We start from the raw sequence: 55586 nt of genomic DNA, 5'->3' as shown, positions 1-55586 counted from the left end.
ACCTCCGTCGCGAGCGCATTGACCGCCGCAGCCGCCATCGCGCTGCCGCCGCGCCGGCCGAGCAGCGTGACGTACGGCACGCCGCGGCTGTCGGCATCGAGCAGCGCCTTCGATTCGGCCGCGCCGATGAAGCCGACCGGGAAACCGAGGATCAGCGCGGGACGCGGCGCGCCGGCGTCGATCATGTCGAGCAGGTGGAACAGCGCGGTGGGCGCATTGCCGATCACGACGACGCTGCCCGCGAGATGCGGACGCCACAGTTCGAGCGCGGCGGCCGATCGCGTGTTGCCGAGATGTCGCGCGAGATCGGGCACCTCGGGCTCGCCGAGCGTGCAGATCACGCGATTGTCGGCCGGCAGCCGCGCGCGCGTGATGCCTTCGGCAACCATCCTCGCATCGCACAGGATCGGCGCGCCGGCTGCCAGCGCCGTGCGGCCCGCCGTGCCGGCACCGGCCGAGAAGCGCAGGTCGTAGACGACGTCGACCATCCCGCACGCATGGATCACGCGCACCGCGAGTTTCTCGAGGTCGGGCGGAACCTGCGACAGGTCGGCCTCGGCGCGGATCGTCGCGAACGACTGGCGGTAGATTTCCTGCCCGTCGCGAATGTAGTCAAGCATCGGTGGTGTCCTGGCTGTGCCGCGCGCCCGTCAATCGGGCCGCGGCCTGGTCAATCGTCAGATGGCGCGCGAGCGGGGCGCCGAGGCCCGCGGCAGCGTCGCGCCGGTAAAGGTCGTAGTGCGCGGGCGCAACCGCGACGAGCGTGTGCGTCGCGGGATGCGGCAACGCGCAGTGGCGCTCGCAGCCGGTCAGGTGCACGTCGACCGCATGGCCGATGCGCGTGGCGAGCGCGAGTGCGTCCTGCTTCGTGTCGGCGCGCGCCTTCGCGCAGCCCGCGCTGCCGGTGCATGCGACGAGCGACGCGAGCGGGTCGGACGACGCGCAGACGAGGCCGAGCGACGCGAGCGCATCGAGCGTGGCCGAAGCGCGTTCGTTCGGCACGCCGTGGAGAAACACGCCTTGCCACGGCGTCATCGACAGCGTGCCGTCGCCGTCGGCTTCGGCCAGCGCGGCGAGCCGCTCCAGTTGTGCGGCATCGAGCCGGCCGAGCACGAATTGCGCGCCGACGTTGCAGCGCGCCTCGTCGAGAGACGAACGCACGCCGAAACGCAGCGTCGGATCGGCATGCGTGCGGCGCCAGCCGGCGAGCGCCGGATCGGCCGCGAGCGGGAAGGGCAAATAGTGCTGCGCGCGTTCGAGCAACGCGCGTTCGCTGCCTGTTGCGAGCAGCGCGCGCATCCGCGAGACGTTCGCCGGCGCGAGATCGAGGAATGCAAGCAGCAGCGCGCGAACCAGCGCAGCGGCTTGAGCGGGCGCGACATCGACCGCAGCGGGCGGGTCGTCGTGCGCAACCGGAGGGCAGCCGGCCAGCCCGGCAGCGACGCGTACCGCGCCGTCGCCGCGACGCCAGGCGGCCAGCCAGATGTCGTGCGGATGATCGAGCGCCGCAACCGATTCGCCGCCGTCTAGCTGGATCGAGAATTTCGGCGACAGCTCGCCGCGGCGAGGCTCGCGCGCCAGCAGGTCGAAGAGCGGCGCGACGAGCGCGCGGCTGTCGACGAGCGCGGCCGGGTCGTGGCCGGCGAGCGGGCTGAGCATCACATTGCGGACGTCGTCGCTCGCGGCGAGCGCGGCCGCATCGGCGGCGGCATTCGAGGTTGTGTCGACGCGCGGGCCGAGGCCCGCGTCGAGCAACGCGCGCGCCAGCGCGTCGGCCGCGCTGTCGCGAATGCCGCGCAGCTGGAGATTCGCGCGATTGGTCGCGTCGATCGCGCCGGAGCCGCAGGCACGCGCGGCGGCGGCGATCGCACGCGCCTGGTGCGCGTCGAGCCGGCCGCCCGGCAGCTTGATCCGGCACAGCCCGCCGTCGGCGGCCGCGACCACGCGCACGAGCCCCGGGCAGGCCGACGGGCGCACGACGGGCGACGCAGGAATCGAAACGGGGGCGGAACTCAACGGGGTAGCGGGACAGTGTCGCGCCGCGGCCAACGCATCGGTACACCCCGCCCGACGCCGACTGGCACGCACGCACTTTCTGGCCGGCAGGTCTCCTGGCTGACAGGTCGGCGCCGGCTCCCGGCCTTCCCGGTGGAACCAGTGGCATGAGGGGGAGATCGGCTCGCTGTCTACAGTTGCGGGGGCAGCCACAGCGGCGCGCGGCGCGCCCTGTGTTCCCTCTTCGGCCCCGAGGGGCACCGGCGAACGAACGGCCGTAGGATACCCGATTTTTGCGACGATCCGGCATCGGCGATGCGTCGCACAACCGCGTCGCAGCACGGCCGCAGCCGGTTTTGCGTTGTCTCGCAAATGGTACGATTGGCGGCTCGGCTGACATCCGGGCCGTATCGCACCGGCGGGAGGCACGCACCGCGCGGAAGCGGATCAGGATCGGAATCAGCAACGGATCAACGCGCGGCGACTTGGCCGCCGCGCATCGCAACACACGGTAGGGAATCGAACGATGGGGAAGGGTGCATGACGGCGTGGCTGACGGTAGTGGGCATCGGCGACGACGGTTACGCGGGGCTCGGACGCAGCGCGCGCCGCGCGCTGCTCGACGCGACGCTCGTCGTCGGCGCGAAGCGGCATCTCGACATGCTGCCCGCGCGGCTGCCGGCCGCACGCGAAACGTGGCCGTCGCCGTTCGATCTCGCGGGCGTGCTCGCGCGTCGCGCGTCGCCCGTCTGCGTGCTCGCCAGCGGCGATCCGATGCTGTTCGGCGTCGGCGCCACGCTCGCGCGCACACTGTCCCCGGACGAATGGCGCGTGATGCCCGCGCCGTCGTCGCTGTCGCTGGCGGCCGCACGCCTCGGCTGGGCGCTGCAGGATGTCGGCGCGGTCTCGCTTGTGGGCCGTCCGCTTGCGACGCTCGCGCGCCACCTGCTGCCCGGCCGCCGCCTGTTCGTGCTGAGCGCCGACGGCCGCACGCCGGCCGCCGTCGCGGCCGAACTCGTCGCACGCGGCTTCGGGCCGACGCGCATCAGCGTGTTCGAACATCTCGGCGGCCCGCTCGAGCGGCGTCTCGACGGGCTCGCACAGGACTGGCGCGTCGACGAAACGGCCGCGCTCAACCTGGTGGCGCTCGACTGCCAGGCCGGCCCCGACGCGCCGCGCCGCGCGCTCACGCCCGGCCTGCCCGACGATGCGTACCGTCATGACGGCCAGCTCACCAAGCGCGATCTGCGCGCAATGACACTCGGTCGCCTCGCGCCCGCGCCCGGCGAGCTGCTGTGGGACGTCGGCGCCGGCAGCGGCTCGATCGGCATCGAATGGATGCGCGCGCATCCGTCCTGCCAGGCAATCGCGATCGAAGCGCATGCGGAGCGGCAGCGCTTCATCGAGCACAATCGCGACGCGCTCGGCGTGCCGGGCCTGCAACTCGTCGCGGGCCGCGCGCCCGATGCGCTCGCGGGGCTTGCCGCGCCCGACGCGATCTTCATCGGCGGCGGGGCGACCGCGCCCGGCGTGCTCGACGCGTGCTGGGCAGCGCTGAAGCCCGGCGGCCGGCTGGTCGCGAACGCGGTCACGCTGCAGGGCGAGATGGCGCTCGCCGCCTGGCGCGAGGCGCACGGCGGCACGCTGACGCGCGTGTCGCTCGCGCACGCCGAGCCGCTCGGCCGCTTCGATACGTGGCGGCAGCCGTTGCCGGTCACGCTATACGACGTGCGCAAGCCCGACGCGGCCGGCCTGGCCGACACGAGCGCATCGTCGGCCACGACGAACGCAACGGACGCGTGATGCGCGACGAGACCCCCGAACAGCCCGCGCCGCTCCGCTTCGGCTACACGACCGGCAGCTGCGCGACCGCGACGTCGCTCGCCGCCGCGCGGCTGCTGCTCGCGGGCCGCGCGGACGACGCGGTCGAGATCGTGCTGCCGAAGGGGCAGCGCGTGATGATGCGGCTCGAGTTTTGTCGCACCACGGACGACGGTGCGGAAGCCGGCACGATCAAGGACGCCGGCGACGATCCGGACGTGACGCACGGCGCGCTGATCTTCGCGCGCGTCGCGCTCGCGTCGGCGCCCGGCGTGCGGTTCCATGCAGGGCCGGGCGTCGGCACGGTCACGCGCGCGGGGCTGACGCTGCCGGTCGGCGAACCGGCGATCAACCCGGTGCCGCGCCAGATGATGACGACGCACCTGGAAGCGCTCGCGATCGAGCATGGCTACGCGGGCGGCTTCGACGTGACGATCGGCGTCGAAGGCGGCGAGGCGCTCGCGCTGAAGACGATGAATCCGCGCCTCGGCATCGTCGGTGGTTTGTCGATCCTCGGCACGACGGGCATCGTGCGGCCGTTCTCGTGCTCGGCCTACATCGCGTCGATCCACCAGGGCATCGACGTCGCGCGGGCGAACGGGATCGCGCACATCGCCGCGTGCACCGGCAACGCGAGCGAGGACGCGATGCGCGCGCACTACCGCCTGCCCGACATGGCGCTGATCGAGATGGGCGATTTCGCGGGCGCGGTGCTCAAGCACCTGCGGCGCGCGCCGGTCGCGCGGCTGTCGATGTGCGGCGGCTTCGGCAAGCTCAGCAAGCTCGCGGCCGGCCATCTCGACCTGCACAGCCGCCATTCGAGCATCGACCTGCCGCTGCTCGCGCAGTGGGCGGCCGAGGCCGGCGCAAGCGATGCGCTGCAGGCCGCGATGCGCGCCGCGAACACGAGCCAGGAAGCACTGAAGATTGCGCATGCCGACGGTGTGCCGCTCGGCGATCTCGTCTGCGCACACGCGTTGCGCGTCGCGCGCGACATCGTGCCGCCGTCGGTCGCCGTCGAAATGTTCGCGATCGACCGGCAAGGCCGCTTCGTCGGGGAGGCGCGATGAGCGCGCGCATCCTGCTGCTCGGCGGCACCGGCGATGCGCTGAAAATCGCGCGGGCGCTCGGGCCTCATCACGTCTACAGTCTGGCCGGCCTCGGCAAGGTACCCGACGACCTGCGCTGCGACGTACGCGTCGGCGGCTTCGGTGGTGCTGCCGGGCTGGCCGCCTATCTGCGCGGCGCCGGCATCGGCCTCGTGATCGACGCGACGCATCCGTATGCCGCGCGGATCAGCGCGAATGCCGCCGCCGCGGCGCGTGAAGCGGGCGTGCCGCTGTGGGCGCTGCACCGCGCGCCGTGGGCGCCGCAACCCGGCGACGACTGGCGCATGGTCGACGACTGGGCCGGCATCGAGGCCGCGCTTGCGCCGTTCAGGCGGCCGCTGTTCACGCTCGGCCGCGAACCGCTCGCGCATCTCGACGCGATTCCGCCACACCAGTTCTGGCTCGTGCGCTGCCTCGACGCGCATCCCGGCAACGCGCACGCGCAGATCGTCGCCGCGCGCGGGCCGTTCACGCTCGACGGCGAGCGCGCGCTGTTCGCGCTGATGGGTATCGACGTCGTCGTCAGCAAGAACAGCGGTGGCGCGGCCACCGAAGCCAAGCTCGACGTCGCGCGTGAACGCAGGCTGCCGGTCGTGATGCTGCGCCGGCCGCCGCTGCCCGACGCCGACCGCGCGTTCGACTCGGCCGCGGCGCTCATCGACGCGCTCGATCCCGCCGCACGCGCATGATGCGGTACGGCGGGTCATCCCATGAATTGACGGAGATTTTTCGATGACGGTGTATTTCATCGGCGCGGGCCCCGGCGACCCGGAGCTGATCACGGTGAAGGGCCAGCGCCTCGTGCGCACCTGCCCGGTGATCCTGTATGCGGGATCGCTGGTGCCGGCGGCCGTGCTCGACGGCCATCGCGCGGAGCAGGTCGTCAATACGGCCGAGCTCGACCTCGACGCGATCGTCGCGCTGCTCGCCGCGGCGCACGCGAAAGGGCAGGACGTCGCACGCGTGCATTCGGGCGACCCGTCGCTGTACGGGGCGATCGGCGAGCAGATTCGCCGATTGAAGGCGCTCGGGATTCCATACGAAATCGTGCCCGGCGTAACGGCCACGGCCGCGTGCGCGGCGACGCTCGGCGTCGAGCTGACATTGCCCGGCGTCGCGCAGACGGTGATCCTCACGCGCTTCGCCGGCAAGACGACGATGCCGGAAGGCGAAGCGCTCGGCTCGCTTGCCGCGCACCGCGCGACGCTCGCGATCCATCTCGGCGTGCGCCATCTCGCCCGCATCGTCGACGACGTGCTGCCGCATTACGGCGCCGATTGCCCGGTCGCGGTGATCTATCGCGCGAGCTGGCCCGATGAAGAACGCGTGACCGGCACGCTCGCCGACATCGTCGGCAAGGTGCAGGGCACGCAGATCGAGCGCACCGCGCTGATCCTGATCGGGCGCGTGCTCGACGCCGAGGGGTTCGCGGATTCGACGCTGTACGCGAGCGCGGGCTGAGCACGCGCAGGCCGTCCACTTTCGGGCAGACTGGGCCACTACGCGCGGTCACGGCGCGCCGCGCAAGCAACCTGACAAGGACAACGTCGAATGCGTACCCTGACTCGATCACGCGGGTTCGGCCTGGCGGGTTTGACGGCCGCTCTGCTGGCGGCCTCCACGGCCAACGCCGCCGCTGAAGCCAATGAAGCCCGCGCCGTGCCCCTGGTCGAGGTGGCGAACACCGCCGCGCCCGATCGCGACTGGCCGCGCAAGGTCTGCGAGTTGGCGTCGGCATCGTGCGGCGCCGCCGGCCAGTCAGGTGATGCGGACAGCGCGCCGTCGCTGTACCGGGCCAGGAACGACGCGGCGGGCCTCTACTATGCGATCCTGCCGGGCCCGCAACTGCTGCAAGTGAGTTTCGCGTCCGGCACGGGCTGGAAGGTCGTGCGGCAGTGGGATTTCTCCGACTACCCGCTCACTGACCGGGTCGAAGGCGATGGCGAGCCGCCGCCGCTGCGGATCTACCCCGCGCTGTATCCGCTGGGCGGCGAGCGCTTCGCGGTCGCGGTGCTGGCCGGTTGGTCCGAAAGTTATTCCGGCGGTGGCGGAAGCTGGGAAAACGCCGACTTCGTCGAACTACGGCCGGACGGCGGGCATGCCCGCACGCCCCGTGCAGCGAAGCTCCCGTTCAGCTGCAGCAAGCATATTCGCGCCTGCTTCACTGAGCACGACTATCGGCACTCGCCGCATTGCAGCGAAGACTTCGACGGTTCGCTGCGGCTGCGCTTCGTGCCCGGTGCGAGCGCCGGCAGTCTCGACTGGATCGCCACCTGGAAGGAGAGTCATTGGCCGGGCCAGGAACCCCGGGGCAAGACCGGTCATACGTCGGTTTCCGTCACGCTGCCGGCAGGGCGGGACCCGGTCGCCGCAGGCAACGCGCTGCGCGACAAGATCCCGTTTTGCGAGCCGGTCAACTGAGCGCCCGCCGGCGCTACGCGCGCGCCGCGTGCAGCATCCGCTTCGGCGCAAACCCGGCCGCCAGCGCGAACAGCGCGACACACAGGCAGGCCATCGCGATCCAGGCGGGCGTCAGGTCCGCGAGATGCTGGCGCACGATGCCTGCCGCGAACGGAAACAGTCCGGCGATCAGGTAGCCGACGCCCTGCACGAAGCCCGTCAGCGACGCGGCATCGGCCGGCGTCGCGGCATGGTCGACGGTGACGATCAGCGACAGCGGAAACAGCGCGCCGATCCCCGCGCCCAACAACAGCGCGGCCGGCAATGCCAGCGCTTCAGGCGCGGCCAGCATCACCAGCAAGCCGACGAGCAGCGACGCGATCGCCGCATGCAGCGCGGGCCGGCGATCGGGCAGGCGGTCGATCGTCGCCGAGATCGTCAGCCCCGCGACGACTTCCGCGAGCGTCACGCCGCCGAGCAGGCTGCCGGCCGCCGTCGGCGACCAGCCGAGCCGCATGTAGTACGGCGGCAGCCAGGCGAGCACGAGCGTGTACGCCCCCGTCGCGATGCCGAAGAACAGCGCGAGGCGCCACGCGCGCGCCGAGCGCGCCGGCTGTGCGTTCGACGCCGACGTCGGCCCGGCGGCGAGCGCGTCGCCGCCGCGACTGGCCAGCGGCCACGCCAGCGCGGCCACCGCGGCCGGCAGCGCCCAGCCCGCGAGCGCGGGGAGCCAGCCCCAGCGCGCCGCAGCGAACGGCGCGACGACGCTCGCGAGCACGGCGCCGCCCATGATCGACGTCGAATAGACGCCCATCGCACCGCCGATCCGCGTCGCGAAATGCGCCTTCACGAAGCCGGGCAGCAGCGCCTGCACCATCGCGATCCCGACACCCGCGCAGCAGGCGCTCGCGAGCAGCAGCCACGCGTGCTGCGCGCCGATGCGCGACACGCAGGCCAGCCCGATCAGCGCGACGCCGAGCCAGACGCCGCCCGCGATGCCGGTCAGGCGCTGCAGGCGCCGCGCACTCAGTGCGCCGAGCCCCATCAACAGGATCGGGATCGTCGTCAGCAGGCTGGCCGCGCCGTCACTGATGCCGGTCGCCCGCTGGATCATGTCGAGCAGCGGGCCGACCGCGGCAAGCGCCGGCCGCAGGTTCAGCCCGACGAGCACGATGGCGGCGAGCCGCCATCCGGGGGAAGAGAAGCGATTCATTGCAAGGCCCTCGAAATCGGTGCGCGGGCCCCGGTGAGGCGCGGCGCGTTCTTCATGTAAAGTATCTCGACATCAAGATAAATGCTGATTTATCTCGACGTCAAGATAACTGGTGAGCCGAGGAGGGTTAATGGATCGAGCCGCGCATGCGCTCGCACAATGGCGCGCCGAGCGTCCGGATCTCGACGCGTCGTCGATGGTGGTGATGGGGCGGCTGCAGGAAGCGGCGCTCGTGATCGCGCGCGACCGTCTCAATCCGCTGTTCGCGCGCTACGGGATGCAGCCGGGCGAATTCGACGTGCTCGCCACGCTGCGGCGTGGCGGGGCGCCGTTCGCGCTGACGCCGACGGCGCTGTACGACGCGCTGATGATGTCGTCGGGCGGGATGACCGCGCGCATCGACCGGTTGCAGAAAGCCGGCTGGGTGGAGCGCCGGCCGAACCCGGCCGACGGGCGCGGCACGCTCGTCGCGCTGACGGAGACAGGCCGCACGCTGATCGACGAAGCGGTCGTCGCGCACATCGACAATCAGCGCGCGCTGCTGGCCGTGCTGTCGGAGGCGGAACAGGCGCAGTTGTCGCGGTTGCTGGAAAAGTTGCTGGCGGGGCTGGCAGACGAGGCGCCGAAAGGGGCGGACGGCGAGTAGCGCCGCCGGACGCGTATTGCAAACGCGCGTGGCGGGCAAAAAGCATGCCTCGTGAATGATCGGGGGCGCCGCTTGCCGACGCACCTGTCCGACCCATTGCTGCCGGTCGAGCCGTTGCACCTTCGATGGCCCATGTCAGGGCATGACGGCGACGCGTTCCGAAGATCCGAAAGCGTGTCCTGCCTCAGCGGATCGGTTGCAGCAACCGAGCGCCCGCGCACCACGTGACTGCCCCGACTCCAGCCCCGCACCCGGCAAGACTCGAGGCCCCAACGGCAAGCAAGGATCAGAGATCTCCGCGCACTTCGCCGGTTCCCAGCGCACTCCGCTGCCGGTTGACTTCCGCCCAGAGCTCGTCGCTGTCGTCCTCGCGCAGCACGACCACCCAGTCCAGTTGATCGTCGGTCACGCCGAAGTATTCCAGGATTTCGCGGCGCACCGCATCGACGAACTGCGCGTACTCCGGAGTTGCCTGGGCCTGCGCGTGCAACGCGTCATATTCTGCATCGTCCGCGCCGCCGCCGTGCTCGTCGATGTAGCGCGAGATCCACTGGTCTCGTTCGTGGTCGTAGTCGGCCTCGGCGCGCATCGCTTGCACCGCCGTGTGTAAATCCAATTGCGCAAACGCGGCGATCGCCGCCGTCGTTGCCGCGTCGAATGTAGTCGTCATTCCATTTCTCATGTCGGTCATCGCATCTCGTCGCACGGGCCGCCCCCGGCTGGCGCCTCGAATCCGCGCCGCGCAACACGCCGCCTGGCGTCGGCGTTCGATCCGGGCAAAGGCACGCTGACCGGAAAGTTCACGCCTTTCAGGGCGCCACGCATCGAGGCCGCCCGCGCGACAAGTCACGTATTTTGCCGCACTGCAAGCCCGGCGATGAAGACAACCGGGCTCGGCCGAGCGCACCACACGTTTCGAGCGTATCGCCGCAAGCGCCACACGGGCACTTGAACGCCCGTGCGGGCGCCGGTCGTGAGCGGCGCCCGCATGGGCGAACTCGAACGGCCGACCTTGGGCGGTGGCCGTGGCGCTTTCCTGGCCGATCAGCCTCGCGCCGGAATATTGAGCCCGCGCGCGACAGCCGGACGCGCCACGAACGCGTCGAGCACCCGCGCGACGTTCCGGAATTCGCTGAAGCCGACCAGGTCGCCCGCTTCGTAGAAGCCGACGAGGTTGCGCACCCACGGGAAGATCGCGATATCGGCGATGGTGTACGTATCGCCCATCACCCACTGGCGGTTCGCGAGATGCGCGTCGAGCACGCCGAGCAGGCGCTTCGATTCGTCGACGTAGCGGTCGCGCGGGCGCTTGTCCTCGTAGTCGCGGCCGGCGAACTTGTGGAAGAAGCCGAGCTGGCCGAACATCGGCCCGATGCCGCCCATCTGGAACATCACCCACTGGATCGTCTCGTAGCGGCCGGCGAGATCCTTCGGGATCAACCGGCCCGTCTTGTCCGCGAGATAGATCAGGATCGCGCCCGATTCGAACAGCGGCAGCGGTTTGCCGTCCGGGCCGTCCGGGTCGATGATCGCCGGGATCTTGTTGTTCGGGTTCAGCGACAGGAACGCGGGCGAGAACTGGTCGTTCGTGTCGAAGCGCACGAGGTGCGGCTCGTACGGCAGGCCCGTTTCCTCGAGCATGATCGACACCTTGACGCCGTTCGGCGTCGGCAGCGAGTAGAGCTGGAGACGGTCGGGATGCTGGGCCGGCCACTTTTGCGTGATCGGGAAGGCGGACAGATCGGGCATGGGGGTTCGCTCGTCGAAGTGGAGGTTCCGCGCTCCGTCCCGGCTGCCGCGCGCCACGGTCGATGGCGCGGCGGCGGGGCGGAACGCGCCGAAAACGCCCACTGTAGCCGATCCCGCGGATCGATGCAGGCGGTGCCGCACGCGAGCGCCGCCGCATCGCCAGGCGCCGCCGGAAACCGTCAGAAGTTGTGCCGCAGCCCGATCATCGCGGCCGTCGTGCCGACGCCCGGCGCGACCGGCTGCCCGTACACGAGCATCTGGTCCATCGTGCCGCGGTTGTTCACGCGGCCGACCTGCGCATAGACCGTCGTCCGCTTCGACAGGCTGTAGTCGGCCGCGAGCACGACCGCCGTCGACTTGTTCGCCGGGACGTTGCGATCCTTCAGGTAATACACGGCCGAGCTCACCTGCAGGAAAGGCGTGAAGCGATAACCGATGCCGGCCGACAGCATGTCGAGGTTCACCTTGTCCGCATGCGACGGATTCCGGCCGTTGCCATACGACGCCGACACCGAGAAATCGTGGATCGTGTATTTCGCACCAAAGTAGATGAAGCGGTTGTTGTCGACGCCGGTCGGCATGACGCCCGGCGCCGGGTTCGTGTCGTGCCCGTTGTAGTAGACGGCCGATGCGTTCAGCCCGTCGTTCGCATACCTGAGCACGACCGATTCGCGCGTACCGCCCTGGAACTGGCCGGCCACGCCGCCCGGCGCATATTCGAGCGCGATCGACGCGCCCGCGAAGGTCGGCGACTGGTACACGAACGCATTGCTGTCGTACAGCGCGCCGATCGCGCCGTTGGTGCTGGTTCCCGGCCAGCCGGCCGCCGTGTTCAGGCCGAGCCACGCGGTCAGCACGCTGCCGAAGAATTGCGCGTTGCGCACGTCGGTGTCGGCCATCGCGTAAATCATCGGCACGATCTGGCGGCCGGCCGTGAACGTGCCGAACGGGCCCGACACGCCGAGCGACGCAACCTGGTTGAAGATCGCGACGGCGCCCGGCGTGTCGCTCAGCTGCAGCTTGCCGGTGCCGCTGTCGAACGAGCCCTGCAGCTTGAAGTTGACCTTGTAGCCGCCGCCGATGTCCTCGCTGCCCTTGATGCCCCAGAAGCTCGAGTAGATGCCGCCGTCCTTCATGCGGAACACCTTGCCGGTATTCGGCGCGCTCGGGCTGAACGATGCCGCCGACGTGCTCTGGTACAGCAGGCCCGAGTCGATCACGCCGTAGAGCGTGACGGAGGATTGCGCGTGCGCGAGCGCCGAACAGCCGGCAAGCGCCGCGAGCGCGGCCAGTTTCGTCTTCATGAAGTCTCCAGGATCGTATTGGACCGGACGGGATCGAGCCCGTCCGGGTGAAGCGGGGAAGCATCGAGGCGGGCGGGAAGGCGTGGCCTGCATCGCCCGTGCGAGCCGTGCGGAAAGAGTACGCAACGGCGGGCGGCCGCTCCCCCCCATGCGCGGGGGGCAGGGTTGCGGAGAATCGGAGGAAGGCGGGCGCGGCCAGACGCCCGGTTGGCGGAAGCGGCGTTACGGCGCGCTTTCGAGCAGGCCGAGCACCAGCGCGCGGCGTACCGCATGCTTGCGCGAGCTGGCGTCGAGCTTGCCGAACAGGTTCTTCAGGTGCCACTTCACGGTTTCCTCGCCGACGGCGAGCGCCACCGCGATCTCCTTGTTCGACAGGTTGCGCGCGAGCAGTTCGAGGATCGCGCGCTCCTTCGGTGTCAGCACGACGCTCGGCACCGCGCGCGGGCTGGCCGCGGCGCGCGGGGCCGGCGGCACGATGCGCGGCTGCGGCAGCGCGTGCCGCGCGGGGCCGGCGCCGGGAGCCGCTTCGTCGCCGGCGCGGCGCGCCCAGTCGGCGATGGCCGGATGCGCGTCGGCGAGCGTGCGCGTCAGCCCGAACAGGTCCGCGAGGTTCATCGCCTCGTCGAGCAGCGCGCGGCCGCCGCCGCCCGACTGTTCGAGCGCGAACGCGCTGAGCGCCATGATCTCGATGCGCGCCTGGCCCATGCTCATTTCGCGGGCCAGCACCGCTGCTTCGTCGAGCGCCGCGCGCGCGTCGTCCCAGCGGCGTGCGGCCAGCGCCGCGCCCGCGTGTGCGATTGCCTGCAGCAGCACGACGGGGCGCCGCCACAGCGGCCCGTGCGACGGAAACTCGGCCGCCGCGATCGCGTCGATCCGCTCGACGAGCGCGTGGCAGGTTGCCTCGCGATAGCGCGCCGCATGAATGCGCACCTGTTCGGCGAGGCTCGCGACCGACAGGCGCGGCAGGCGGCGCGCGACGCCCATCGCGTCGAGCGCTTCGAGCAGGTCGATCGCGCGGTGCTCGACCCCGTGCAGCAGCGCGATGCGCGCGGCGGTGCGATAGCCGAGCAGCACGGTGTCGGGCGTGCCCGCATGTTCAAGCACGTCGAGCCGGTTCGCGAGCAGCGCGGCGGCCTGGTCGACGCGGTCGGCCTCGTACGCGAGCGCCGCGCACATCGCCGCGAGCATGCAGGTCAGCGGATGGCGGCGCCCGAGATCGGCTTCCGCGCGCGCCAGCGCCGGCGACAGCGCGTCGTCGGCCAGCCGGACCTGACCCTCGCACAGGTAGCTCAGGCCCGTGATCAGCTCGCCCCAGCGTGCGACATAGCCGAACCCGGCCGCCGTCTCGCCGCGCGGTGCCGCGTGCTGGAAGCGGCGCGCCTGCGCCGGTTCGCCGACGATGATCGCGCGCGCCGACAGCCGGTTCGCGTGCATTTGCGCGAGCCATGTCGCCGCCGGCGGCGCGAAGTCGGCCCACGGTTCGAACAGCTCGACGAAGCGGTCGATTTCGTCGGCGTAATACGCGGCCGCGCTGAGGATCAGCGCGCATTCGTAGCGCATCGCCGCGGGCGTGCCGGGATCCGCGAGGATGCCCGCGATCTGGCGCTGCGCCTCGACATGGCGCTCGCCAAGCGCCAGCGCCCACGCCACCGCGACGCGCAGCGTCGGGCGCTTGTCGAGTTCCGCGTCAGGCAGCAGCGCGAGCCAGTCGAGCACGTCGTTGATGCGGCCCTGCTTGATCGCATCCTCGAGACAGCGCTGCGCAAGCGCGTACGCCACCTCGAACTGGCCGGCCGCATACGCGTGGCGGGCGGCTTCCTCGGTCATCCCGTGTGAGTCGAGCCAGGCGGCCGCGCGCGCATGCAGCGTGCTGCGCTCGGGTTCCGGGCCCGCGGCCAGGCGGTCGCGCAGCGTGTCGCGCACGAGCGGATGCAGCCGGCACCAGTCCGAATCGTCCGACGCAATGAACAGCGGCGTGTCGCGTGCAAGCCGCGCGAGACGGTCGGGCGCGTCCGCATCGTCGAGCAGCGCGGCGCACAGCGACGGATGCAGGCGATCGGCGACGCTCGTGCGGGTCAGGAAAGCCGTATCGTCCGCCGACAGGTTCGTGAGCAGCAGTTCGACGAGCCGGTCGCGCGTGCCGTCCACGCGGGCGGCGAGCGCATCTACCGCCTGGCGCGGATCGGCCGAGCGCGCCATCGCGGCCATCGCGAGCTGCAGGCCGAGCGGCCAGCCGTCGACGCGTTCGAACAGCCGGGCGCACGCATCGGCGTCGACTCGCTGCGCAAAGCGCGCACCGACCAGCGCAATCGTCTCGTCGAGCGTGAAACGCAGCCAGTCGGGGCCCGCGAGCGTGCATTGCCCGCCGGCGAGCAGGTCGCCGGCCACGTGATCGAGCCCGCGCCGCGCGGCAACGACGACATGCAGGTTTTGCGGCGCGTTGTGCAGCACATACGTCAGCGCATCGAGGCCGGCTGGCGGCAGCCGCTCCGCATCGTCGACGATCAGCAGCGCATCGATCGACAGTTGCGCGACCTCGGCCAGCCACGCGGTCACGCCTTCCAGCGCGCGCGCCGCGCCGACCGGGATCAGGCGCCCGAAGCCGGGCCGCGCGCAGCCGGTCCGCACCGCTTGCACGAGCCCCTGCAGCAACCGCGCCGCATCGTCGCGCTCGTCGGCCGACAGCCACACGACCGCGCGGCCGAGCGCAAGGGTTTCGCGGCGCCATTGCGCGAGCAGCGACGTCTTGCCGTAGCCGGCCGGCGCCTGCACGAGCGCGACCGGCCGGCCGTCGAAAGCGGGCGCGGCGAGGCTCAGCCGCGCGCGGGCCAGCAACTGCGCCGGTACACGCGGCGCGGTCGTCTTCAGGACCAGTTCGGTGGGGGGCGCGTCGGCGCGATCGGGTGGGTGGGCCATCGGGGCAGCAGTCGGAATCCGGCGGTGCCGTGCGGGCCAGCGTCCGGGGTGGGCGTGCGGGAAGGATCGGCCGAACCGCGTTCGCGCGTCAATCCCCCCCGCGACGAGTGGGGCCGCCCCGGCGCCGCATCGATAACATGGGTTCCGATGCATCACGAACGCAACGAGGAGGGGGCCATGAACATCGTATCGACCGGCACGCGGCGCAGCGCGCCGCTCGCCGGATAAGCGGAGCAGCGCGATGTATCGCCATCTGCTCGTGACGGTCGACGGCACGCCCGGCGGCATCGACGCGATCGGCCATGCGCTCGAACTGGCGCGCGCGGTCGGCGCCCGGGTCACGTTCCTGCTACCCGGCGCCGCGCCGGACTCGCGTTTATCCGGAGCGCGGCTGCCGGAGCACGGTGCGAAAGTGGAAGCCGCCGCGCGGGCGCAGGGGGTGTCCCATGCGATCGCGGGGGCCGGCCATCCGGGGGCCGGCGATGCGGCGCCCGGCACGCTTGCAGCCGAACTCGGCTGCGACCTGATCGGCGTCGCGGCGCTGCCGCACGATGCCGACGCGGCGGCCCGCGCGCAACGGCAGCGCCTGCTCGCGACGAGCGGCGTGCCGGTGCTCGTGTGCACGTCGCGGCGATCGCCTGCCGAGGCGCGCGTGATGGCGCGTTGTTTCGACGCGCATCGCGCGGTCGGCGGGTTGCTGCGGGCGCTGACGGCGTCCGGCGCAAAGGCACACGTGGGCGCGCCGTCGCGGCAAGTGGCCGACACGCAGGACGCGCTGACATCGCTCGCCGCACTGCAGCGCGCCCGCGCCGGCACGGCCGCCGAAGCGCGCCTCTGCGCGGCATTGCGCGTGCGCGCGGAGTGCGTCGCGGCCGAACTGGATGAACTCGACCGCCAGCGCCAGCGCGACGCACCGGCGCTTGATGCGCTCATGCGGATCGCGTCGGACGGGCTGCCGTCGGCCGCCTTCGACGCGGCGCTCGCCCGCTATGCGCACGGCGCGTTCGAGCAGATGGGGCGGATGGAAGGCGTGATTTTCCCGGCCGCGCGGCGCTATCTCGGCGACGCGGACTGGGCCGGACTGGATGCATCGCTGGCGGACGGCGCAGCCGCGACGCCGCCACGCGCGAACGAACCGAACGAACCCGACGATGCGCGGCGCGCATCGGACTGACACCCTACGGAGAACGACATGGCACATGCAGTGCGATTCCACGAAACCGGCGGCCCCGAGGTCCTGCGCTGGGAGGCAGTCGAGGTCGGCGACCCGGGCCCCGGCCAGGTACGCCTGCGGCACGACGCGGTCGGACTGAATTTCGCCGACACGTATTTCCGCAGCGGCCTGTATCCGGTGCCGCTGCCTGCCGGCCTCGGCGTCGAGGCGGCGGGCGTGGTCGAAGCGGTTGGCCCCGGCGTGACGAATGTCGCCGCCGGCGACCGCGTGACCTACACGGGCTTCCTGAACACGCTCGGCGCATACAGCACCGAGCGGCTGATCCCCGCCGCGCCGCTCGTGCGGCTGCCCGCGGGCATTTCGTGCGAAACGGCTTCCGCGATGACGATGCGCGGCCTGACGTCCGCCTACCTGCTGCGCCGCATCCACGCGTTTGCGCCGGGCGACGCGATCCTGCTGCACGCGGCCGCCGGCGGCGTCGGGCTGATCGTGTCGCAATGGGCGAAGCTGCTCGGGCTCATGGTGATCGGCACGGTATCGAGCGAACACAAGGCCGAAATCGCCCGCGCGCACGGTTGCGACCATACGATCGACTACAGCCGCGAGGACGTCGCGAAGCGCGTGCGTGAACTGACGGACGGCGCGGGCGTCGACGTCGTGTTCGACAGCGTCGGCAAGGACACCTTCGAAGGCTCGCTCGATTCGCTGAAGCGGCGCGGGCTGATGGTGTGCGTCGGCACCGCGTCGGGCCCGATCCCGCCGTTCGATCCGCAGCGCCTCGCGATGAAGGGCTCGCTGTACCTGACGCGCCCGGCGCTGGCCGACTACATCGCCGATCCGGCCGAGAAGCACGACCTGGCCGGCGAATTGTTCGCGCACGTCGCGGCCGGCCGGATCCGGATCGAGATCAACCAGCGCTACGCGCTGCAGGACGCCGCGCAGGCGCACCGCGATCTCGAATCGCGCAAGACGACCGGTTCGTCGGTGTTCATCGTCTGAGGAGACGCGCATGCGAGTCGAACCCCTGACCTGCGCGATCGGCGCGGAACTGCTGGATGTAAGCCTCGCCGACGCCGTGCACGACGACGGCCTGTTCGCCGAGATCCGCGTGCAACTGCTCCGGCATCGCGTGCTGTTCCTGCGCGACCAGGACATCACGCGCGCCGAGCACGTCGCGTTCGCGCGGCGCTTCGGCGAGCTCGAGGATCATCCGGTTGCCGGCAGCGATCCCGAACACCCGGGGCTCGTGCGGATCTACAAGTCGCCCGACCAGCCGAACGACCGCTACGAGAATGCGTGGCACAGCGATGCGAGCTGGCGCGTGGCGCCGCCGTTCGGCTGCGTGCTGCGCTGCATCGACGGTCCGCCGGTCGGCGGCGACACGATGTGGGCGAACATGGTGCTCGCGTACGAGCGCCTGCCGGCGTACGTGAAGCAGCAGATCGACGACTTGCGCGCGCGGCACAGTATCGAGGCGAGCTTCGGCGCCGCGATGCCGATCGACAAGCGCCTCGCGCTGAAGGCGCAGTACCCCGACGCCGAGCATCCGGTCGTGCGCACGCACCCGGAAACCGGCGAGAAGGTGCTGTACGTGAATGCGTTCACCACGCATTTCACGAACTTCCACACGCCGGCGCGCGTGCGGGTCGGGCAGGACGCGAATCCCGGCGCCGGCCAGTTGCTGCAGTACCTGATCAGCCAGGCCGCTATCCCCGAGTACCAGGTGCGCTGGCGCTGGAAGAAGCACAGCGTCGCGATCTGGGACAACCGCAGCACCCAGCACTACGCGGTGATGGACTACCCGGCTTGCGTGCGCAAGATGGAGCGCGCGGGCATCGTCGGCGACGTGCCGTTCTGAGCGCGTTCGCGCCGTAACCGATCCGCAACCCCGAACGCCGCGCCGGGCCGGCCGCCCGGCGCGGCGGGATACGCACGCCCGTGCGCCCGAAATACAACGATTTCCACTGGAGGACGACATGCAATTTCTCGACGATTCGCTGCACCCGGAAAACCAGGACAAGGTGGTCATCACGGTCGCGCCGTACGGCCCCGAATGGATGCCGGCCGACTTTCCGGAAGACATTCCGGTGACGATGGACGAGCACGTGCAGAAGGCCGTCGACTGCTACAACGCGGGCGCGACGGTGCTGCACCTGCACGTACGCGAGCTCGACGGCCGCGGCAGCAAGCGGCTGTCGAAGTTCAACGAGTTGCTCGGCCGGCTGCGCGAGGCGGTGCCCGACATGATCCTGCAGGTCGGCGGCTCGATCTCGTTCGCGCCGGAAGGCGAGGGCGCCGATGCGAAATGGCTGTCCGACGACACGCGCCACATGCTTGCCGAGCTGACGCCGAAGCCCGACCAGGTGACGGTCGCGATCAACACCGTGCAGATGAACATCACCGAGCTGATGAACCGCAAGGACATCGCCGGCACGTCGCTGAACGAAGCCGCGCTGTGGGACGCGTACCGCGAGATGACCGTGCCGGCCGGCCCCGGCTGGGTCGACGAGCACCTGCGCCGCCTGCAGGCGGCCGGCATCCAGCCGCATTTCCAGCTCACCGGCATGCACGCGCTGGAAACGCTCGAACGGATCGTCCGGCGCGGCGTCTATCGCGGCCCGCTGAACGTCACGTGGGTCGGCATCGGCGGCGGCTTCGACGGGCCGAATCCGTACAACTTCATGGAATTCGTGCGGCGCTGCCCGGACGGCGCGTGCATCACGCTCGAATCGCTGATGAAGAACGTGCTGCCGATCAACACGATCGCGATGGCGCTGGGCCTGCATCCGCGCTGCGGGATCGAGGACACGATCATCGACCAGAAGGGCAACCGGATGACGTCGGTGCAGCAGGTCGAGCAGTGCGCACGGATCGCGCGCGAACTCGGCCGCGACATCGCGACCGGCAAGGAGGCGAAGGCGATCTACCGGATCGGCGTGCAGTACGACGGCATCGACGAGACGCTCGCGCACCTCGGGATGGCGCCGAACCGCCGGCCGGGCCAGGTGAACGTGCCGCTGCGGGCCGCCTGAGGCACCGCACATTCGCGCATCCGGGCAGGCGGCCGTACTGGCCGCCGCCCGCCGATCGTTGTGGCGTGGCGCCCATCCCCGCGCGTGGCGTGGGGACGACTCCGGTCAACGGAGCGGGGCCGCGCAAGCCGCGCCGGAGCACGACCGCTCCGGTGCCGGAGGAGACACGCATGCTGATCCATCATGTCGAGCCGTCGATGCAGGACGTCGCCGCCGCCGGCCGGCGCGCGCCCGCGTATGCATGGCTCGTGTTCGGGCTGACCGTCGGCCTGCTGCTGTCGGACTACATGTCGCGGCAGGTGCTCAACGCCGTGTTCCCGCTGCTCAAGCACGCGTGGGCGCTGTCGGACACGCAGCTCGGTTCGCTGTCCGGCGTCGTTGCGCTGCTGGTCGGGCTGCTGACGTTTCCGCTGTCGGTGCTCGCCGACCGCTTCGGGCGCGTGCGCAGCATCGTGCTGATGGCCGCGTTGTGGAGCGTCGCGACGCTCGGCTGCGCACTGTCGACCAACTATGCGGAAATGCTGGTCGCGCGCGGCCTCGTCGGGCTTGGCGAAGCCGCGTACGGCAGCGTCGGCGTCGCGCTGATCCTCAGCATCTTTCCGGCACGGCTGCGCGCGACGCTGACCGGCGCGTTCATGGCGGGCGGCGCGTTCGGTTCCGTGTTCGGGATGGCGCTCGGCGGGCTGGTCGGCGCGCATCTCGGCTGGCGCTGGTCGTTCGGCGTGATGGCCGCGCTCGGCATCGTGCTGCTCGCCGCGTATCGCTGCGTCGTGACCGAACGGCGGCTCGCCGCATATCGCATCGCACCGTGCCGGCGCGACGCCGGCGCGCCGCGCGACCTGCGCGGCAGCGTGCGCGCGCTGATGTCGGGCCTGTTCGCATCGCGCTCGGTGATCTGCGCGTATCTCGGCAGCGGGCTGCACCTGTTCGTGCCCGGCGCGCTGTTCGCGTGGCTGCCGAGCTACCTGAACCGCTACTACGCGATGGCGCCCGACCGTGCGGCCGTCCTCGCGGCCGGCTTCGTGCTGCTCGCGGGCGTCGGGATGGTCGGCTGCGGGATCGTCACCGACCGCGTCGGCAAGACCGACGGCAAGCGCAAGTGGCTGACCGCGATCGCGTATTGCGTGCTGACGGGCGCGTGCCTCGCGATTGCGTTCCGGCTGCCGCCCGGCCCGTTGCAACTCGCGCTGATCTGCGTGGGCATGCTGGTCGGCGCGGGCGCGTCCGGTGCATCGGGCGCGATGGTCGCGAACCTGACGCCGGCTGCGATCCACGCATCGGCATTCGCCACGCTCACGCTTGCCAACAACCTGCTCGGCATGGCGCCGGGCCCGCTGCTGACGGGGTGGGCCGCCGATCGCGCGGGGCTCGTCGGCGCGCTGCAATGGATTCCCGTCGTGCCGCTCATGGCCGCCGTGCTGTTCGCGATCGGACGCGCGAGCTATGTGGCCGATCTCGCGCGCGTCGAACGCGAACGGCGCGCGTCCTCCCTTTCCTGAACGCTTCGGAGACTGCATGACCCTGACGACCGTACCCACCATCCTGATCGTGCCCGGCTTGCGGGACCACGTCGAAAACCACTGGCAGACGCATCTCGAACGGCGCCTGCCGAACGCGCGCTCGGTCGCACCGCTCGAAGCCGACAAGCTGAGCCGTGCCGCGCGCGTCGCGGCGCTCGATGCGGCGCTGGCCGGGATCGACGGCCCCGTGATCCTCGTCGCGCACAGCGCCGGCGTGATGATTACGGTGCACTGGGCGCGGCAGGCCACGCGCAAGATCCACGGCGCGCTGCTCGCGGCGCCGGCCGATCTCGATACGCCGATGCCCCCCGGTTATCCCACGCCCGATGCGATCGACGCGAACGGCTGGACGCCGGTACCGACCGAGCGGCTGCCGTTCCCGAGCATCGTCGCGGCGAGCCGCAACGATCCGCTCGCGCGCTTCGAACGCATCGAGGCGCTGGCGGCAGGGTGGGGCAGCACACTCGTCGATCTTGGCGAGGTCGGGCATCTGAACCCTGCGTCGGGATATGGCGAGTGGCAGGATGCCGAACGGTTGATCCGTGAAGTGGCCGCACTCGGTGCGGCCTGACCGACCGGATATTCCTGCCTTCGACGCGCCGGCCCAATCGGATACCCGGCGCGCGTCCCGTCGCCGTCTGGCCGCGATGCGGCCCTGAACCCATTCCGCCTCGCGGTCCGTCGAGATACGACGTCTTAACACGCGTCGCAATCAGCGCCGGACGGCCCGCTCGCTGCGGTTGGCACACAAATCGTCAACCAACGGAAGGTTTTTGTCAGGGAAAGTCCCGCCCCGCGCGTCGTGGTTTTTTGTTGACCGACATCGTATAACGCCGTCATGATTTCCTGAAAAGAAAGGTCCCATCCACCGACCGAAGTGAGGAGACATGAACGCCACCCCGATCGCTCGCCGTGTCCGCCGGATCGCACTCGCCCTGGGTTTCACGCTGTCGGCCGCGGCAGCCGTTGCCGCCCCCGTGTCGCTGAACATCGTCGATGTCGCGGGCAACCTGCAACTCACGCAGAAGGCCATCGAAGCCTTCCGCGACAAGAACCCGACCCTCGTGTCGAACGTCACGTTCACGAACGCGCCCGCGCCGCAGTTGCCGGGCAAGATCAAGGCGATGCAGGCGGCGGGGCGCTCCGACATCGACCTCGTCCTGACGGGCACCGACGCGCTGGCCGCCGGCATCGAACAGAACCTGTGGCTGAAGCTGCTGCCCGACGACGCTGCCGCGTTCCCCGGCGTGCTCGACAAATACGCGCCCGGCCCGCGCAAGATGCAGGATCTCGCGCAGGGCTACGGCCTCGAAGTCACCTACATGCCGGCCGGCCCGCTGCTCGAATACAACCCGGCAAAGGTCGGCAATCCGCCGAAGACGCCCGACCAGCTGCTCGCATGGTGCAAGGCGCACCCGAACAAGCTGATCTACGCGCGCCCGGCAAACTCGGGCCCCGGCCGCACGTTCCTGATGGGGCTGCCGTACGTGCTCGGCGACAAGAATCCGCAGGATCCGATCAACGGCTGGGACAAGACCTGGGCGTTCCTCAAGACGTTGAACGACTGCGTGCCGTACTACCCGGGCGGCACGTCGGCCGTGATGAAGGAGCTCGGCGAGGGCACCCGCGACATGACCGTGACCGTCACCGGCTGGGACCTCAACCCGCGCGCACTCGGCATCGTGCCGGCCGAGTTCAGGGTCCAGGCATTCGACAACATGACGTGGGTCAACGACGCGCACTACATGGTGATCCCGAAGGGCGTGCCGAAGGAAAAGCTCGACGTGCTGTTCAAGCTGATGAACTTCCTGCTCGAACCGGCGCAACAGGCGATGACCTACGACGACGGCTACTTCTACCCGGGCCCGGCGGTGAAGGGCGTGACGCTCGAGATGGCGCCCGCGCACAGCCAGGAGGTGATCCGCAAGTTCGGCCGCCCCGAGTACGCGAAGCTGCTCGCCGATCGCCCGCACGTGCAGCCGCTCAACGCGCAGGCGATGGTCGCCGCGTTCCAGAAGTGGGATCGCGAGATCGGTTCGCAGAAGTCGAAGTAACGCATGGACCGGCGGGCGCCACGGCGCCCGCGTCGACGGAGTTCGCGCAATGAAGCACAGTTTCGAACGGCTGCGGCTCGATGACGTGTGCCGCAGCTTCACCAATACGCAAGGCGCGCAGGTCGCCGCGCTGGACGGGCTCGATCTCGAGATCCGGCGCGGCGAATTCATCGCGCTGCTCGGCCCGTCGGGCTGCGGCAAGTCGACCGCGCTCAACTGCATCGCGGGGCTGCAGCCGCTCACGCGCGGCGGCATCTGGCTCGACGACACGCGCATCGACGTGCTGCCGCCCGAGCGCCGCGGCTTCGGGATGGTGTTCCAGAACTACGCGCTGTTTCCGCACATGTCGGTGCTCGACAACGTCGGCTTCGGCCTCAAGATGCGCGGCGTGCCGAAGCAGGAAACGCGGCGGCGCGCGCAGCAGGCGCTCGAACTCGTGCAGCTCGTCGGCCACGAGGGCAAGCTGCCGGGGCAACTGTCGGGCGGGCAGCAGCAGCGCGTCGCGATCGCACGCGCGATCGTCATCGAGCCGCCGCTCGTGCTGATGGACGAGCCGCTGTCGAACCTCGACACGAAGCTGCGTATCGAAATGCGCGCCGAGATCCGCCGCATTCACACGCAGCTCGAACGCGCGACGATCTACGTGACGCACGACCAGGACGAGGCGCTGTCGATGGCCGACCGCATCGTCGTGATGAAGGAGGGCGTCGTGCAGCAGGTCGCGACGCCGAAGGACGTCTACACACGCCCGCACAACCTGCATGTCGCGCGTTTCATGGGCTATCGCAACGTGCTGCCGTTCACGCTCGAAGGGATGGCCGGCGATTACGTGAATGTCGCCGCGGGCGGGGTGCGACTCACGGGCGTGCCGATGGCCGGGTTCGACGCAAAGGATGTGCTTGTCGCGCTGCGCCCCGACGACATCGAGCGCGCGGACGCAGGCGGTGACAACACGTTCGACGCGACCGTCGAAACCGTCGAGTACGGCGGCCGCGATTCGCTGATCCGCGCAATCACGCCGTTCGGCGCGATCTGGGCGCGCGTCGCCGGCGAATTCACGGAAGGCGAGCCGCTGCGGCTGCGCGTTGCGCCGTCACGCGCGCTCGTCTACCCGGGAGCGCCGACATGAGCGGCGCGGTTACACCGGGAGGCCGCATGAGCACGCTCCCGGCCGGCGCGCCGCGCGACGCGAAAGCCTGGCTCGTCACGCCCGCGCTCGCGTTCATCGTCGCGCTGTTCATCTATCCGTTCGCGTATGGCCTCGTGCTGTCGTTCCAGCCGATGAACGGCGGCGGCGCGCTCGCGAACTACGTGCAGTTCTTCACCGACACCGCGATGTGGCCGACCGTGCTCGTCACGCTGAAGCTCGCGGTGCCGGCGACGCTGATCAACGTCGGCGTCGCGGTACCCGTCGCGTTCGCACTGCGCCGCCATTCGCCGTACCAGAAGTTCGTCACGACGCTGCTCGTGATTCCCGTCACGCTCGGCACGGTGCTCGTCGCCGACGGGATGCTCACGTATTTCGGGCCGAACGGCTGGTTCCCGCAGGCGTTGCAGGCGCTGCACCTGTACACCGATGAAGTACGGCTCACGCACAACTATTGGGGCGTGCTGCTGTCGCTGATCGTGTCGGGCTTCCCGTTCGCGTTCCTGCTGATGCTGTCGTACATCAGCGGCATCGACCCGACACTCGCGCGCGCGGCCGCGACGCTCGGCGCAAACCCGTGGCAGCAGTTCCGCCGGATCTACCTGCCGCTGCTCGTGCCGGGGTTGACGATGGCCGCGTGCCTGTCGTTCGTGCAGGCGTTCTCGGTGTTTCCGTCGGCCGTGCTGCTCGGCGCGCCGGCCGGGCCGACGCGCGTGATCTCGATCGCGGCGGCGGAAGCCGCGTTCGAAAGCTATGACTACTCGCTCGCGTCGGCGATCGCGATCGTGATGGGCTTCGTGCAACTGCTGGTGGTCGCATCGATGCTCGGCGCGCGCCGCTTCTTCTATACGGGCGCGGTGACGGGAGGCAAGGGCTGATGGCGACCGACCAACATGCCGCCCGCACGTGGCCGCCGAAGCACGACGCGCCCGATGCGCGCGGCGAGCGCCCCGTCGACGCGAGGAAACCGCAGAAGATGGCAAGCCATCTCGCCGGCCGCGCATGGAAGGCGCTCGTGTGGGGGCTGATGGCGTTCTTCCTGCTGAACGTGATGCTGCTGATCGCGACCGTCGCGGTGAATTCGGTCGCGACGCGCTGGTTCGGCACGCCGCTGCCGCAGGGCTTCACGCTGCACTGGTACGCGAAGGCCTGGGAGGACTTCCAGCTCGCGAGCGTGCTGTGGGTGACCGTCGAGGTCGTCGGCGCGGTCGTGCTGCTGTCGATCGCGCTCGGCGTGCCGGCCGCGTACGCGCTCGCGCGCGTGCAGTTTCGCGGCAAGCGCCTTGCGCTGCTGGTGTTCCTGCTGCCGCTGATGGTGCCGCCCGTCACGTACGGGATCCCGATGGCCACCGTGATGTACAAGGTCGGGCTCGCGGGCACGCTGCCCGGCGTGATCCTCGCGAACCTCGTGCCGGCGCTGCCGTTCGTGATCCTCGTGATGACGCCGTTCATCGAGCAGATCGATCCGAATCTGGAAGCCGCCGCGCGCATCTTCGGTGCGAACACGTGGCGCTATTTCCGCCACGTGCTGCTGCCGCTGCTGGTGCCCGGCATGCTCGCGGCGGGGCTGCTCGTGCTGGTGCGCACGATCGGCATGTTCGAGCTGACCTTCTTCACCGCAGGGCCGAGCACGCAGACGCTCGTCGTCGCGCTGTATTACGCGGTGTTCTCGACCGGCGTGCGTGCGCCGCAGTCGATCGACGCGATGGCGATGATCTACATGGCCATCACGCTCGTCTGGGTCGTGATCGCACTGCAGTTCGTGAGCCCGACGCAGCTCGTGAGCCGCGTGAAGCAGGAGCGGCAATAGGCGAGGGCCCGTTCAGCCCCACGGCGACACACGGGCACGCGGCGCCGCTTGCGCATCCGTGCAATTGGTTACAAATGGATACCGCGCACGACACGCGGACGTTGCAGACTACGCGGCGTTCACCCTATAACGGCTATCCATGAAGTTCTACACGCTGCTGACACTCGCCGGAGCATCGACGCTGCTGGCCGCCTGCAACCTGCTCCACGACGGCCCCGGGTCGAGCGACGTCGACGCCGCCGTGCGCCGCGCGCTCGAAGCGGAAAACCACGGCGGCCTGAATGCGCTGTTCGGCCAGCCGCTGCCGGTCTCGGCCGATGTCGTGTCGGCGAAGCCCGACGGCGACTGCAAGAAGCTCGGCGAGCGCACGTACTCGTGCGATGTCGTGGTCACGTGGCGCAACGCCGACTACAAGCCCTCGCGCGCGAACCTGACCTTCGTGAAGGCCGCCGACGGCTCGTGGCAGACCTCCGGCGTCGACGCGGCGATCGTGACGGGCACCGCGAAGTCACTGGTCGACGAGATCGGCAAGGCGTGGCCCGGCAATGCGGCGAGCGGCGCGTCGGCGCCGCAGTGACGCAGCCGCGTCTTTCGCCGCAGCCATGAAGACGAGCCCCGCGCGCGGGTCGGCCATTTCATCGAGCACGACGGCGCGAAACGTTTCGCGGTGTGCTATCCGGACGACGGCTTCGGGCTCGCGGTGCTGGCGGGCACGCGGCTGGCGCTGCAGCGCCATGGCCTCGACGTCGTCACGGCACGCACGTTCCGCCGCGGGACCACGGCGGTCGACACGGGCCTCGCGTTGCTGCTGGACAGCCAGCCGGACGTCGTCGTCATGGCCGGCTCCTATACGCCGATTGCCGCGTTCATCCGCGCGGCACGTCGCGAAGGCCTGAAGGCCCGGCTCGCATCGGTATCGTTCGTCGGCACCGCCGACCTGCCGCGCCGGGTCGGCGACGAAGGGGACGGCCCGCCGATCTCGCAGGCCGTGCCGCTTCCCCGGTACGACCGGGAAGTGATCCGCGACTGGGCCCGGCTCATCGAGCAGCGCTTTCCGGGAGAACACGCGGACGTGGCGCACATCGAGAGCTGCATCGACGCGAAGATCATGCCGATCGACCTCGAGCGGGCCGGTCCGTCGAAGCGGCCGCTCCCGGCGATTCCGCTTGAACGACGCGGCGACGCTCACGCGCCCCGCCCGGTGCCCCAGGCGCGAACCGATGGGCGAAACGACAACGAAAAGGGGGGCGATCACGGCGATCCCCGGCATACGACCGGAGATATAGGGAAAACCCTTATCCTGGGCTATAATCGTGGCCTAGAAGAAAGGTCGAACCATGCCTGAACGTTTCCAAACCCTTGAAAAATTTGTGTTTTCCCTCGTCGTGATGTCCGCGGTGGTGTGCTCGGCATTCCTCGCGTACGAGCGTCACCCCGAGATCAAGATCGCGCTGCACGAAGGCGAAGCGCTGATGCGCGAGAGTGCCAAGTATTCGGTCATCTGCTCGCCGTCCAAGGTCGATCCTTGCGTCGAGATGTCGGCGTACTGAGATTCGCGCCGATAGCGGATAGCGGTGCGCTGCTGTCGAAACGGACGCTTTCAGCAGTCGTCCCATTCAGTTTCAGACTGGCCCTACAGCGTTGGCGATCCGGATTCCCTAAAGTAGCACCCATCAGGAATTCAGAAACCGGCCGCAAGATAGGCCGGATGCACGAACCCGTTACGTGCCGAGTCGCTGGCGTAAGCAGCCCCCGAATTCAGCCGGCCCCGCTTCGAGCCATCGAGCGGGGCCGTTCTGTTTGCGCGGTTCAAATCTCCTACCGTCGCGCCATGAGTCACGCGCATCACAACACATGCGGCGACGTTGTCCGCGAGCTGATCGGCGAGCGCCTGCATCGCTTCATCGCGTCGGTGCCGCTCGACGACGTGATCGCGCACCTGAAACGCGTCGAATGACCGGTCGTCGCAGGGCCGGTCGAACGCACGGGTGCGACGCGGACGATCCGGTCGCTCTACGTGCGCGATCCCGACCGGAACCTGACCGAGAGCTCGGAATTGATCCGAGCGCCCGGCGCACCGCCGGCTGTATCGGGCCTTCACACTCGCGCATGCGAACCTGATCACGGTGCGGCAGCATGCCGCGCCGATCTCCCGCCGAAAACGGACAGACGGTTTCCGCGCTCGCCGATTCCGGATAGCCGCCCCGTGCCGCGCTGCGGATAATGCGTGCATCGGCGACTGAGAAGCCGCCTTCGCACCGGACCTAGCGTCCGCGCTTCCGCAACCCGACCCAGGTAATTCCCGATGACGATCCTCTATCGCGGCATGGACCGCACGGCGCTCGACGCCGCTTATCTGAACACGCGGGCCGTTCCCGATTTCCCCGCGTTGCTCGCGTCGATGCAGGCGCGCAGCGCGGCGCTCTACGACGCCGCGTCCGTGCGGCGCGACCTGCGTTACGGCGCGCAACCCGCGCAGCGTTTCGACTGGCTGTCGTGCGGTCGGCCCGATGCGCCGCTGTTCGTGTTCATTCACGGCGGCTACTGGCAGCACTGCGCGAAAGAGGATTTCGCCTACGCGGCAAGCGGGCCGCTCGCGTGCGGTTTCGACGTGATACTCGCCGAATACACGCTCGCGCCGGTCGCGACGATGACCGGCATCGTCGGCGAGATCGGTGCGTTGCTCGACTACCTCGCGAACGACCCCGACGGCCTCGGCACCGCGAAGCGGCCGATCCACCTGAGCGGCCATTCAGCCGGCGGCCACCTGACGGCCGTGCACCGCGCGCATCCGGGCGTCGTCTCGGCGCTCGCGATCAGCCCGCTCGTCGATCTCGAACCGATCTCGCTGTGCTGCCTGAACGACAAGCTGCAACTCACCGCGCACGAGGTCGAGGCGTACAGCCCGTTGCGCCATGTCGGCCCCGGCGCGCCGACGGTCGTCGCGGTCGGCGAGGCCGAATTGCCCGAACTCGTGCGGCAAGCACGCGACTACGCGACGGCATGCGAAGCAGCCGGCGAGCGGATCGTCCACGTAGGGCTCCCCGGCATGCAGCACTTCGACGTGCTCGACGATCTCGCGAAGCCGGACGGTGCGATGCTCGCCGCATTGTTGTCGATCGCGCCGCGCTAGGCGCGCCGTACCGCGCTCACGCGGACGGACGGATGATCGGCGTCCGGCCGCCGGCGCAACAACCACCGGCGGCCAGGCGCTCGGGCTCAGTCGGCCGGCACGAACGCCGCCCCGTGAAACACGCGCACGGGGTTGCCGCGCTCCAGCGCAAAGTGCTGCATCCGCCGCTGCCGGCGCGCATCGGACGCGTGACGGTCGGCTTCCTGTTGCAGCCGCACCTGCAGCAACTGCAGCGCCAGGCGCTTGTTCGCGTGCTGGCTGCGCTCGCTTTCCACGCGCACCGACAGGCCGGTCGCGACATGGGTCGCACGAATCGCGGAGCTCGTCTTGTTCACGTGCTGGCCGCCCGGCCCGCGTGCGCGCATCGCTTCGAACCGCACGTCGCCATCCGGCAGCGGCTGCGCGTCGGCACAGCGCGTGACGCCGATGAACCAGTTCTTGCGCGGATGGCGCAACCGGTACGGGCTCGCGCAAATCCATTGCAGCGTGCCTGTCCAGCGATCCGCAAGCGCCTGCGCGCCGGCGCCGTCGAGATCGAGCAGCGCCGAGCGCAGCGTGCCGGGCCGTTCGCCCGGCTGCGCATCGAGCACCGTAACGACGACGCGCAGCGCATCGGCCTCCGCCTGCAGGCGCCGCAACGCATTGGCCGCGGCAAGCTGGCACTCGAGCGGGCCGTGCGCCGAAGAAATCTGCATCAGCATCGGCCAGCCTCCCCGGACGTCTTGTAGGTCAGCACCGGCGCGAGCCGCGCCAGCTTGCGCAGCAGGCCGGCCGCCTCGAGCGCGTCGACGACGCTGTCGATCGGCTTGTAGGCCTGCGGTGCTTCCTCGTACAGCAGTTCGCGGTCTTCGCAAATCACGTGGCTGCCGAGCTGCGTGCGCGTGAGCTGCGACGGCGTGAAGCGCCGTTCGAGGCGCCCCTTGCAATCGCCGCGCGCCCACTTGCGGCCCGCACCGTGCGCCAGCGACGCAAGGCTGGCTGCATCGTCGGGCCGCACCGGCACGACGAGGTAGCTGTAGTCGCCGCGCGACCCGGGAATGACGACCGGCCCTGCGTCGGCCGGCGTCGCACCCTTGCGATGCAGCCAGCCCGGCTCGCCGTCGACGGTCGCACGGCTCACCAGGTTGTGGTTCACGTCGAGCACGCACCGGCCATCGGTGCGCCAGCGCGCCAGCATGCGCCGCGCGATCAGGTCGCGATTCGCGATCGCGTAGCGCAACGCCGCATCGTGACGCGCGAGGTACGCGGTGCATGCGGCATCCGCGTCGTCGAGGCCGTTGTAGCCGTGCTCGCGCATGTGTTGCTCGAGAATCGACTGGCCGAAGCCGCGCGACCCGCTATGCACGAGCAGCAGCAGGCGATCGGGATCGAGACCGAGCGCCTCGACGGCATCGGTGTCGTACACCGCGTCGATTCGCTGCGCCTCCGCGAAATGATTGCCGCTGCCGATCGTGCCGAGCGACGCCGCGTACGCATGATCCGCGAACCCGGCGGCCGCAATGAGCGGCTGCCAGCTCGCATCGGGTGTGGCGTCGATCGAGCCGAGCCGGCTCGCGAGCTTCGACGCACTGACGCGCCGCGCATCGAGCGCGGTCTGCCACAGCGCCATCCCGCAGCCGATATCGCCGCCGATCAGCGCCGGATAGAGCCGGCCCGTCGAAAAGAACGCGGCGCCGACCGGGTAGCCGCGTCCGGGGTGAAGATCGGGCATGCCGGCGACGCGCCGCATGCCGGGGAGGGTGGCAGCGTGTTCAAGCTGCCGGATGGCCTCACCTTCGATCCAGGTGGTGGCGCAAGCGCACAACGTGATGCGCTCGCCCAGGTATTGCATGGAAGTGCCCATGGAGGTTTCCGTTCGATGAAAAAGTAGAACGGCGGGCCATGGCGCAGGCAGCGCACGCAGGCGCTGCCCGGCATCGGAAGTCGGGAAGAGGGCGGCACGACCGGATCGGAACGACCCGGCTCATCGCCGTGACGGCGATATGCGGTGCTGCTTGGCGTGAACGATGAAACGAACGGACGCGAAAAACCCGAACTACGACCCGCGACGGGAGGAGTGCTGGCGTGACGTCATGATTTTCTTCTCCTTGCGAGTGAGGGGTTGATCGGAATGGCGGCGACTCTAGCATGCACGCGACGGGCGCAGCAAGCGGGCGGTGCAGCGTAGCCCACCGAATCATCCTTCGATGTGGCGAAAAACACACACATAGGAATCCAGATCATTTCACCGTCGATGACGCGCAACGCGCGCCACGGCAGGCATTCGACCTACGCAGACAGCCGCCACGGAGGTGCCCGACCACGCTTGACAGCGCAAAAGCCGTTTCGTAGCATCCGCCTGCTTCATCCCTGAACCTTCATCGAATCGGTGATCCAAGTGCCCGCAAACATTCGTCCCTTCGCCTGATACGCCGACGACTGCCGTCCCGGCCGCATGTCGTCCTGCCCGTTTCCGTCTGCCTCGCGGCGCGGAACAGTAATCGCAGGGCCGCGCCCGGACACGCACTGACACCGCAACGCACATCCCATCGTTCGTTCACGTCGTCGGCTTCTTCCGTTGTTTCCGGAGAAAGACCATGACGCTGGATTTCCGCGCATACGCGCAATCGTTCGACCTCGCCCGCTACCCACGCACGCCGCACCTCGAAGGCTCGCGCCTGCAGGACGACGACGAAGGTCACGACCACATTCCTTATCGCACCCTCGCGGGCGCGCATCTCGTCGTCGAGGAAAAGCTCGACGGCGCAAACACGGGCATCAGCTTCAGCCCGGCGGGCGAACTGCTGCTGCAGTCGCGCGGCCACTATCTGGCCGGCGGCGGCCGCGAGCGGCAGTTCGGGTTCGTGAAGACCTGGGCCGCCGCCCATGCCGGCTGGCTGCTCGACCGCCTTGGCGATCGCTACGTGATGTACGGCGAGACGATGAGCAAGAAGCACGCGGTGTTCTACGACGCGCTGCCGCATCACTTTTTCGAGTTCGACGTGTTCGACCGCGCAACGGGCCGTTTCCTGTCGACGCCCGCGCGTCGCGCGCTGCTCGCCGACGGGCCCGTGCTGTCGGTGCCCGTGCTGTACGAGGGCATCGCGCCGGCGCGGCTCGCCGACCTGAAGGCGCTGCTCGGCCCGTCGCTCGCGAAGACGCCGGACTGGCGTCGCGCGTTCGAGGAAACGGTGCGGCGGCAAGGGCTCGACCTCGCACGTGCATGGCAGCAGTGCGACAAGTCGGAGCGCTCCGAAGGGCTTTATGTGAAGGTCGAAACGGACGGCACGACGACCGCGCGCCTGAAGTGGGTGCGCCACGATTTCGTGCAGGCCATTCTCGAGTCGGCACGCCATCATTCGGAGCAGCCGTTCATCCCGAACCTGCTCGCGCCGGGCGTCGACCTGTATGCACCGCGCCCGACGGTCACGTGGCCATCGCGCCTCGCCGCGCATCCGGGCAAATGAATGCGGAGCGGCCGTGCGCCGTTTCGAAGGAGTCTTGAGCATGAAGTACGAACAACTTCAGGCACTCGTGCCTGTATCCGGCCGGCAGCCGGACTATCGTGCGTGTCTCGCGGCATTTCCCGCGCTCGAACAGGCGAAAACGACACCGCAGGAGCCCGCGCACCACGGCGAAGGCGACGTGTGGACGCATACGATGATGGTGATCGATGCGCTGCTCGCGCTGCCCGAGTACCAGGCCGCGTCGCGCACGGACCAGGAGATCGTGTTCCTGGCCGCGCTGCTGCACGACATCGCGAAGCACGGCACGACGGTCATCGATCCCGTCACCGGTGCAATCGGCCATCCCGGCCACTCGCGCAAGGGCGCGATCGATGCGCGGATCGCCCTGTGGGATGCCGGCGTGCCGTTCACGGTGCGCGAGGCGATCTGCCGGATGATCGCCGTGCACCAGGTGCCGTTCTTCGCGATGAGCGGATCGCGCCGCGGCACGCCCGAATTCATCGCGCGCGAGCTGTCGTGGCAGGTCAGCCTGCCGCTGCTGTGCCTGCTCGCCGAAGCCGATATTCGCGGGCGCATCTGCGCCGATACGCAGCGCGTGCTCGACAACATCGAACTGTTGCGTGAACTGGCGAGGGAAGACGGCTGTTACGGCCAGCCGCGCGCGTTCGCCGATGCGCACACCGCGCTCAGCTACTTCCGTGGCGCGGACGTGCATCCCGACTATCCGCTGTTCCGTCCGCCGGGCTCGCAGGTCGTCGTGATGTCGGGTCTGCCTGCGTCGGGCAAGAACACGTGGGTTGCGCGGCATCATCCGGATCTGCCGGTCGTGTCATTCGACGATGCGCGCGATGCATTGGGGCTGCGTCACGGGCAGAACGAGGGTGCCGTCGCGCACCATGCGGTCGATGCCGCGAAGGCGCTGTTGCGCGTGCAGAAACCGTTCGTGTGGAATGCGACGAACCTGTCGCCGCTGATGCGCAAGAAGACGCTCGACCTGCTGTTTGCGTACGGCGCCGACATCACGCTCGTCTACCTCGAACAGCCGCGCGCGGCGCTGTTGCGTCGCAACGCGCGGCGCGACACGTCGCTGACGAACCGCGCGCTCGAAGCGATGCTGCTGCGCTGGGATCTGCCGCTGCCGACCGAAGCGCACGCGGTGCGGTACGAAGTCTGACGCGACAACGTCACAACATGAGCCGGTACGCCGCACATCACCTCGGCATACCGGCTCGCTTCATTTCAGCGCCGGATTCTGCTGCGTCGCGCAAGCGCGCAGCGCGGTGACGAGATCGGCCTTGCCGAGCTTCTCGAACAGATCGGCCATCTCCATCTGCGCGACCGGATCGCCTTCGCGCGCCGCGCGCCAGCGCAGCGACGCGATCATCCCGCTCATGCCCTCGCCGGGCATTTCGCCGTCGTAGCCCGACATCGCCTGCAGGACATCCGCGAGCTTGTTGTAGCCGGCCGGAACGTGATGAACGAGCAACCATGCAATCGCCGGCTGCGCACCTTCCCAATCCTCGTCGTCGAGCGAACTGCTCGCCAGCCGCGCGGCCGCACGCCACGAACCGAGCGACGCGGCCTTCGCGTACGCCTTGTCGGCGTCGCGACCGTGCGGCGACGGTGCCGCGTCGAACGCGGCCTGAGCGTCGGCCGACGGCGGCGGCAAGGCGAGCTTCGTGCATTGGAACGCGCCTGTATCGGGTGCGTTGCCGGGCAGGCCGGCCCAGCGCGCCTGGTCCTTCAGTGCGCGATCCAGCGTGGGCCGCACGTCGCTTTCCTTCATCGACGCGAACACCCAGTCGGCGCGGACATGCCGCGCGGCGTCCCAGCCGCTTTCGGCGACGGCGTGTTGCGTGACGACCAGGCAGGTGGCAAGGCAACCGATACGGAACATCGTTCGGGCAGGAATTCTCATGGTGGATTCCGCTGAAGCGCGACGTGGTCGTCGCATTGCGGCAATGCCGCGATGCCATGGCCTTAGTGGGCCAGGACGATAATCGTGGTGAGTGCGATCGGGGCCAGCGCGATACCCAGCAGCCCGAGCGCGCCATCGGCTGCCATCGTGATCGGCGAAAGCGCGAGCTTCGCTCCCTTGCCCAGCACCGACGGCCGCTCGATCACCTTGACGTCGTACGCGTGATTGAACGCCTGCGGGATCGACGAAGGCGTGACGTCGTTCGGCTGGTAGCGCTTGCCGCTGATCGTGCCGCTCTCGGTCAGCGTGTAACCCTGATCCTTGAAACCATCGGCGAGCGCGCGTTCACGCAACTCGGAGCCGGACGGTGCGTCGTCGCGCGAAAGCTGCAATACATAACGTCCGGTGATCTTGTCGCCGTGCGTCTCGAAATCGTCGAAATCGGTGTACAGCTTGGGGCGATAGGGTGCCGTGAGATTGACGGCGAGGGCCGGCGGCACATCGAAAATGTAGTGATACTGCTTGCCGATGACGACGAGGCTCTTTCCGTCCGCGCTGATCAGAAATGCCGACAGCGTTTCCCGGTATTCCGGGTCCTTCATCATGCGATTGGTGATGGGTCCCAAGTCGGCGTTGGAGCAACCGGCGAGCAGGCCGGACGCCGCCACGGCGGGCAGCGCGAGAAACGTTCTTCTTTTCATGGATGCGGGTTGGATGTTGTTCGTTATTCAGCGAAACCGCTTGAATGTCGGACGCTGCGTTCGATGAACGCGGCATCCTGACGGCCGATCATGCGGTTTCGTCGCCTGCGCATTGTAGGGCCAAAACGGCAAGTGCAGTATCCCCCTGGCAAAGCATCGCGCCCCTGTGCGACAAGACTGCTCGCTCTCTTGTGGGCCGCTATCGCCGCCGATTTGCAATGTTCTGTATCTGCACGAACGGCGGATACATTGCGATACAACGCAGCTTCGGGCGTCCGCTATAAAGCAGGCATGACCTCTTCGGGAATCCACCATGTCTGCAACCTGGTTCAAAGGGTCCTGCCATTGCGGGACCGTCAAATTCGAAGTCAGAACGGCCGTGACGCCGGCGGTTCGCTGCAACTGCAGCCTGTGCCGCCGGCGCGGCGCGCTGATGAGCCCGATGTTCGCCGCAAGCGAACTGACGATCGTCGAAGGCGAGGGCGCGCTGACGTGCTACCAATTCAACACACGCACGGCCCATCACTATTTCTGCAGCCATTGCGGCATCTATCCGTTCCATCAGACGCGCATGGATCCCGCCTGCTGGCGCGTCAACCTCGGCTGCCTCGAAGGTGTCGATCCGTATGCACTCGACGCAATGGTCGCCAACGGCGCGAGCCTCTCGGTCGTGGAGGACGCATGAAACGCTGGCTGACGATCCTGCTGTTTGCCGCAGGCGGGCTCGCGACCGAAATCGCGCATCCGGTGCAATGCACGCTGATGTCGGTCAGCCGCATGCAGACTGGCAAGCGCCGTAGGGCAGGCTGACGGCGCGCCGGTTCATCGAACACGATTATCATGCTACCGATAAGATCGCACACGATATATAATGCGTCTGTCTGCGGCCGCTCGCGTCGCTGGAGGACGTTCATGAAACCGACCGAAGCCCCATCCGCCGCCGCGCCGAAGCTGTCCGAGTTCCTGTGCTTTGCGATCTACTCGGCGAACCTCGCGTTCGGCAAGGCCTACAAGCCGATCCTCGAAGAACTCGGCCTCACGTATACGCAATACATCACGATCATTGCGCTCTGGGAGCAGGACAACCAGACGGTCGGCCAGCTCGGCGAGAAGCTGTTCCTCGAATCCAATACGCTGACGCCGATCCTGAAGAAGCTCGAGGCGATGGGCTATCTGGAGCGGCACCGCGATCCGTCGGACGAGCGCCAGGTGCTCGTCAGCCTCACGAAGCGCGGCCGCCGCGTGCGCGAGAAGGGGCTCGACATGAATCTGGTCGAAGCCACCGGGTTGAAGCCGGACGAATTCGCAAAGATGCAGAAGGCGATCGTCACGCTGCGCGGCAACCTGATCCGCTCGACCGACGAATAAACGTCCGGACAAACCGCGGCCGGCACGTGCATCGCGCCGGCCGCGTCGTCATGCGTGCTCGTCGCCCAGCACCAGCAGGTGCATCTCGCGGCGAACGACAAAACCGAGGGCGAGATAGCGCTCGATCGCAACCTGGTTCGACGTGAGGACGTGCAGGAAAGGCGTTTCCGCGCGCGCATCGATCTCCGCAATCAACGACCGCATCAGACGGGCCGCCAGCCCTTGCCGCCGGAACGCGGCATCGACGCAGACGGCGCTGATCTCCGTATACCCGTCGACCTGCATCCGCTCGCCGGCCATCGCGGCCAGCCTGCCTTCGCTGCGAATGCCGATGTAATGGCCGAGCTCGAACGTGCGCGGGCCGAACGGGCCGGGCTGCGCGGCCGTGGTCAGCGCGAGCATTTCCGGCACATCGGCTTCGGCGAGCGTGACGTAGCCGGATTCAGGCGCAGGGTCGAGCGTCCGTTGCCAGATCATCTGCAACAGGTTCGCGCGCCGGATCGCCGACAATCCCGCCGGCAGCTCGAGCACGTCCGGCGTGACCAGTGCCGCCGGCCCATGTGCGGCGATCAGCGTGCGCAATGCGTCGAACGATGCCGCGCTCGTGTCCTCGATCGCGGCGAACGGCGCGATGGCTGCCGGAAACCGCCACGCACGGTCATTGCCAAGCGCAAAGCGGCGCTGCCTGCGCGCCAGCGCGTTCCACACCACATGGTCGAGCGGGTGCGCACTGTCTGGCGCGTTTCCGGTCGTTGCGTCGGACATCGGCTGCTCCTCGATTGAAGGTTTCGATGGCACAGCATAGACCGGGATCGGCCGGGCAGGGCGCGGCGCCTGCACCGGCCGGATTGCCGGCGCTCGCGCTAGCGCTGCCAGCGCGCCGGATCCACCCATACCGGGAGCGACAGGACCACCGCCAGCCCGTTCCCTCCGATCCCGGTCGTCACCTCGACCGACCCGCCGTGAGACTCGGCGATTCGCACGACGAGCGACAGGCCGATGCCGCTGCCCGGCTGCACCGTCCCCGGGACGCGATAAAAGCGTTCGAAGATCCGCTCGCGTTCGCCGACCGGCACACCGGGCCCGTCGTCAGCGATACGCAGCTTGACCCGCGCACCGTCCGCGTCGGCGGGGACGTCGCACGTGATCTCGACCCGCCCGCCGTCACGGCCGTATCGCAACGCGTTGTCGATCAGGTTGCGCACCGCAATCGCGATCTCGTCCAGATCGCCCCAGACGCGTACCGGTTCGACCGCGATCCGCACCGTCTGTCGGCGCGCATCTGCGGCCGCGTCGAAGTCGCTCGCGATCAGCGCAACGAGCCGCGACAGGTCGACCGGCCCATGCTGGTCGACGCGCGATCCGGCATCCAGCCGCGCCAGTTCGAGCAATTGCCCGGAGAGCCGCGCGCTGCGCTCGACGCCCGTTGCGAGCCGACGCAATGCTTCGTTCTTGTCCGCCAGGCTGTCCGCTTGCAACGCGACCTCCGCCTGGGCGGACAACGCCGCCAGCGGCGTGCGCAACTCGTGCGCCGCATCGCCGATGAAGCGGCGTTCGGTGTCGACGGCCTGATTCAGCCGCGCGAGCAGGCGATTGAACGACTCGACGAGCGGGCGGAGTTCGCGCGGCAGCGTCACCAGCGGCAACGGCGAAAAATCGAACGCGGCCTTGTGCTGGATGGCTCGCTGGACCTCGCGCACCGGCCCGAACGACCAGCGGATCACCCACCAGATCACGACGCCCAGCATCCCGAGCATCACCGCTGTATTGAACAACCCGAGTTGCAACGCATTGCTCGCCTTCTCCTGCCAGGTCGTGGCCGGGCCGCCCGTCTGAACGTGAATCCTGCCCGCCGGATCCGACAGCGAGTAGACCCGCCAGGTCTCGTCGTGCACGGCGCCGCGACCGGCGCTCGTGCCGTAGCCGTCCCGCAGGTCAGCCTTGAGCGCCGGTGCCGGCGCATCCGCGCTGTGCATCACGATGCGGCCATCTACCCAGACCTGGAACGCGATGTCGTACCTGCCATACGCGGCTTTCGGCACCACTGCCTGGGCGTTCGCTTCAGGCAGGCGATCGATCGCAGCCGGCAACGACAGGAGCAGCAGTTGTGCGGCGCTTTCGAGCATGCCGTCGCGCCAGCCGCGCTGTTCGCGCCACAGGCCGATGCCGAGAAACGCCCCCCAGCTCGCCCAGAACACGACCACCGCCGCCATCACGGTCGCGAGCAGGCGCACGCGCAGCGACTTCATGCCGGGCTCTCCCCGACGCGATAGCCGAAGCCATGCACCGTCACGATCAGTTCGTCGCCGAGCTTGCGCCGAAGCTGATGGATGTACACCGCGATCGTGTTGCTTTCGACTTCGCTGTCGTTGCCGTACACGCGCGCTTCGAGCTGCGTCCGCGTGACGACGCGGCCTTGCCGCTCCATCAGCGCGAGCAGCGTGCGGTACTCGTGAATGCTGAGCGCAACGGGCTCGCCGGCGCGGGTGACTTCCTTGCGCGCCGGATCGACATGCACGTCGCGGTAGATCAGGCGCTCCGACACGCGGCCCTGGCTGCGGCGCGTCAGCGCGCGCAGCCGTGCGTAGAGCTCGTCGAGCTGAAACGGCTTCACGAGATAGTCGTCGGCGCCTGCGTCGAGGCCGCGGATCCGGTCGCTCAGCTGATCGCGCGCGGTGACGATCAATACCGGCGTCGGGTCGTAGTTCGCGCGCATCGCGGCGAGCAGCGTGAAACCGGACGCGCCCGGCAGTTGCAGGTCGAGCAGCACCGCGTCGTAGTCGTGGCCGACGAGCGCGAGCCGCGAGGCCGGCACGTCGGCCGACCAGTCCGCGCGCCAGCCGTTCTGCCTGAGGCCCGCGCAAACGGCGTCGGCCAGCATGACATCGTCTTCCACCAACAGGATATGCATGGGTTTCGCTCCTCGAATGTCGAGGTCGCCAGCCTGACCGACCGCGATTAAAAACTTCTTAAAGCCGGGAGGCCACGATGCGTGCCAATCGCCGCATTGCCGGTGCAATGCATCTGGCGTTTTCTCGAGAGGCTCGCGATGACCGTGTCACGTCCTGCAATTCCGTTGCTGCAATGCAATGCGGCACGAAGCGCCACCTTCACGCCGTCCCGGTGCGGGCCATTCTGGCATGGAAGGTCGCGCCCGTTGTGCCCGTTGTGCGCCTGCCGCGCGGGAGCCGTGCGATGAACCAGCTCGCCACGCTCGTCCCGTTCGGCCTCCCGCTCAGTCTGGCCAGCGCCAACGGCATCGCCTGCCTCGTTGGCCTGTCACTGATCGAACGGCTGATCCCCGTACTGCCGTCGCACGTGCTCCTCACGATGATCGGCGTCGCCAGCGCGCAAGGTGCATGGACACTGCCGGAAGCCATCGTCGTCACGGCGCTCGGCAGCTTCGCGGGCTGCCTGTTGCATTACGCGCTCGGCAACCTGTGGCCGGAAGACAGCGTGCTGGCGCTGCTGCGCCGCGTCGCGCCGCTGGGCAGGTTGCAGCCCGCACGAATGGACGTACTGATCGACGGAATCCGCGCGCGGCCCACGCGGCTCGCACTCTGGTCGCAACTGGTGCCGCTCGTGCGGCTCGTCGCACCGGCGCTTGCCGGCTTGCTGGAAACGAGCTTCGCGCGATTCGCGTCGGGTGCCGCGGTCGGCATCGCGCTCTGGAACACGCTGTTCATCACGGCTGGCTACCTGGCCGCGCAAGCGGCCGCATAGCTACCCGTCGTTGACCGATCGATCCCGCCTGGAGCCTGTCGATGCGAATCCCTGAATGGATGCTGTTCCTGCGTACCTGGTTGCGCAATCCGCGTCGGGTTGGCGCGCTCGCGCCGTCCGGCCCGGCGCTCGCCGCACTGATCACCGCCGACATCCCGCGCGACGGCGCCACCGTGATCGAGCTCGGTGCCGGCACCGGCGTGTTCACGCGGGCACTGCTCGCGCGCGGCGTCTCGAGCGACCGGCTGGTGCTGGTGGAAGCCGATCCCGCATTTGCGAACGCGCTGCGGCGTCAGTTTCCCGCGTTGCGGATCATGCAGATGGATGCAGCGCAGCTCGGCGTGACGGGCGACTTCTTCGGCGGGGCGCGCGCGGATGCAATCGTGAGCGGGTTGCCGCTCGTCGCGATGCCGGTCGAACAGGCCGTCGCGATCGTTCATTGCGCGTTCGCGCGCCACCTGGCTGCCGATGGCGCGTTCTACCAGTTCACGTATGTGCCGCGTTGCCCGATTCCGGTGCGCTACCTGGAAGCCATGCGTGTTCGCGCCGTCCGGGTTGGCGTCGCGTGGATGAACTTTCCGCCTGCCATCGTGTATCGCTTCGAACGCAGGATCGACGCGGTCCGGCAACAATGGCCCGGTGCACGGCCGCAGCGCGATGTGGTTGCGGAAGCAACCGCTTTGGGCGGCTTCGATACCGCTCGATTTCCCCATACGCCATCACTCAATTCGAGCGGGGCCGGGCCGTCGACGGATGGACGTCCATCATCGTGACCACGTTTGGGCATGGGTTGCTGTTCGACCTGCCACGCGGTGGTTGCTTCTTTCTTCCATACTCGCTGCTGGCGATAACCGGGGAGTGGCGTTGGCGCTGCGCACAATCGAGTCCCGAACAGACGCAAGCACGCAGCGCATGTTATTAACTTGAAATACTGCTCTCCATCGCAGACTGACGAGGAACGCGCAATGCTCGCGCGCCCCCGTTTCCTGCACGTTGCCCGGCCTTGCGCGACGCTTCCGACGCGCCATGCTCAATGGCCGAAATAGATCGACCGCTCGGCCATGCGAACCGCACCGCGGCTGCCCGACTGCGTTGCACCGCCGGAATCGCCGCCGTAACCGGACATCAGCGACTCGACCGCGACCGCATCGTTGTCGTGGACCCGCCGCAGCGCAGCCTGCAGATTGTCCGGATAGTTCGGGTCGTTGGGCCGGTTCGGCAGGTAGCCGGTCTTCTGCAGCGCGGCCAGTTCCGCACGCACTTGCGAGCGCGTCACGGTGCCTTCGCCGGCAAACGCCGGCGCAGCGGCGGCGGCCGACACCGCAACAAGAAGGGCGGCGATCAGTTGGGTCTTCATCATTCACCTCGACAAGAAAATAGGAATGCGGCGGTTGCGAACCCTGCGCCGGCAACGGGCGCCGTTCGCGGTTTCGTTCAATGACCGAAATACACCGAGCGGTCGGCCACGCTGACCGCATGCCGACGGCCCGATTGCGTTGCCGCATCGCCGTTGCTGCCGTAGCCGGACGCCCGCTCGTTGCCGGCGACCGCATCGGCGGCATGGATCTGCGTGAGTGCCGCCTGGAGATCGTCCGGATAGGTGGCGTCGGTCGCACGATTCAGCGGGTACCCGGCCTGTTGCAACTGCGCAAGCTCGGCGCGCACCTGCGCACGCGTCACGGTGGATTCGCTGGAGAACGCCGGTGCGGCAACAGTAGCCGAAACAGCGGCGAGAACGGCGGCGATCAGTCGGATATTCATCATTCACCTCGAAAAGAAAGAAAGGAAATCGGGCATTCGGCAAGGCGGCGCTCGGCCGCCTGATGCATCGTTCAAGCGATACGGATGTCGACGTCGATGTTACCGCGCGTCGCCTTCGAATACGGGCAGGTCTGGTGTGCGGCATCGACGATGCGTTGCGCGATGTCGCGATCGAGCCCTGGCACGCTCACGTTCAGACGGGCCTGCAGGAAGTACGCGTTGCCGGCGGTGCCGAGATCCACTTCGGCGTCGACCGCCAGATCGGCCGGCAGCGTCACCTTCGCGGCACGCGCCGCAAGCTGCATCGCGCCGATGAAGCAGGCCGACCAGCCGGCCGCGAACAATTGTTCCGGGTTGGTGCCGCTGCCGGCGCTGCCCGGCGACGACAACTGGATGTCGAGGCGGCCGTCGGAACTGCGGGCCGTGCCGTCGCGGCCGCCCGAAGTCGTATGCGTCTTGCCGGTGTACAGCACGTTGTCGATCTTGCTCATCATTTGCTCCTTCAGGGGACTGGTTTATGTCAGATGCGATTCGATCGCATGCGATGGAGTTTCGTCGAGGCGACCGCCTACGTCAAGCGCATTCGATTAAATCGCATGCGATATTTTGTATTTCAATGTATCTGGATACGTTTACAGCCTTGCCGGACAAGGCTTTCAGACGATCGATCGCCGATATTCGACGAGCGGCGAATCCGGGCAGGGTGGGTGAAAGCGCTGTCGGGAAGGGGTGACCGCCTGACGGGGCGGCCGATTCCGTGGTTGTTCAACGATGGCTTGGAAGAACTCGACGTCGCGACAACCGGCCGCTACGGTAGGTCGGGTGACTACGTTGCCGGTGTGCCGCTCGCGCGCAGCGGTGCGGGCCTGCTCCAGACGTATCGCTTCATCATCGAGCAGGATTTGTGCGCCGGCGCGCTCGTGGAAGTGCTGCCCGGCCTCGGTGGCCGGTCGCGGCCACTCATGCTGCTGTATCCGCATGCGCGCGTTTTGTCGTCACGCGTACGTACATTCGGCGACTTTCTCGTCGAGCATCTGGCGCGCGCACCGGCCACGCAACCGGCCGGGACACGCGCCATACGGGCCGGCGCATCGCGCCAGGCGCGCCGGTTGCAATCTCGAACCCCCACCGTAGAGCAACGCTCATGCGTCGGGGCAACAAGTGCGGGGAGGGGCGGTGGATTGCGGTCAGCAGCCGGTCTGGACGTTCAGTGAGGTTGCACGTCAACCGCTCGCAGTCCTTTCGCGACAAGGGCATGCGTTGCCGCGACGGTGTCGCGTGCCGCTCATACAAGGCGTCGACATCGCCCGGCCAGCCGCTCGCATGGTGGTTCGACCTCCATTCCGACGAGCCCGGATCGCTACCTCAGTCGTGTAATCGCGTGTAATCGCTTTCGCAGTGTGCTCGACATACCTTTGCTTCGAGCGGAGTGCTTTCGCGCACGGCTCACCAAGATGCCAATCGTCTTGTCCATAAGGAGCTCGAAATGCTGGAAAGAATCGTAGCGAAGCAGGCAGTCGGCAGCTATCAAAGCGGCGACCGGATTTCCTGGAAAAACCCGCCGCTCAATGCGCAGATCACGTTCCCGGGCACGTTTTCGACTGCTCCCGTCGTCATCGTGACGGCCCTGCAGGACCCCAACGACGCATCCTCTTATCCGGACACGTTCTCGGTGACGGTGACCAAAGTCACGACGACCGGTTTCAACGTCAATATCACTCGCGAAGATGCGGTGTTCCCCGATTATTCGGGCACTGATTGGGGGCAAAACCTCTACATTGCGTACATCGCCGAGGTTCCGAGCTAATCAGGAAACATGCCGCAGTCATGCGGTTGCCGTCTCCTCTGAGCTACGCCGGTTCCACGACCGGTAGTTCGGTCAGGTAGTACGGCGGCTGGCCGCCATCGGAACGGATTGCCGTGCGGCAAGCCCCGCGGCGAACGCTATTGAGGCAGTCACGGTGCGTCGCTTGTCATATGCCGTCCACAAGGATCGCGACGCTGATCCCGCGGCCCGGATCCCGGAAGGGGCGAGCTTCGAAGGCCGGTGTGCTCGCCCGTCGATGCAGGATTGCCGGCGTCGACAACCTGCCCGGGCGCTTCGAAGCCGTTCGCCAGATCGGCTGCGTCCAATGATCCGGGATATCCGCCGGCCACCGTTACATGTATGCCAAGGGGATCGGTTAGATATTCCAAACATGGGCTCACGGCATGCGTGGGAAGGATGCAGTGGTGAAACTGCGTCGCCGGTGCCCGCTCGTATCGTCAGGAAAGTCGAAAAATGAAAAGCACTCTGCACATTCCGGCTGGCTACTTGACGCTGGGTCTGGACTCCACCGGCGCTGTCGTCGAACTCGTCGATTCCCGCAGCGGCCACGACTTCATATCGCCCGGAAAGTCCGTCCCGCTCGTCAGTCTCGTGATCAACGGACAACAGGTGATGCCCACCGGCGTCCGATGGTCGTCCGCTGACAACACGCTTTTCTTCGTGAGCGAGGCGCGTCTCGGATTCGAGGCCGATGTGCGCGTCCTGCAGAAGAATGGCTACGCCACCTTTGAAGTCACCCGGGTGCTGATCGCCAACGGTGGCGACGTTCAGACGCTGCTGTGGGGGCCATTGCCCCTTGTGATCAACCACACCGTCGGCGAAGCGGCGGGCGTGGTGCGAAACAACGATTTTGCGATCGGCCTCAAGCCGCTCAACGATCGCACCGAAGGCGCGTGGCCCAAAGAATATCCGCAATACGGCTGGGAAAGCGACGTCAACCCGAATCCGTACAGGCTGACGGTGGCGGACATGGAACCGTGGAGCGTGGCCGCCAAGACTTCGTGGGGGGCCGTGCTGCGCGCCTTCACTTTTGACTATACACGCGAGCGTACGCGGCTCAACCCCAACGGCTCTCCGATTCCGCTCGGCCCGCTCGATATCAACGGCACGGTAATCGGATCGAAAATTGCGCTATACGGTTGCGAACCGGATCTCGTGACGACTCTGTTGTCGTTCATCGCGTCGGGCGAGAACCTCCCGTATCCGACCCAGAACGGCCAATGGCAGAAAGTCGCCCAGGCCAGCAGCCAGTCGTTTCTCGTGCTGGCCGATCTCGCGACCAGCAATGTCAACCAGGCTGCCGGCTTCGCCAAAAGCGCCGGAATCCACTACATCTACTCGCTTCCGATGAACTATCGCGGGCCGTGGGCCTATACCGGGCATTATCGGTTCGACGCCAGCTTCGGCAGCAGCGACACCGGCGCTGCACGGCTGGTGGCTGCTGCAAAAGAGCAAGGTATCCGCGTCGGCGTTCATACCATGTCGGACTTCATCAGCACCGGCTCGGATCTCCCGCTCGTCATCGACCCGTACGTTTCGCCCTCCCCGGACCCTCGTTTGGCTACGGGCGCACAAGCCGCTTTGTACCGGCCATTGAGCGCGTCCAGCACGGCGCTCTCCCTGCCCGTATCCGGACCGGTGCAGGCCGCGATCAACGGAAAAATGCTGCGTATCGGCAATGAGTTCGTCTCGTTCGACAGTTTCCGAATGGTCGGCAATGTATGGCAAGTCAGCGGGCTGCAGCGAGGCCAATGGGGCTCCGTCGCGGCCGACGCCCCGCAAGGTACGCCCGTGGCGAGGGTGATCGTGAATTCGTATGGCGGGGCCACGGGCGGCCTCGGCATCATCGACGAGATTGCTGTCCGGTTCGGGACGCTGCGGAACGACGTCGGCATCCGGTCCCAGTCGTTTGACGGTGTGGAATCCGCCAGCCTCTCCGGCTGGGGCAGCTTTGGCATTGCCCGTTTGATAAACGGTACCTACGCAGCCCAGACCGGGCACGATGGATACATCAGCGAGACCAGCCGGATGACCTCGAATGCTTGGGACGTGCTGACCCGCGCGAGTTGGGACGACACGATGGATCAGATGTTCCTCAACAATACTTTCTACCAGGCCAACTACCTGCCGGGCATGCTTGGATGGCTCACTTTCACCCGCGTCCCGACACTCGACGCCGATATCCTGTTCCAGGTCGAGACCCGCCTCGCACGCGGCGCGGGGCTCAACGCCGGCACCGGTTTCTGGTTCACGATGGCCAGCCTGTCCTCGAAAGAATCACTGACGCCTCAGATTCTCGAGAAAATCAAGCAGTGGGAAACAGCCAGAAATCTGGGTGCATTCACCGAGCAGCAGAAGCTCGCGTTCCGCGATCTGAATACGCACTGGACCCTGACGGTCGTCGGTTCGGGGCAGAGTTGGTCGTTACAGCAGTTGAACCCCGACAAGACCCCGATCGGAAAGCCGCAGACCGTATCGGCGCCGACGCCAAAACTGAGCCCCACGGTTCTGCCGGATGCCGCGCGAGGCACGCTCTACGAAGCGAGAATCACGACGAATACGCCCGCGACAGTCCATTTTTCGGTGACCGGCGGGGCGTTGCCTCCAGGTCTTCTACTCAATCACGACACCGGCGGGATCGTCGGGACGCCCGGCAACACCGGGCGCTATTCCTTCACCGTCACGGCCACCAATGACGGGGGACTGGCTGACGCGCGAGCCGCTTACACGATCAGGGTGCGCTGAAGCATCGCCCCCAAGCTAGGCCGGTTTCGCGGGCTATCACGCTTGCATTCCCGACGCGCGTCGCGGCAGCGGTGCGGCGCGCGTTGTTCTGGTGATGCCTGCGGATTCGTCGTGTGACGAGCCGATTCGTCGGCCGTGGAGCACGCAGTTGGATAAATAGATGATGACGTCTGGATAACTTTTCTTATCACAACATCACGATTTTAAATCCAAACTCGTCGTTTCGAAAACGCGTCTGATGACCGACGTATGGCGCGCCTTCATGCTGCTCGCCGTCGAACCGAGGGCAGGGAAGCGAACATTCGTCGCGCACGACTCCCTCAACCGGATCGTCAGGTTCTCGCCGAGTCGATGCCGGTACTGTATTGGCAGGGGTGATAGGGGCGGGGCGGGGCAGCGCCGCACTGCGCTATGGCTGCCTGCGCTTCGCGAAGTAGTGCGCGGGCGAATCGCCGAATGCGCGGCGGAACATCGCGATGAAGTTGCTCGGCGTCGCGTAGCCCAACGCGTCGGCGATGTTGGCGACGCTGTCGCCGTTCGCAAGCCGTTCGAGCGCATGCGTCAGGCGCGCCTGCTGACGCCATTGCGCGAAGCTCGTGCCGGTTTCCGCGACGAACAGCCGGCTCAGCGTGCGGGCGGACAACCCGGCCCATTCGGCCCACGCTTCAAGCGTGCGGCTGTCGTGCGGCTGCCCGAGGATCGCGTTAGCGATGCGCAGCAGCCGCCGGTCGCGCGGCATCGGCAGATGCAGCGGCTCGTGCGGCGCACGGCGCATCTCGTCGAGCAGCACGATGCTGATGCGCGCCTGCTCCATATCGAGCCGATCCTGATCGGCCCACGACACCGCGCGCCGCACGAGCGCGCGCATCAGTTCGGTGATCGCGATCACGCACGGCTGGCCCGGCATCCGCCGGCTCGCGGCAGGCGCGATCACGACGCTCCAGCCGCTCAACGCGCCGCTGATGCTGACCTTGTGCTGCTCGCCCGGCGGAATCCAGCCCGCGCGATGCGGCGGCAGCAGCCACGAACCATGCGGGGTGCGCACGTGCGCGAAACCGCTTTCCACGCAGAACACCTGGCCGCGCAGATGGCTGTGCCAGTCGACCTCGCGGGTACCGAGCCGGTACGTGTTGCCGCCGTCGTCCTCGCCCCAGACGGCGATCAGCGACGGGCCGTCCTCACGCTCGCTCGGATCGGAGTCGGCGCGCTTCGCGGTACGCGGCGGGGAAACGTGTCGGATGGGCATGGCCGGAATTCATTATTTTTTGTCTAAACAACATTATCAGCTTTGTCCGGGAGCGTCCAACAATGCGTGTCGTGTTCAAACCGATACGAAGCAGAGGAATGCGATGCGTGCAGCACTTGCTCCCTGGACACGCGATGCCGGCGCACTGCGCGTCATGTCGCGAATCGCCGTCGCCGCGGCGCTCGTCGTGCTCGGCGCGTGCGCGAGCCGCGACGGGCTCGCGCCGGCCGGCACGCTGCGCGGCGCCGATACGCTTGCCGCATCGCGCAGCCTCGCGCACGCACCGGCCGCCGACTGGCCGGCCGCTGACTGGTGGCGCGCGCTGAACGATGCGCAACTGAGTGCACTGATCGACGAGGCGCTCGCCGGCAACCCCGATCTCGCGACCGCCGATGCGCGCGCACGCGAAGCGCAGGCGCTGGTGATCGAGGCACGGGCCGCGCGGCTGCCGCACCTCGTCGGCCGCGCGAGCGCGAAGGCCGAGCGGCTGTCCGGCACCCAGTTTTCATCGGGCGAGGGCGGCGGCTTCTTCAGCCACACGCGCGAGATCAATCTCGGCCTGAGCTGGGATCTTGATCTGTGGGGCGGCCGCCGTGCCGCGTGGGAAGCCGCGCTCGGCGAAGCGCGCGCCGCGCAGGTCGATGCACAGGCCGCACGCGTGCTGCTGTCGGTCAACGTTGCGCGCGCCTACGTCAATCTCGCGTACGCATTCGATCAGCAGGACGTCGCACGGGCCGAATACGAACGTGCAGACGAAGCGCTCACGCTTACGCGCCAGCGCGTCGCGAAAGGCATCGACAACGTCGCGCAGCAGCGTCAGGTGGAAAGCGAAGTCGCGGCCGCGACGCGCGAGCAGGCCCGTACCGCGCAGGCGATCGACAGCGCGCGCATCGCGCTCGCGATCCTGCTCGGCGCGGGCCCCGATCGCGGTCTCGCACTCGTGCGGCCCGCGCCGCTGCCGGCCGCTGCGCTCGCGGTGCCGGCCGACCTGCCTGCCGCGCTGCTCGGCCGGCGCGCCGACCTCGTCGCCGCGCGCTGGCGAGTCGAGGCAGCCAGCCGCAACGTCGCAGCCGCTCGTGCGGATTTCCTGCCCAACGTCAGTCTCGCCGCGCTGATCGGGCTCGCGACGCGCGGCGGCGCCTCGCTGTTCCAGGCCGCGTCGCGCACCTACAACGCCAGCCCGGCCGTGAGCCTGCCGATCTTCGACGGCGGTGAACGACGCGGCGTGCTGCGCCGGCGCGACGCGCAATACGACCTCGCGGTCGCCGGCTACAACAAGACGCTGATCGGTGCGATCGGCGAGGTGGCCGACGATCTGCACCGGCTGCATTCGCTGGCCGTGCAGACGGATGCCCAGCAGCGTGCGTTCGACTCCGCCACCGATGCGTGGCGGCTCGCGGACGCGCAATACCGGGCCGGCGTCGGCAGCTACCTCGACGCGCTCGTCGTGCGCCAGCAACTGCTGGTCGTGAGCCGCGAGGTCGCCGCGCTGCGCGCACAGCGCGCGGACCAGTCGCTGCAACTCGTCGCCGCGCTCGGCGGCGGCTTCCGCGCCGAGCCGGACGACGCCGCGCTTGCCGCCACTCCTTCCCAACGTCCTTGACATCGAACCATGAGCAGCGACAACTCCCTGCAGACTCCCGCGCGACCGGACGCCACCGATCCCGCCAGCGTCCGCCAGCAGCCGGCGGCCGACCACACCACGACGCCGCGCGCGCCGGGCGGGCCCGATGCCCGCACGCAACCGGCACCGGGAGGTGGCGCGCCTGCGACGCCGCCGCCACCGCCTGCGCGGCGCAAGCATCTGGTGCGCGCGCTGGTTGCCGTGTTCGCACTCGGCATCATTGGCTGGGGCATCTGGTACGCGATCGTCGGACGCTGGTACGAATCCACCGACAACGCGTACGCGCAAGGCAACGTCGTCGAGCTGACGCCGCAGGTGACGGGCACCGTCGTATCGATCGACGCGGACGACGGCAACCTCGTACGCGCCGGCACGCCGCTCGTCCGTCTCGACCCGAGCGACGCGCAGATCGCGCTCGCGACCGCGCAGGCCGATCTCGCGGCAACGGTGCGCAAGGTGCGCGGCCTGTACAGCAACGAGCGCGGGCTCGCGAACAGCATCGACGGCGCACGCGCTGAACTCGACACGCGCCGCACCGCGCTCGACAAGGCGAAGGCCGACTACAGCCGCCGCGAGGATCTCGGCCGCACCGGCGCGATTTCACGCGAGGAACTCGCGCATGCTCGCGACACGCTGACGTCCGCGCAAAGTGCATACGCGGGGGCGCAGAGCGCGCTGGCGACGTTGAGCGAGCAGCACCAGACGAGCAAGGCGCTGATCGACGACACCGCGGTCGCGTCACATCCGGACGTGCAGGCCGCGGCCGAACGGCTGCGGGCCGCCTACCTTGCGCATGCGCGCACCGACGTCGTCACGCCCGTCACCGGCTATGTCGCGAAGCGCACGGTGCAGGTCGGGCAGCGCGTGTCGCCCGGTGTGCCGCTGCTTGCGATCGTGCCGCTGCGCGAGCTGTGGGTCGACGCGAACTTCACCGAGAAGCAGCTCGAGCACATGCGTATCGGGCAGCCGGTCGAACTGACCGCCGACCTGTACGGCGACGCGGTGCGCTACACCGGCCGCGTGCAGAGCCTGGGCATCGGCACCGGCAGCGCGTTCTCGCTGCTGCCCGCGCAGAACGCGACCGGCAACTGGATCAAGATCGTGCAGCGGCTGCCGGTCCGCATCGAACTGACCGACCCGGCGCAGCTCGACGCGCATCCGCTGCGCATCGGCCTGTCGATGCACGCACGCGTCGACCAGCACGACCGCGGCGGTGCGATGCTGTCGCATCGCGAGCAGCGCGCGCCGGTATTCCACACCGACGTGTACCGCGACGAGCTCGCGCGTGCCGACAGCCTGATCGCCGACGTCATCCATGCGAACCTGCCGGCGGCAGCGCGTGCGGAGGCCGTGCGATGAGCGGCGCGATGGCGGCCGCCGACAGCGGCTTTCGTCCGTCGAGCGTCGGGCTGACGACCTTCGGCCTCGCGCTCGCGGTCTTCATGCAGGTGCTGGACGGCACCGTCGCGAACGTGTCGCTGCCGACGATCGCCGGCAACTTCGGCGTGAGCACGACGCAGAGCGCGTGGGTCGTCACGACGTTCTCGGTCAGCAACGCGATCGCGCTGCCGCTGACCGGGTTTCTCGTCAAGCGCGTCGGGCAGGTGCGGTTGTTCGTGTGGGCGACGCTCGCGTTCACGTTCGCGTCGCTGTTGTGCGGCCTCGCGCAGAACCTGCCGCAGCTCGTCGCGTTCCGCGCGCTGCAGGGCCTGGTCGCGGGGCCGATGATCCCGACCACGCAGGCGCTGATGCTGTCGATCTACCCGCCGCAGCGACGCGGCTTCGCGCTGTCGATGATCGCGATGGTCACCGTCGTCGCGCCGATCGCGGGGCCCGTGTTCGGCGGCTGGGTCACCGAGCATTACGCGTGGCGCTGGGCGTTCCTGATCAACCTGCCGATCGGCGTGTTCGCCGCGATGTGCGTGTTCGCGCAGATGCGTGCGCGCGTCGAGACGACGGTTGCCGCGCGCGTCGACTATGTCGGCCTCGCCGCGCTGATCGTCGGCGTCGGCGCGCTGCAGATCGTGCTCGACAAAGGCAACGAAGCCGACTGGTTCAACTCGACGTTCATCGTCGTGATGTCGGTGGTCGCCGCGTTCGGCATCGCGCTGTTCCTGATCTGGGAACTCAACGAACCGAATCCGATCGTGAACCTGCGGCTCTTCGCGCACCGCAACTTCGCGGCCGGCACGCTGACGCTCGTGCTCGCGTATTCGGCATTCTTCGCGGTCAACGTGATCGTGCCGCAGTGGCTGCAGCGCACACTCGGCTACACGGCATTCTGGGCCGGGCTCGCGGTCGCGCCGATGGGCGTGATCCCGGTGCTGATGACGCCGTTCATGGGCAAGTACGCGCCACGCTTCAACATGCGCGTGCTCGTGTGCTGCGCATTCGCGATCCTCGGTACGTCGTCGTTCCTGCGTGCGGGCTTCGTGCCCGACATCGACTTCACGCACGTCGCGCTGATCCAGCTGCTGCAGGGCCTCGGCCTCGCGCTGTTCATCATGCCGATCAACAGCATCCTGCTGTCCGACCTGAAGCCGGACGAGATCACCGCCGGCTCCGGCCTGTCGACGTTCCTGCGCACGCTCGGCGCGAGCTTCGCGGTGTCGATCACGTCGTTCCTGTGGGACCGGCGCGCGATCCTGCATCACGCGCAGCTCAGCGAGCACGTGAGTGCGTTCGATCCGGCCGTGCGAGCGGAAGTCGCCCGGCTCGGCGGTGGCGATCCGCAACGCGCGGCCACGCTGCTGAGCAACCTGGTCGACGCACAGGCGTACCAGATCTCGTTCAACGACGTTTCGTTCGCGCTCGGCTGCGTGTATCTCGCGGTGATCGCGGTGGTCTGGCTCGCCCGTCCGCCGTTCGGCCCCGGTGCCGCCGCAAAACGATGAAGAGGGCGCTGCGCGGCCCGTTCCGACCCATGCTGGTCATCGCGCGACGTCAGTCCAGCCGCGCCAGATTCCTGGTACCGAATCACTAGCCGTTCGATCTGCCGGACCGTTAGGCCCAGTCGTTCGGCCGCACCCCAAAAGCGGACATTTCAAACCTGAGTCCACTGCAGAACGCGCTGGTGCTGTGCGTGAACGAGAAGAGCCAGTGTCAGGCGCTCGAGCGCACGCAATCTATGCTGCAGATGGGTTTCGGCTACGTCGAAGGCGTCACTCACGATTACGTCCGTCATGGCACCACGACGTTGTTTGCCGCTCTGAATGTGCTCAATCGTGCCTTGCTCGCTACCTGCAAGCCACGTCATCGACATCAGGAATTCCTTTAGTTCCTGCGCGAAATCGACAAAGCCGTGCCAGCCGAACTCGACGTGCACTGCATCGTCGACAACTACGGCAGTCACAAGCCTCCGAAGGTCAAGGCGTGGCTGGCGGCATGCCCCCGCTGGCACATGCATTTCATTCGTACCTACAGTTCGTGGCTCAACCAGGTCGAACGCTTCTTTGCGTTGATCACCGACAAAGCGATCCGGAGAGGCTCGTTCGGCTCGGTCAAACAACTGATCAAGCGAATCGATCACTTTGTCTCCCACTACAACGAAAACTGCAAACCGTTCGTCTGGACCGCGTCAGCCGATTCCATCCTCGAACAGCTGCATCGACTTTGCTCGCGAATCAGCGGAACGTTCTGCCTGCCATACGCCGTACACGGCCAGCATCGCAGCGCCGAGCGCCTCTTTCCGAAACTGCCCCCAACAGACAGGGCCACAGGATCACGTTGACCTAGCCCGTCTCGTCCTCAAGCGTCATGAAGAGCACGCCGTTGGCCGTGCGGTCACGATGCCGCGCGCGAGCTGACCGGTGCGCAAGCTGGTCGGCCGGCTGCAGTCGATCGAGCGCGAAGTGCGGGCGCTATGCGGCAAACGATCTCAATCGCGTCAGCTTGTAGGCCGCCATCGTTAGATGGCAGTGGTTGGTCCGCTTTCTCGAGACCACGAACCATGACTTTTCGAAGCGGGCCTGTCATCTTGCCGCTGCCAACCCGATATCACGGGCGGAAGTTGGAGTCAATCATACGGCCCCACATTATCAAGAATGATTCCAAGGCACGTCATTTTCGCGATATACCGATGGCCATCAGATCGATACGGAACCTTCCATTGGTGGAGGTCGGTGATGTATTCGAAATTTTCATCAAAAATAACTTTTGATGAGCCATTTTGTTTTGCGTACTCTTCAACGAATCCCGTTATTTCGCGACGACTCATTTGAGGGCACGCACCATCTCCGCCATCCCAATTTTTGACATAGATCAAAACGGCAAATAAGACCAATGCGCAAATCAATAATGCACCAATGGAACCGATCGAGTATTTCAGTATTTTTTTTGTCAAAATTACCCCATAATCAAAAAATCGGGTTTTTTGGCATGAGGAGAGCTTCTCAGCTTTCCTCATGTCGGTTCGAGGGTCAGTAAAATCGATTTATGGTCTGCGCCCGAAACCACCGATTCGTGGCGTATGAACCGCCGCTGGCGTGCCATCTGGATTCATTGCTTTGATGCTGGCTCTCGTTCCGTTGACGTTGAGTGGTTGCGACCCGGTAAAATAGATCATGAAATCTTTGTGATCAGTAAATTCTCCAATTTTTCGGACGAACGTAGTCAATGCCTCTTGTATCGACGGACGAGACCGTGAAGCGTCAAAATCGAATTTGTCTGGATTAAGTGTGTATTCTCCTCTGAAATAGAAACTATCATCACTTCCTAAAAATAGCTCTCCTTGGATGTGGCCGCTCACTCGCCCAAGTGCCGACCCGACAATCAACTCTTGGTCGCTCAATAAATTGGTGCTGAACCGGGCATCTATTCGATAGGTTCCAGGTCCCATGCCATCGTTGACGATAATGTCCCTTATCGGAGATATCTGCTGAACGCCGATTCCAAGCCTCAAAGATTTAAGATCGACTGATTTTGGATCTCCGTTTCCCCGAATCCAATTGTAGTATGCTGAAAGGGTGAAAAATGGAGTGGCGTAGAATTTAAAACTCTCAATGGGTGGAGTCGGGAGGTGACTGAAATAGTAGTCACTGAACAACCCAAATGCTGTTGTGAGGCCACTAAACGTCGTATCGGAGAGGCCATACTGGTTTGCGCCAGTGATGCCTTGCCAGCCCATGTCTGCAATCCAGGAAGTGAAAAGGGCATAAGTTGCAATTTGCGCTTGAACAACTTGTTTGCTTGCAAGCTCCATCCCATACCCAAATTCATAAAGCACGTCGCGCGACCGTCCGGCAGCAGCAGCTTCGAGAATTTTCTTTCCATTGACTAATCTGAATTTGCCAATTTGAAATATGCCGCCGCGAATATTATCTCCATTTATTGCCCAATGATACCCTCCGGCGGGGCCATTAGGCGTGGCTATGGGGAGGGCAAGTTCGGTCGGTGCTGAAACGTTAATTGGTGGCAAAAGATCGTCGACTGGACCGTGTCCTTGCGCGAATGTTCGAATAGGACTGCTTGCCAATAAAGCAGTGGAGGCCCCAAGAAAGTGTCTTCTTTTCATCTAACGGTCCCGGTAGCGATTGGTTTTTTGACGAAAAAGTCAAACTGATTTTAAAGTTGACAAAGTCAACACGCTTTGCCTTCGGGAGTTGCGGAAAGCATGACACGCGTGACCGAGATTGTTGCCACTCGGCTATTCTTCCAAATTGACTTCATAAACATTACTAGTATCTAACTATTTCGTATGATGTGACAAGTGGAATGAGATGGTCGTCCATCCGTCATCAGCCGCCGTACCGTCTCCTTGGCCAGCTGGATGCCATGGCACTCGGACAACTTCTCGCAGGCCAGCGTCGGGCCAAAATCCGCGTAGCGCTCGCGAATGATCGTCAGCGCTCGCCGAGCCAGTTCCTCGTCCAATCGCCGGTTCCCCGGACGACCACGTTTGCGCGACGTCAGTCCAACCGCGCCAGATTCCCGGTACCGAATCACTAGCCGTTCGATCTGCCGGACCGTCAGGCCCAGACGTTCGGCCGCGCGGCCAGGCTTCAGCCACGAATCCACTACAGCCTGGATGACCTTCAGACGGTCGAGTTCTCGCATGTTCAATGTCACTAGTGCTGTTCGGTGCATCGCCGGCTCCATGATCTGACGGGGAGCCGGCAAGCTTACCGAGGTTCAAACACGACATTTCTAAATGGCTAGAACACGACATTTCTAAAAAGCTACTACACCAAATGTCATACCCGGAT

General features: G+C 67.5%; 51 protein-coding genes, 6 pseudogenes and 1 riboswitch (1 of these 58 running past the window's edge). Of the genes and pseudogenes, 35 read left to right on the top strand and 22 right to left on the bottom strand.

The annotated features are described in order from the left end of the window. Positions 1-620, bottom strand: the 5' portion of a protein-coding gene (locus tag HWX39_RS22285) for a precorrin-8X methylmutase (RefSeq protein WP_175970013.1). The gene continues 7 nt to the left of window position 1, outside the view; 620 of the gene's 627 nt are visible here — the first part of the coding sequence; its start codon is at positions 618-620; its stop codon lies beyond the left edge, outside the window. Continuing rightward, positions 613-1977, bottom strand: coding sequence for a precorrin-3B synthase (gene cobG, locus HWX39_RS22280; protein WP_279613107.1), 1365 nt, complete (start codon positions 1975-1977; stop codon positions 613-615). The genes HWX39_RS22285 and cobG overlap by 8 nt, the downstream gene beginning before the upstream one ends. A gap of 106 nt (positions 1978-2083) precedes the next feature. Further along, positions 2084-2275: riboswitch (cobalamin riboswitch) on the bottom strand. Between the two features lie 260 nt (positions 2276-2535). Between cobG and cbiE the strand changes: the two genes are divergently transcribed. The 5 genes from cbiE (at position 2536) to HWX39_RS22255 (ending at position 7346) form a co-directional block, all read left to right on the top strand. Then, on the top strand, positions 2536-3798 hold the full coding sequence (cbiE, locus tag HWX39_RS22275; protein ID WP_175970011.1) for a precorrin-6y C5,15-methyltransferase (decarboxylating) subunit CbiE: 1263 nt from the start codon (positions 2536-2538) through the stop codon (positions 3796-3798). After that, entirely contained in the window at positions 3798-4886 is a 1089-nt protein-coding gene (locus HWX39_RS22270; RefSeq protein WP_175970010.1) for a cobalt-precorrin-5B (C(1))-methyltransferase, read from the top strand. Before cbiE ends, HWX39_RS22270 begins: the two co-directional genes overlap by 1 nt. Then, positions 4883-5614, top strand: a complete 732-nt coding sequence (locus HWX39_RS22265) for a cobalt-precorrin-6A reductase (RefSeq protein WP_175970009.1) — start codon at positions 4883-4885, stop codon at positions 5612-5614. The genes HWX39_RS22270 and HWX39_RS22265 overlap by 4 nt, the downstream gene beginning before the upstream one ends. Before the next feature lie 43 nt (positions 5615-5657). Next, complete coding sequence (gene cobM / locus HWX39_RS22260; RefSeq protein WP_175970008.1) at positions 5658-6386, top strand: precorrin-4 C(11)-methyltransferase; 729 nt, start codon at positions 5658-5660, stop codon at positions 6384-6386. 90 nt (positions 6387-6476) lie between these two features. Continuing rightward, a complete protein-coding gene (locus HWX39_RS22255) occupies positions 6477-7346 on the top strand; it encodes a hypothetical protein (RefSeq protein WP_175970007.1) in 870 nt (289 codons plus the stop codon). 13 nt (positions 7347-7359) lie between these two features. On the opposite strand, the gene HWX39_RS22250 is transcribed toward HWX39_RS22255, so the two are convergent. Further along, on the bottom strand, positions 7360-8538 hold the full coding sequence (locus HWX39_RS22250) for an MFS transporter (protein WP_175970006.1): 1179 nt from the start codon (positions 8536-8538) through the stop codon (positions 7360-7362). 130 nt (positions 8539-8668) lie between these two features. Here HWX39_RS22250 and HWX39_RS22245 point away from each other — a divergent pair, with 130 nt between their 5' ends. Then, positions 8669-9184, top strand: a complete 516-nt coding sequence (locus HWX39_RS22245; protein WP_175970005.1) for a MarR family transcriptional regulator — start codon at positions 8669-8671, stop codon at positions 9182-9184. A gap of 286 nt (positions 9185-9470) precedes the next feature. On the opposite strand, the gene HWX39_RS22240 is transcribed toward HWX39_RS22245, so the two are convergent. The 4 genes from HWX39_RS22240 to HWX39_RS22225 form a co-directional block, all read right to left on the bottom strand. Next, complete coding sequence (locus HWX39_RS22240) at positions 9471-9854, bottom strand: ATP-dependent protease (RefSeq protein WP_175970170.1); 384 nt, start codon at positions 9852-9854, stop codon at positions 9471-9473. A 374-nt stretch (positions 9855-10228) separates the two neighbouring features. Then, entirely contained in the window at positions 10229-10933 is a 705-nt protein-coding gene (locus tag HWX39_RS22235) for a glutathione S-transferase N-terminal domain-containing protein (RefSeq protein WP_175970004.1), read from the bottom strand. A gap of 179 nt (positions 10934-11112) precedes the next feature. Further along, a complete protein-coding gene (locus HWX39_RS22230; RefSeq protein ID WP_175970003.1) occupies positions 11113-12237 on the bottom strand; it encodes a porin in 1125 nt (374 codons plus the stop codon). Between the two features lie 222 nt (positions 12238-12459). Then, positions 12460-15153 carry a LuxR C-terminal-related transcriptional regulator gene (locus tag HWX39_RS22225; protein WP_175970002.1) on the bottom strand — a complete coding sequence of 898 codons (2694 nt, stop codon included), beginning with the start codon at positions 15151-15153 and terminating at the stop codon, positions 12460-12462. 241 nt (positions 15154-15394) lie between these two features. Here HWX39_RS22225 and HWX39_RS22220 point away from each other — a divergent pair, with 241 nt between their 5' ends. From HWX39_RS22220 to HWX39_RS22150, 15 genes and pseudogenes are all read left to right on the top strand, one after another. Beyond that, the gene (locus HWX39_RS22220) at positions 15395-16327 is read left to right on the top strand and encodes a universal stress protein (RefSeq protein ID WP_175970001.1); all 933 of its coding nucleotides are present in this window, start codon (positions 15395-15397) and stop codon (positions 16325-16327) included. Between the two features lie 18 nt (positions 16328-16345). Beyond that, on the top strand, positions 16346-17326 hold the full coding sequence (locus HWX39_RS22215; protein WP_175970000.1) for a quinone oxidoreductase: 981 nt from the start codon (positions 16346-16348) through the stop codon (positions 17324-17326). 10 nt (positions 17327-17336) lie between these two features. Further along, positions 17337-18185 carry a TauD/TfdA family dioxygenase gene (locus HWX39_RS22210; RefSeq protein WP_175969999.1) on the top strand — a complete coding sequence of 283 codons (849 nt, stop codon included), beginning with the start codon at positions 17337-17339 and terminating at the stop codon, positions 18183-18185. A 118-nt stretch (positions 18186-18303) separates the two neighbouring features. Continuing rightward, on the top strand, positions 18304-19359 hold the full coding sequence (locus HWX39_RS22205; RefSeq protein WP_175969998.1) for a 3-keto-5-aminohexanoate cleavage protein: 1056 nt from the start codon (positions 18304-18306) through the stop codon (positions 19357-19359). Between the two features lie 170 nt (positions 19360-19529). Continuing rightward, positions 19530-20858, top strand: coding sequence for an MFS transporter (locus HWX39_RS22200; RefSeq protein WP_175969997.1), 1329 nt, complete (start codon positions 19530-19532; stop codon positions 20856-20858). Between the two features lie 16 nt (positions 20859-20874). Next, on the top strand, positions 20875-21450 hold the full coding sequence (locus tag HWX39_RS22195) for an alpha/beta fold hydrolase (protein ID WP_175969996.1): 576 nt from the start codon (positions 20875-20877) through the stop codon (positions 21448-21450). A gap of 316 nt (positions 21451-21766) precedes the next feature. Further along, positions 21767-22933: an extracellular solute-binding protein gene (locus HWX39_RS22190; RefSeq protein ID WP_175969995.1), complete on the top strand. Its 1167-nt coding sequence runs from the start codon at positions 21767-21769 to the stop codon at positions 22931-22933. Positions 22934-22982: 49 nt separating this feature from the next. Continuing rightward, positions 22983-24062, top strand: a complete 1080-nt coding sequence (locus HWX39_RS22185) for an ABC transporter ATP-binding protein (protein ID WP_175969994.1) — start codon at positions 22983-22985, stop codon at positions 24060-24062. Between the two features lie 26 nt (positions 24063-24088). Next, on the top strand, positions 24089-24958 hold the full coding sequence (locus HWX39_RS22180) for a sugar ABC transporter permease (RefSeq protein ID WP_175969993.1): 870 nt from the start codon (positions 24089-24091) through the stop codon (positions 24956-24958). Continuing rightward, positions 24958-25890: an ABC transporter permease gene (locus HWX39_RS22175; protein WP_175969992.1), complete on the top strand. Its 933-nt coding sequence runs from the start codon at positions 24958-24960 to the stop codon at positions 25888-25890. The genes HWX39_RS22180 and HWX39_RS22175 overlap by 1 nt, the downstream gene beginning before the upstream one ends. A 139-nt stretch (positions 25891-26029) precedes the next feature. Beyond that, positions 26030-26467, top strand: coding sequence for a hypothetical protein (locus HWX39_RS22170; RefSeq protein WP_175969991.1), 438 nt, complete (start codon positions 26030-26032; stop codon positions 26465-26467). A 42-nt stretch (positions 26468-26509) separates the two neighbouring features. Next, positions 26510-27235: pseudogene (locus HWX39_RS22165) on the top strand (ABC transporter substrate-binding protein); the annotation flags it as partial. After that, complete coding sequence (locus tag HWX39_RS22160; protein WP_006497261.1) at positions 27228-27440, top strand: hypothetical protein; 213 nt, start codon at positions 27228-27230, stop codon at positions 27438-27440. The pseudogene HWX39_RS22165 and the gene HWX39_RS22160, both read left to right, overlap by 8 nt. Positions 27441-27790: 350 nt before the next feature. Continuing rightward, positions 27791-27952: pseudogene (locus HWX39_RS22155) on the top strand (VOC family protein); the annotation flags it as partial. A gap of 243 nt (positions 27953-28195) precedes the next feature. Then, a complete protein-coding gene (locus HWX39_RS22150) occupies positions 28196-29023 on the top strand; it encodes an alpha/beta hydrolase (protein ID WP_175969990.1) in 828 nt (275 codons plus the stop codon). Positions 29024-29109: 86 nt separating this feature from the next. Here HWX39_RS22150 and prfH read toward each other — a convergent pair whose 3' ends face one another. Both prfH and HWX39_RS22140 read right to left on the bottom strand, forming a co-directional pair. Continuing rightward, entirely contained in the window at positions 29110-29718 is a 609-nt protein-coding gene (gene prfH, locus HWX39_RS22145; protein WP_347879592.1) for a peptide chain release factor H, read from the bottom strand. Further along, positions 29718-30866 carry an RNA ligase RtcB family protein gene (locus HWX39_RS22140; RefSeq protein ID WP_175969988.1) on the bottom strand — a complete coding sequence of 383 codons (1149 nt, stop codon included), beginning with the start codon at positions 30864-30866 and terminating at the stop codon, positions 29718-29720. The genes prfH and HWX39_RS22140 overlap by 1 nt, the downstream gene beginning before the upstream one ends. 733 nt (positions 30867-31599) lie before the next feature. Between HWX39_RS22140 and HWX39_RS22135 the strand changes: the two genes are divergently transcribed. Both HWX39_RS22135 and HWX39_RS22130 read left to right on the top strand, forming a co-directional pair. Beyond that, positions 31600-32469, top strand: a complete 870-nt coding sequence (locus HWX39_RS22135) for an RNA ligase family protein (RefSeq protein ID WP_175969987.1) — start codon at positions 31600-31602, stop codon at positions 32467-32469. A gap of 40 nt (positions 32470-32509) precedes the next feature. After that, a complete protein-coding gene (locus tag HWX39_RS22130) occupies positions 32510-33643 on the top strand; it encodes an AAA family ATPase (protein WP_175969986.1) in 1134 nt (377 codons plus the stop codon). Between the two features lie 60 nt (positions 33644-33703). Here the strand turns inward: HWX39_RS22130 and HWX39_RS22125 are convergent, their stop codons facing one another. Both HWX39_RS22125 and HWX39_RS22120 read right to left on the bottom strand, forming a co-directional pair. Beyond that, positions 33704-34387, bottom strand: a complete 684-nt coding sequence (locus HWX39_RS22125) for a hypothetical protein (RefSeq protein ID WP_175969985.1) — start codon at positions 34385-34387, stop codon at positions 33704-33706. Between the two features lie 62 nt (positions 34388-34449). Further along, positions 34450-35088 carry a 5-formyltetrahydrofolate cyclo-ligase gene (locus HWX39_RS22120; RefSeq protein WP_175969984.1) on the bottom strand — a complete coding sequence of 213 codons (639 nt, stop codon included), beginning with the start codon at positions 35086-35088 and terminating at the stop codon, positions 34450-34452. Positions 35089-35401: 313 nt separating this feature from the next. On the opposite strand from HWX39_RS22120, the gene HWX39_RS22115 reads away from it, so the two are divergent. The 3 genes from HWX39_RS22115 (at position 35402) to HWX39_RS22110 (ending at position 36456) form a co-directional block, all read left to right on the top strand. After that, positions 35402-35773 carry a GFA family protein gene (locus HWX39_RS22115; RefSeq protein WP_175969983.1) on the top strand — a complete coding sequence of 124 codons (372 nt, stop codon included), beginning with the start codon at positions 35402-35404 and terminating at the stop codon, positions 35771-35773. Then, positions 35770-35898 carry a hypothetical protein gene (locus HWX39_RS36685; RefSeq protein ID WP_279613104.1) on the top strand — a complete coding sequence of 43 codons (129 nt, stop codon included), beginning with the start codon at positions 35770-35772 and terminating at the stop codon, positions 35896-35898. Before HWX39_RS22115 ends, HWX39_RS36685 begins: the two co-directional genes overlap by 4 nt. Positions 35899-36000: 102 nt before the next feature. Continuing rightward, entirely contained in the window at positions 36001-36456 is a 456-nt protein-coding gene (locus HWX39_RS22110; protein ID WP_175969982.1) for a MarR family transcriptional regulator, read from the top strand. 48 nt (positions 36457-36504) lie between these two features. On the opposite strand, the gene HWX39_RS22105 is transcribed toward HWX39_RS22110, so the two are convergent. The 3 genes from HWX39_RS22105 to HWX39_RS22095 all read right to left on the bottom strand — a co-directional run bounded on the left by HWX39_RS22105 (position 36505) and on the right by HWX39_RS22095 (position 39367). Then, the gene (locus HWX39_RS22105; RefSeq protein WP_175969981.1) at positions 36505-37221 is read right to left on the bottom strand and encodes a GNAT family N-acetyltransferase; all 717 of its coding nucleotides are present in this window, start codon (positions 37219-37221) and stop codon (positions 36505-36507) included. Between the two features lie 98 nt (positions 37222-37319). Beyond that, positions 37320-38705: an ATP-binding protein gene (locus tag HWX39_RS22100; protein WP_175969980.1), complete on the bottom strand. Its 1386-nt coding sequence runs from the start codon at positions 38703-38705 to the stop codon at positions 37320-37322. After that, positions 38702-39367, bottom strand: coding sequence for a response regulator transcription factor (locus tag HWX39_RS22095; RefSeq protein WP_175969979.1), 666 nt, complete (start codon positions 39365-39367; stop codon positions 38702-38704). Before HWX39_RS22095 ends, HWX39_RS22100 begins: the two co-directional genes overlap by 4 nt. A 284-nt stretch (positions 39368-39651) precedes the next feature. Between HWX39_RS22095 and HWX39_RS22090 the strand changes: the two genes are divergently transcribed. Next, positions 39652-40179 (top strand): VTT domain-containing protein, encoded by a 528-nt coding sequence (locus HWX39_RS22090; protein WP_175969978.1) that lies wholly within the window; start codon positions 39652-39654, stop codon positions 40177-40179. Between the two features lie 41 nt (positions 40180-40220). Continuing rightward, a complete protein-coding gene (locus tag HWX39_RS22085) occupies positions 40221-40952 on the top strand; it encodes a methyltransferase domain-containing protein (RefSeq protein ID WP_175969977.1) in 732 nt (243 codons plus the stop codon). Between the two features lie 257 nt (positions 40953-41209). Here HWX39_RS22085 and HWX39_RS22080 read toward each other — a convergent pair whose 3' ends face one another. From HWX39_RS22080 to HWX39_RS22070, 3 genes are all read right to left on the bottom strand, one after another. After that, positions 41210-41539: a DUF4148 domain-containing protein gene (locus HWX39_RS22080; protein WP_175969976.1), complete on the bottom strand. Its 330-nt coding sequence runs from the start codon at positions 41537-41539 to the stop codon at positions 41210-41212. Positions 41540-41613: 74 nt separating this feature from the next. Beyond that, the gene (locus HWX39_RS22075; protein WP_175969975.1) at positions 41614-41940 is read right to left on the bottom strand and encodes a DUF4148 domain-containing protein; all 327 of its coding nucleotides are present in this window, start codon (positions 41938-41940) and stop codon (positions 41614-41616) included. 71 nt (positions 41941-42011) lie between these two features. Continuing rightward, positions 42012-42431 carry an organic hydroperoxide resistance protein gene (locus tag HWX39_RS22070; protein WP_175969974.1) on the bottom strand — a complete coding sequence of 140 codons (420 nt, stop codon included), beginning with the start codon at positions 42429-42431 and terminating at the stop codon, positions 42012-42014. A 249-nt stretch (positions 42432-42680) separates the two neighbouring features. Between HWX39_RS22070 and HWX39_RS36370 the strand changes: the two are divergent. The 3 genes and pseudogenes from HWX39_RS36370 to HWX39_RS22055 form a co-directional block, all read left to right on the top strand. After that, positions 42681-42989, top strand: a pseudogene (locus HWX39_RS36370) (LysR substrate-binding domain-containing protein); the annotation flags it as partial. Between the two features lie 437 nt (positions 42990-43426). After that, positions 43427-43747: an H-type lectin domain-containing protein gene (locus HWX39_RS22060; protein ID WP_175969972.1), complete on the top strand. Its 321-nt coding sequence runs from the start codon at positions 43427-43429 to the stop codon at positions 43745-43747. A 474-nt stretch (positions 43748-44221) separates the two neighbouring features. Then, positions 44222-46513 (top strand): Ig domain-containing protein, encoded by a 2292-nt coding sequence (locus HWX39_RS22055; protein ID WP_175969971.1) that lies wholly within the window; start codon positions 44222-44224, stop codon positions 46511-46513. Positions 46514-46922: 409 nt separating this feature from the next. Here HWX39_RS22055 and HWX39_RS22050 read toward each other — a convergent pair whose 3' ends face one another. Further along, the gene (locus HWX39_RS22050; RefSeq protein WP_175969970.1) at positions 46923-47759 is read right to left on the bottom strand and encodes a helix-turn-helix transcriptional regulator; all 837 of its coding nucleotides are present in this window, start codon (positions 47757-47759) and stop codon (positions 46923-46925) included. A 154-nt stretch (positions 47760-47913) separates the two neighbouring features. Here HWX39_RS22050 and HWX39_RS22045 point away from each other — a divergent pair, with 154 nt between their 5' ends. The 4 genes and pseudogenes from HWX39_RS22045 to HWX39_RS22030 form a co-directional block, all read left to right on the top strand. Then, the gene (locus tag HWX39_RS22045) at positions 47914-49362 is read left to right on the top strand and encodes an efflux transporter outer membrane subunit (RefSeq protein ID WP_244135070.1); all 1449 of its coding nucleotides are present in this window, start codon (positions 47914-47916) and stop codon (positions 49360-49362) included. 9 nt (positions 49363-49371) lie between these two features. Further along, positions 49372-50742, top strand: coding sequence for an HlyD family efflux transporter periplasmic adaptor subunit (locus HWX39_RS22040; protein ID WP_175969968.1), 1371 nt, complete (start codon positions 49372-49374; stop codon positions 50740-50742). Then, positions 50739-52277 (top strand): DHA2 family efflux MFS transporter permease subunit, encoded by a 1539-nt coding sequence (locus tag HWX39_RS22035; RefSeq protein WP_175969967.1) that lies wholly within the window; start codon positions 50739-50741, stop codon positions 52275-52277. The genes HWX39_RS22040 and HWX39_RS22035 overlap by 4 nt, the downstream gene beginning before the upstream one ends. A 155-nt stretch (positions 52278-52432) precedes the next feature. Then, positions 52433-53017, top strand: a pseudogene (locus HWX39_RS22030) (IS630 family transposase); the annotation flags it as partial. Here HWX39_RS22030 and HWX39_RS36365 read toward each other — a convergent pair. From HWX39_RS36365 to HWX39_RS22015, 4 genes and pseudogenes are all read right to left on the bottom strand, one after another. Continuing rightward, positions 52961-53231 (bottom strand): annotated as a pseudogene (locus HWX39_RS36365) (OB-fold nucleic acid binding domain-containing protein); the annotation flags it as partial. The pseudogenes HWX39_RS22030 and HWX39_RS36365 sit on opposite strands and share 57 nt — an antisense overlap. 167 nt (positions 53232-53398) lie before the next feature. Beyond that, positions 53399-53788: a hypothetical protein gene (locus tag HWX39_RS36360; protein WP_244135069.1), complete on the bottom strand. Its 390-nt coding sequence runs from the start codon at positions 53786-53788 to the stop codon at positions 53399-53401. 27 nt (positions 53789-53815) lie between these two features. Beyond that, positions 53816-54895 (bottom strand): lipid II-degrading bacteriocin, encoded by a 1080-nt coding sequence (locus HWX39_RS22020; protein ID WP_175969966.1) that lies wholly within the window; start codon positions 54893-54895, stop codon positions 53816-53818. Positions 54896-55110: 215 nt separating this feature from the next. Continuing rightward, positions 55111-55467: pseudogene (locus HWX39_RS22015) on the bottom strand (helix-turn-helix domain-containing protein); the annotation flags it as partial. Between the last annotated feature and the right edge of the window lie 119 nt (positions 55468-55586).

It is taken from the genome of Burkholderia sp. BCC0322 (genome assembly GCF_902833045.1).
Lineage (GTDB): Bacteria > Pseudomonadota > Gammaproteobacteria > Burkholderiales > Burkholderiaceae > Burkholderia.
This window is presented reverse-complemented; position numbering and strand designations above follow the sequence as displayed.

Bases quoted from the DNA above. Each gene is read 5' to 3' on its own strand.
- cobM (WP_175970008.1), top strand. From the start codon at position 5,658: ATGACGGTGTATTTCATCGGCGCGGGCCCCGGCGACCCGGAGCTGATC.
- HWX39_RS22215 (WP_175970000.1), top strand. From the start codon at position 16,346: ATGGCACATGCAGTGCGATTCCACGAAACCGGCGGCCCCGAGGTCCTG.
- HWX39_RS22255 (WP_175970007.1), top strand. From the start codon at position 6,477: ATGCGTACCCTGACTCGATCACGCGGGTTCGGCCTGGCGGGTTTGACG.
- HWX39_RS22250 (WP_175970006.1), bottom strand. From the start codon at position 8,538: ATGAATCGCTTCTCTTCCCCCGGATGGCGGCTCGCCGCCATCGTGCTC.
- HWX39_RS22100 (WP_175969980.1), bottom strand. From the start codon at position 38,705: ATGAAGTCGCTGCGCGTGCGCCTGCTCGCGACCGTGATGGCGGCGGTG.
- HWX39_RS22125 (WP_175969985.1), bottom strand. From the start codon at position 34,387: ATGAGAATTCCTGCCCGAACGATGTTCCGTATCGGTTGCCTTGCCACC.
- HWX39_RS22070 (WP_175969974.1), bottom strand. From the start codon at position 42,431: ATGAGCAAGATCGACAACGTGCTGTACACCGGCAAGACGCATACGACT.
- HWX39_RS22140 (WP_175969988.1), bottom strand. From the start codon at position 30,866: ATGGGCACTTCCATGCAATACCTGGGCGAGCGCATCACGTTGTGCGCT.
- HWX39_RS22050 (WP_175969970.1), bottom strand. From the start codon at position 47,759: ATGCCCATCCGACACGTTTCCCCGCCGCGTACCGCGAAGCGCGCCGAC.
- HWX39_RS22270 (WP_175970010.1), top strand. From the start codon at position 3,798: ATGCGCGACGAGACCCCCGAACAGCCCGCGCCGCTCCGCTTCGGCTAC.
- HWX39_RS22220 (WP_175970001.1), top strand. From the start codon at position 15,395: ATGTATCGCCATCTGCTCGTGACGGTCGACGGCACGCCCGGCGGCATC.
- HWX39_RS22210 (WP_175969999.1), top strand. From the start codon at position 17,337: ATGCGAGTCGAACCCCTGACCTGCGCGATCGGCGCGGAACTGCTGGAT.
- HWX39_RS22080 (WP_175969976.1), bottom strand. From the start codon at position 41,539: ATGATGAAGACCCAACTGATCGCCGCCCTTCTTGTTGCGGTGTCGGCC.
- HWX39_RS22195 (WP_175969996.1), top strand. From the start codon at position 20,875: ATGACCCTGACGACCGTACCCACCATCCTGATCGTGCCCGGCTTGCGG.
- HWX39_RS22090 (WP_175969978.1), top strand. From the start codon at position 39,652: ATGAACCAGCTCGCCACGCTCGTCCCGTTCGGCCTCCCGCTCAGTCTG.
- HWX39_RS22085 (WP_175969977.1), top strand. From the start codon at position 40,221: ATGCGAATCCCTGAATGGATGCTGTTCCTGCGTACCTGGTTGCGCAAT.
- HWX39_RS22225 (WP_175970002.1), bottom strand. From the start codon at position 15,153: ATGGCCCACCCACCCGATCGCGCCGACGCGCCCCCCACCGAACTGGTC.
- HWX39_RS22185 (WP_175969994.1), top strand. From the start codon at position 22,983: ATGAAGCACAGTTTCGAACGGCTGCGGCTCGATGACGTGTGCCGCAGC.
- HWX39_RS22235 (WP_175970004.1), bottom strand. From the start codon at position 10,933: ATGCCCGATCTGTCCGCCTTCCCGATCACGCAAAAGTGGCCGGCCCAG.
- HWX39_RS22205 (WP_175969998.1), top strand. From the start codon at position 18,304: ATGCAATTTCTCGACGATTCGCTGCACCCGGAAAACCAGGACAAGGTG.
- HWX39_RS22245 (WP_175970005.1), top strand. From the start codon at position 8,669: ATGGATCGAGCCGCGCATGCGCTCGCACAATGGCGCGCCGAGCGTCCG.
- HWX39_RS22040 (WP_175969968.1), top strand. From the start codon at position 49,372: ATGAGCAGCGACAACTCCCTGCAGACTCCCGCGCGACCGGACGCCACC.
- HWX39_RS22045 (WP_244135070.1), top strand. From the start codon at position 47,914: ATGTCGCGAATCGCCGTCGCCGCGGCGCTCGTCGTGCTCGGCGCGTGC.
- HWX39_RS22055 (WP_175969971.1), top strand. From the start codon at position 44,222: ATGAAAAGCACTCTGCACATTCCGGCTGGCTACTTGACGCTGGGTCTG.
- HWX39_RS22120 (WP_175969984.1), bottom strand. From the start codon at position 35,088: ATGAAAAGAAGAACGTTTCTCGCGCTGCCCGCCGTGGCGGCGTCCGGC.
- HWX39_RS22105 (WP_175969981.1), bottom strand. From the start codon at position 37,221: ATGTCCGACGCAACGACCGGAAACGCGCCAGACAGTGCGCACCCGCTC.
- HWX39_RS22130 (WP_175969986.1), top strand. From the start codon at position 32,510: ATGAAGTACGAACAACTTCAGGCACTCGTGCCTGTATCCGGCCGGCAG.
- HWX39_RS22115 (WP_175969983.1), top strand. From the start codon at position 35,402: ATGTCTGCAACCTGGTTCAAAGGGTCCTGCCATTGCGGGACCGTCAAA.
- HWX39_RS22095 (WP_175969979.1), bottom strand. From the start codon at position 39,367: ATGCATATCCTGTTGGTGGAAGACGATGTCATGCTGGCCGACGCCGTT.
- cbiE (WP_175970011.1), top strand. From the start codon at position 2,536: ATGACGGCGTGGCTGACGGTAGTGGGCATCGGCGACGACGGTTACGCG.
- HWX39_RS22190 (WP_175969995.1), top strand. From the start codon at position 21,767: ATGAACGCCACCCCGATCGCTCGCCGTGTCCGCCGGATCGCACTCGCC.
- HWX39_RS22240 (WP_175970170.1), bottom strand. From the start codon at position 9,854: ATGACGACTACATTCGACGCGGCAACGACGGCGGCGATCGCCGCGTTT.
- HWX39_RS22180 (WP_175969993.1), top strand. From the start codon at position 24,089: ATGAGCACGCTCCCGGCCGGCGCGCCGCGCGACGCGAAAGCCTGGCTC.
- HWX39_RS22160 (WP_006497261.1), top strand. From the start codon at position 27,228: ATGCCTGAACGTTTCCAAACCCTTGAAAAATTTGTGTTTTCCCTCGTC.
- HWX39_RS22135 (WP_175969987.1), top strand. From the start codon at position 31,600: ATGACGCTGGATTTCCGCGCATACGCGCAATCGTTCGACCTCGCCCGC.
- HWX39_RS22060 (WP_175969972.1), top strand. From the start codon at position 43,427: ATGCTGGAAAGAATCGTAGCGAAGCAGGCAGTCGGCAGCTATCAAAGC.
- HWX39_RS22230 (WP_175970003.1), bottom strand. From the start codon at position 12,237: ATGAAGACGAAACTGGCCGCGCTCGCGGCGCTTGCCGGCTGTTCGGCG.
- HWX39_RS22200 (WP_175969997.1), top strand. From the start codon at position 19,530: ATGCTGATCCATCATGTCGAGCCGTCGATGCAGGACGTCGCCGCCGCC.
- HWX39_RS36360 (WP_244135069.1), bottom strand. From the start codon at position 53,788: ATGAGGAAAGCTGAGAAGCTCTCCTCATGCCAAAAAACCCGATTTTTT.
- HWX39_RS22150 (WP_175969990.1), top strand. From the start codon at position 28,196: ATGACGATCCTCTATCGCGGCATGGACCGCACGGCGCTCGACGCCGCT.
- prfH (WP_347879592.1), bottom strand. From the start codon at position 29,718: ATGCAGATTTCTTCGGCGCACGGCCCGCTCGAGTGCCAGCTTGCCGCG.
- HWX39_RS22035 (WP_175969967.1), top strand. From the start codon at position 50,739: ATGAGCGGCGCGATGGCGGCCGCCGACAGCGGCTTTCGTCCGTCGAGC.
- HWX39_RS22265 (WP_175970009.1), top strand. From the start codon at position 4,883: ATGAGCGCGCGCATCCTGCTGCTCGGCGGCACCGGCGATGCGCTGAAA.
- HWX39_RS22075 (WP_175969975.1), bottom strand. From the start codon at position 41,940: ATGAATATCCGACTGATCGCCGCCGTTCTCGCCGCTGTTTCGGCTACT.
- HWX39_RS22110 (WP_175969982.1), top strand. From the start codon at position 36,001: ATGAAACCGACCGAAGCCCCATCCGCCGCCGCGCCGAAGCTGTCCGAG.
- HWX39_RS22170 (WP_175969991.1), top strand. From the start codon at position 26,030: ATGAAGTTCTACACGCTGCTGACACTCGCCGGAGCATCGACGCTGCTG.
- HWX39_RS36685 (WP_279613104.1), top strand. From the start codon at position 35,770: ATGAAACGCTGGCTGACGATCCTGCTGTTTGCCGCAGGCGGGCTCGCG.
- HWX39_RS22175 (WP_175969992.1), top strand. From the start codon at position 24,958: ATGGCGACCGACCAACATGCCGCCCGCACGTGGCCGCCGAAGCACGAC.
- HWX39_RS22020 (WP_175969966.1), bottom strand. From the start codon at position 54,895: ATGAAAAGAAGACACTTTCTTGGGGCCTCCACTGCTTTATTGGCAAGC.